This window comes from Hominimerdicola alba (assembly GCF_900112155.1).
In the GTDB taxonomy this organism is placed as follows: Bacteria; Bacillota; Clostridia; order Oscillospirales; family Ruminococcaceae; genus Hominimerdicola; species Hominimerdicola alba_D.
The window spans coordinates 56,910-108,444 of sequence record NZ_FOKQ01000004.1 but is presented as its reverse complement, the minus strand read 5'-3'; the positions used below and the strand labels follow the sequence as shown (position 1 = coordinate 108,444).

Annotated in this window: 48 protein-coding genes and 1 pseudogene (1 of these 49 running past the window's edge); 35 read left to right on the top strand and 14 right to left on the bottom strand. The window is 47.3% G+C overall.

Annotated features, from left to right (window positions below):
- From BM265_RS03685 to BM265_RS03625, 13 genes are all read left to right on the top strand, one after another.
- The coding region (locus BM265_RS03685) for a leucine-rich repeat domain-containing protein (protein ID WP_143098666.1) at nt 1-1,012 on the top strand (1,012 nt) is incomplete at its 5' end.
- Between the two features lie 166 nt (nt 1,013-1,178).
- Nucleotides 1,179-2,723: a leucine-rich repeat domain-containing protein gene (locus tag BM265_RS03680; protein WP_074960129.1), complete on the top strand. Its 1,545-nt coding sequence runs from the start codon at nt 1,179-1,181 to the stop codon at nt 2,721-2,723.
- A 171-nt stretch (nt 2,724-2,894) separates the two neighbouring features.
- Nucleotides 2,895-3,545: a lysophospholipid acyltransferase family protein gene (locus tag BM265_RS03675; RefSeq protein ID WP_074960128.1), complete on the top strand. Its 651-nt coding sequence runs from the start codon at nt 2,895-2,897 to the stop codon at nt 3,543-3,545.
- The gene (locus tag BM265_RS03670; RefSeq protein WP_074960126.1) at nt 3,529-5,163 is read left to right on the top strand and encodes a class I adenylate-forming enzyme family protein; all 1,635 of its coding nucleotides are present in this window, start codon (nt 3,529-3,531) and stop codon (nt 5,161-5,163) included. Before BM265_RS03675 ends, BM265_RS03670 begins: the two co-directional genes overlap by 17 nt.
- A gap of 5 nt (nt 5,164-5,168) precedes the next feature.
- On the top strand, nt 5,169-6,500 hold the full coding sequence (locus BM265_RS03665) for a B12-binding domain-containing radical SAM protein (protein WP_074960124.1): 1,332 nt from the start codon (nt 5,169-5,171) through the stop codon (nt 6,498-6,500).
- Nucleotide 6,501: 1 nt separating this feature from the next.
- The gene (locus tag BM265_RS03660; protein WP_074960122.1) at nt 6,502-7,173 is read left to right on the top strand and encodes a CDP-alcohol phosphatidyltransferase family protein; all 672 of its coding nucleotides are present in this window, start codon (nt 6,502-6,504) and stop codon (nt 7,171-7,173) included.
- Entirely contained in the window at nt 7,170-7,796 is a 627-nt protein-coding gene (locus BM265_RS03655) for a hypothetical protein (protein ID WP_074960121.1), read from the top strand. The genes BM265_RS03660 and BM265_RS03655 overlap by 4 nt, the downstream gene beginning before the upstream one ends.
- A 244-nt stretch (nt 7,797-8,040) precedes the next feature.
- The gene (locus BM265_RS03650) at nt 8,041-9,411 is read left to right on the top strand and encodes a uracil-xanthine permease family protein (protein WP_074960119.1); all 1,371 of its coding nucleotides are present in this window, start codon (nt 8,041-8,043) and stop codon (nt 9,409-9,411) included.
- Nucleotides 9,412-9,460: 49 nt separating this feature from the next.
- Nucleotides 9,461-10,090, top strand: coding sequence for a uracil phosphoribosyltransferase (gene upp / locus BM265_RS03645; RefSeq protein WP_074960118.1), 630 nt, complete (start codon nt 9,461-9,463; stop codon nt 10,088-10,090).
- Between the two features lie 22 nt (nt 10,091-10,112).
- Complete coding sequence (hpt, locus tag BM265_RS03640) at nt 10,113-10,667, top strand: hypoxanthine phosphoribosyltransferase (protein ID WP_081358346.1); 555 nt, start codon at nt 10,113-10,115, stop codon at nt 10,665-10,667.
- Nucleotides 10,668-10,725: 58 nt separating this feature from the next.
- Entirely contained in the window at nt 10,726-12,123 is a 1,398-nt protein-coding gene (locus BM265_RS03635) for an NCS2 family permease (protein ID WP_074960254.1), read from the top strand.
- 35 nt (nt 12,124-12,158) lie between these two features.
- Entirely contained in the window at nt 12,159-12,560 is a 402-nt protein-coding gene (locus BM265_RS03630; RefSeq protein WP_074960117.1) for a hypothetical protein, read from the top strand.
- A gap of 25 nt (nt 12,561-12,585) precedes the next feature.
- Nucleotides 12,586-13,122 carry a phosphoribosyltransferase family protein gene (locus BM265_RS03625; RefSeq protein WP_074831803.1) on the top strand — a complete coding sequence of 179 codons (537 nt, stop codon included), beginning with the start codon at nt 12,586-12,588 and terminating at the stop codon, nt 13,120-13,122.
- A gap of 145 nt (nt 13,123-13,267) precedes the next feature.
- On the opposite strand, the gene BM265_RS20535 is transcribed toward BM265_RS03625, so the two are convergent.
- Nucleotides 13,268-13,432 (bottom strand): hypothetical protein, encoded by a 165-nt coding sequence (locus tag BM265_RS20535; protein WP_242940766.1) that lies wholly within the window; start codon nt 13,430-13,432, stop codon nt 13,268-13,270.
- Here BM265_RS20535 and BM265_RS03620 point away from each other — a divergent pair.
- Complete coding sequence (locus tag BM265_RS03620) at nt 13,421-14,077, top strand: restriction endonuclease (protein ID WP_242940765.1); 657 nt, start codon at nt 13,421-13,423, stop codon at nt 14,075-14,077. The genes BM265_RS20535 and BM265_RS03620 overlap by 12 nt on opposite strands.
- A gap of 389 nt (nt 14,078-14,466) precedes the next feature.
- On the opposite strand, the gene BM265_RS03615 is transcribed toward BM265_RS03620, so the two are convergent.
- Nucleotides 14,467-14,988, bottom strand: a complete 522-nt coding sequence (locus BM265_RS03615) for a YqiA/YcfP family alpha/beta fold hydrolase (protein ID WP_242940764.1) — start codon at nt 14,986-14,988, stop codon at nt 14,467-14,469.
- Nucleotides 14,989-15,309: 321 nt separating this feature from the next.
- On the opposite strand from BM265_RS03615, the gene BM265_RS03610 reads away from it, so the two are divergent.
- The 8 genes from BM265_RS03610 (at nt 15,310) to yicI (ending at nt 25,668) form a co-directional block, all read left to right on the top strand.
- Entirely contained in the window at nt 15,310-16,149 is an 840-nt protein-coding gene (locus tag BM265_RS03610) for a prephenate dehydrogenase (RefSeq protein WP_074960113.1), read from the top strand.
- Nucleotides 16,150-16,794: 645 nt separating this feature from the next.
- Complete coding sequence (gene pflB, locus BM265_RS03605; protein ID WP_074960111.1) at nt 16,795-18,915, top strand: formate C-acetyltransferase; 2,121 nt, start codon at nt 16,795-16,797, stop codon at nt 18,913-18,915.
- A complete protein-coding gene (locus BM265_RS03600; RefSeq protein ID WP_074960109.1) occupies nt 18,905-19,150 on the top strand; it encodes a hypothetical protein in 246 nt (81 codons plus the stop codon). The genes pflB and BM265_RS03600 overlap by 11 nt, the downstream gene beginning before the upstream one ends.
- A gap of 48 nt (nt 19,151-19,198) precedes the next feature.
- Nucleotides 19,199-19,450 (top strand): autonomous glycyl radical cofactor GrcA3, encoded by a 252-nt coding sequence (grcA3, locus tag BM265_RS03595; protein ID WP_074831783.1) that lies wholly within the window; start codon nt 19,199-19,201, stop codon nt 19,448-19,450.
- Between the two features lie 180 nt (nt 19,451-19,630).
- Nucleotides 19,631-20,533 carry a DUF3592 domain-containing protein gene (locus tag BM265_RS03590; protein ID WP_074960107.1) on the top strand — a complete coding sequence of 301 codons (903 nt, stop codon included), beginning with the start codon at nt 19,631-19,633 and terminating at the stop codon, nt 20,531-20,533.
- A gap of 65 nt (nt 20,534-20,598) precedes the next feature.
- Complete coding sequence (gene pflA, locus BM265_RS03585; RefSeq protein WP_074960106.1) at nt 20,599-21,348, top strand: pyruvate formate-lyase-activating protein; 750 nt, start codon at nt 20,599-20,601, stop codon at nt 21,346-21,348.
- Nucleotides 21,349-21,806: 458 nt separating this feature from the next.
- Complete coding sequence (locus tag BM265_RS03580) at nt 21,807-23,072, top strand: CapA family protein (RefSeq protein WP_242940763.1); 1,266 nt, start codon at nt 21,807-21,809, stop codon at nt 23,070-23,072.
- A gap of 250 nt (nt 23,073-23,322) precedes the next feature.
- Nucleotides 23,323-25,668, top strand: a complete 2,346-nt coding sequence (gene yicI / locus BM265_RS03575; protein WP_074960102.1) for an alpha-xylosidase — start codon at nt 23,323-23,325, stop codon at nt 25,666-25,668.
- A gap of 444 nt (nt 25,669-26,112) precedes the next feature.
- Here the strand turns inward: yicI and BM265_RS03570 are convergent, their stop codons facing one another.
- Entirely contained in the window at nt 26,113-26,913 is an 801-nt protein-coding gene (locus BM265_RS03570) for a mechanosensitive ion channel family protein (protein ID WP_074960101.1), read from the bottom strand.
- Between the two features lie 272 nt (nt 26,914-27,185).
- On the opposite strand from BM265_RS03570, the gene BM265_RS03565 reads away from it, so the two are divergent.
- The 5 genes from BM265_RS03565 (at nt 27,186) to BM265_RS03545 (ending at nt 30,920) form a co-directional block, all read left to right on the top strand.
- Nucleotides 27,186-28,085, top strand: a complete 900-nt coding sequence (locus BM265_RS03565; protein ID WP_074960099.1) for a hypothetical protein — start codon at nt 27,186-27,188, stop codon at nt 28,083-28,085.
- 139 nt (nt 28,086-28,224) lie between these two features.
- A complete protein-coding gene (locus tag BM265_RS03560; protein ID WP_207646948.1) occupies nt 28,225-28,530 on the top strand; it encodes a hypothetical protein in 306 nt (101 codons plus the stop codon).
- A 42-nt stretch (nt 28,531-28,572) separates the two neighbouring features.
- On the top strand, nt 28,573-28,827 hold the full coding sequence (locus tag BM265_RS03555) for a hypothetical protein (protein ID WP_074960097.1): 255 nt from the start codon (nt 28,573-28,575) through the stop codon (nt 28,825-28,827).
- A gap of 353 nt (nt 28,828-29,180) precedes the next feature.
- Complete coding sequence (locus BM265_RS03550) at nt 29,181-29,654, top strand: OadG family protein (RefSeq protein WP_081358345.1); 474 nt, start codon at nt 29,181-29,183, stop codon at nt 29,652-29,654.
- Nucleotides 29,655-29,681: 27 nt separating this feature from the next.
- Nucleotides 29,682-30,920 (top strand): sodium ion-translocating decarboxylase subunit beta, encoded by a 1,239-nt coding sequence (locus BM265_RS03545; protein WP_074960095.1) that lies wholly within the window; start codon nt 29,682-29,684, stop codon nt 30,918-30,920.
- A gap of 276 nt (nt 30,921-31,196) precedes the next feature.
- On the opposite strand, the gene BM265_RS19940 is transcribed toward BM265_RS03545, so the two are convergent.
- Nucleotides 31,197-32,771 (bottom strand): dockerin type I repeat-containing protein, encoded by a 1,575-nt coding sequence (locus BM265_RS19940; RefSeq protein WP_177219532.1) that lies wholly within the window; start codon nt 32,769-32,771, stop codon nt 31,197-31,199.
- A 357-nt stretch (nt 32,772-33,128) separates the two neighbouring features.
- On the opposite strand from BM265_RS19940, the gene BM265_RS03535 reads away from it, so the two are divergent.
- The 5 genes and pseudogenes from BM265_RS03535 (at nt 33,129) to BM265_RS03515 (ending at nt 39,383) form a co-directional block, all read left to right on the top strand.
- A complete protein-coding gene (locus BM265_RS03535) occupies nt 33,129-35,483 on the top strand; it encodes a serine/threonine-protein kinase (protein ID WP_074960093.1) in 2,355 nt (784 codons plus the stop codon).
- 151 nt (nt 35,484-35,634) lie between these two features.
- Complete coding sequence (locus BM265_RS03530; RefSeq protein ID WP_143098665.1) at nt 35,635-35,913, top strand: hypothetical protein; 279 nt, start codon at nt 35,635-35,637, stop codon at nt 35,911-35,913.
- A 63-nt stretch (nt 35,914-35,976) separates the two neighbouring features.
- Nucleotides 35,977-37,323: an SPFH domain-containing protein gene (locus tag BM265_RS03525; RefSeq protein WP_074960089.1), complete on the top strand. Its 1,347-nt coding sequence runs from the start codon at nt 35,977-35,979 to the stop codon at nt 37,321-37,323.
- Between the two features lie 120 nt (nt 37,324-37,443).
- A pseudogene (locus BM265_RS03520) lies at nt 37,444-38,522 on the top strand (hypothetical protein).
- 12 nt (nt 38,523-38,534) lie between these two features.
- Nucleotides 38,535-39,383, top strand: a complete 849-nt coding sequence (locus BM265_RS03515) for a TPM domain-containing protein (protein ID WP_074960087.1) — start codon at nt 38,535-38,537, stop codon at nt 39,381-39,383.
- A 74-nt stretch (nt 39,384-39,457) separates the two neighbouring features.
- On the opposite strand, the gene BM265_RS03510 is transcribed toward BM265_RS03515, so the two are convergent.
- From BM265_RS03510 to BM265_RS03475, 8 genes are all read right to left on the bottom strand, one after another.
- Nucleotides 39,458-39,940 (bottom strand): hypothetical protein, encoded by a 483-nt coding sequence (locus BM265_RS03510; protein WP_074960086.1) that lies wholly within the window; start codon nt 39,938-39,940, stop codon nt 39,458-39,460.
- Between the two features lie 8 nt (nt 39,941-39,948).
- Nucleotides 39,949-40,767 carry an AraC family transcriptional regulator gene (locus BM265_RS03505; RefSeq protein WP_074960084.1) on the bottom strand — a complete coding sequence of 273 codons (819 nt, stop codon included), beginning with the start codon at nt 40,765-40,767 and terminating at the stop codon, nt 39,949-39,951.
- Between the two features lie 931 nt (nt 40,768-41,698).
- Nucleotides 41,699-42,172 carry a GGDEF domain-containing protein gene (locus BM265_RS03500; RefSeq protein ID WP_074960082.1) on the bottom strand — a complete coding sequence of 158 codons (474 nt, stop codon included), beginning with the start codon at nt 42,170-42,172 and terminating at the stop codon, nt 41,699-41,701.
- Between the two features lie 36 nt (nt 42,173-42,208).
- The gene (locus tag BM265_RS03495; RefSeq protein WP_074960080.1) at nt 42,209-43,090 is read right to left on the bottom strand and encodes a sensor histidine kinase; all 882 of its coding nucleotides are present in this window, start codon (nt 43,088-43,090) and stop codon (nt 42,209-42,211) included.
- Nucleotides 43,091-43,186: 96 nt separating this feature from the next.
- Nucleotides 43,187-43,945 carry a hypothetical protein gene (locus BM265_RS03490; protein ID WP_074960078.1) on the bottom strand — a complete coding sequence of 253 codons (759 nt, stop codon included), beginning with the start codon at nt 43,943-43,945 and terminating at the stop codon, nt 43,187-43,189.
- The gene (locus BM265_RS03485) at nt 43,942-44,859 is read right to left on the bottom strand and encodes an ATP-binding cassette domain-containing protein (RefSeq protein WP_074960076.1); all 918 of its coding nucleotides are present in this window, start codon (nt 44,857-44,859) and stop codon (nt 43,942-43,944) included. Before BM265_RS03485 ends, BM265_RS03490 begins: the two co-directional genes overlap by 4 nt.
- A gap of 89 nt (nt 44,860-44,948) precedes the next feature.
- A complete protein-coding gene (locus BM265_RS03480; protein WP_074960075.1) occupies nt 44,949-45,620 on the bottom strand; it encodes a response regulator transcription factor in 672 nt (223 codons plus the stop codon).
- Nucleotides 45,621-45,846: 226 nt separating this feature from the next.
- Nucleotides 45,847-46,227, bottom strand: a complete 381-nt coding sequence (locus tag BM265_RS03475; RefSeq protein ID WP_074960073.1) for a hypothetical protein — start codon at nt 46,225-46,227, stop codon at nt 45,847-45,849.
- A 290-nt stretch (nt 46,228-46,517) separates the two neighbouring features.
- Here BM265_RS03475 and BM265_RS20975 point away from each other — a divergent pair, with 290 nt between their 5' ends.
- The 3 genes from BM265_RS20975 to BM265_RS03465 all read left to right on the top strand — a co-directional run bounded on the left by BM265_RS20975 (nt 46,518) and on the right by BM265_RS03465 (nt 50,849).
- Nucleotides 46,518-47,096 carry a sodium-dependent transporter gene (locus BM265_RS20975; protein ID WP_347500715.1) on the top strand — a complete coding sequence of 193 codons (579 nt, stop codon included), beginning with the start codon at nt 46,518-46,520 and terminating at the stop codon, nt 47,094-47,096.
- Nucleotides 47,097-47,118: 22 nt separating this feature from the next.
- Nucleotides 47,119-47,922 carry a sodium-dependent transporter gene (locus BM265_RS20970; RefSeq protein ID WP_347500714.1) on the top strand — a complete coding sequence of 268 codons (804 nt, stop codon included), beginning with the start codon at nt 47,119-47,121 and terminating at the stop codon, nt 47,920-47,922.
- Between the two features lie 992 nt (nt 47,923-48,914).
- Nucleotides 48,915-50,849, top strand: coding sequence for an EAL domain-containing protein (locus BM265_RS03465; protein WP_074960072.1), 1,935 nt, complete (start codon nt 48,915-48,917; stop codon nt 50,847-50,849).
- A gap of 55 nt (nt 50,850-50,904) precedes the next feature.
- On the opposite strand, the gene BM265_RS03460 is transcribed toward BM265_RS03465, so the two are convergent.
- Nucleotides 50,905-51,183 (bottom strand): hypothetical protein, encoded by a 279-nt coding sequence (locus BM265_RS03460; protein ID WP_074960071.1) that lies wholly within the window; start codon nt 51,181-51,183, stop codon nt 50,905-50,907.
- Nucleotides 51,184-51,250: 67 nt separating this feature from the next.
- On the bottom strand, nt 51,251-51,535 hold the final stretch of the coding sequence (nth, locus tag BM265_RS03455) for an endonuclease III (protein WP_074960070.1). The gene runs 354 nt beyond the window's last position; the window shows 285 of its 639 coding nt (coding positions 355-639); its start codon lies off the right edge, out of view — the gene reads right to left on this strand; the stop codon is at nt 51,251-51,253.

Genomic DNA, 51,535 nt, shown 5'->3' with positions numbered 1-51,535 from the left:
ACTTACATTTGGCGATTTTGAGTACACTCTGCTTGAAGATGGTACTGTTGAGATCGCAAGGTACATCGGTTCTGATACAGAGGTCGAGATACCCGCTGAGATAAATGGTGCGCCTGTAACAAGTATTGGATTCGCCGCATTTGAGGATTATTATGATGATTTTGAAATAACGAGTATTGTTATACCCGATAGTGTTACAAAAATTGATGATAGTGCATTTGAATACTGTTCAAAACTTGAAAGTATCACATTGCCTGAAAATCTGAAATATATAGGTGTAGGTGCTTTCTATAAATGCCTGAGTCTTAAAAGTATTACATTACCCAAGGATCTGAAGAGTATTGAGGGTGGTACTTTTGAAAATTGCAGCAGTCTGGAGAGCATTGACATACCCGATAGTGTTGAGATTATAGGTGATTGGGCTTTTAAAAATTGCTCAGCTCTGAAGAAAATAGTTATACCTGATAGTTTGGAGGAAATCGGATGGGGGGCTTTTTGCAACTGCGGAAAAAACCTTAGAAGTATTACTATCCCTAAAAGCGTGACATACATAGGATATGATGCCTTTAGTGATTACGATGAACCCACAAATACCTACAAGAATTCAATAAATCTTATGATAAATTGCTATATGGATTCATATGCATATCATGATGCTCTTGAAAGCGGCAGCAACTTCAATGTAATTGATGCTGATGGCAGCAAAACAAAATATCCCGAGTTGATAAAGGAAGAGTACAGTTCAAAATACCGTCAGTTCCGCCTGACATGGACAGAAGTTGAAGGTGCTGAGCAGTACGGCATAGCAATAAAGAATGCAGGCAAGTGGAAGGTAGTTGGTATGACCGATGCTGACGTCACGACATATACTTCGCCAAAGCTGACCGCAAAAAAAGAATATATTGTTGCGATATGTGCCAAGATCAACGGCAAATGGGATACGAGCAATCTTAATACTATCTTCTACGATGGCAAGCTTTATGGCAGGACATTTCCCCTTGTTGTAAGGTAATAGCTAATATCCTGTTGACAAACAATTAGTAATAAGCGACATGATTTTTATACTTGTCCCGACGAGGTCGGTGCCACAAAGCACCGCATCCACAGTCGGGATAAGTAATTGTAAAAGTCGGGTTCATGTCGTTTAAATAAATATTTTTATTAGGAGGGTTCATAAAATGAACAACAAAAAGATCGTAGCAGGTCTGCTGGCGCTGACATTCGTACTCGGCGGCGCAGCTCTGCCAAACAAAGTGGTAAGCAACAACGCAGTGATCTTGGCCAGTGCTGAAGAAGAGACAGAAGTACTTACATTTGGCGATTTTGAGTACACTCTGCTTGAAGATGGTACTGTTGAGATCGCAAGGTACATCGGTTCTGATACAGAGGTCGAGATACCCGGAGAAATCAATGGTGCAGCTGTAACAAGCATTGGTGAGAGAGCATTTTACGCAATGTCCAGATTTAATAATGAAGATTATGTTGTAATAGACTATTATGAAAAATTATCTTACGAAACTGAGAGTGAAAAATACAAGAATATTAAGAATATTACAAGTGTTGTTATACCGGGTAGTGTTACTGAGATCAAAGAAAGTGCATTTGAGGGTTGCATAAGTCTTGAAAGTATCACACTACCCCAAAAACTGAAGTATATAGGTAAGAGTGCTTTTTTTGATTGTGAAAATATTAAGAGCATTGTTATACCTGATAGTGTTAAAGAAATCGGCTTTTGGGCATTTTCTTACTGTTTAAGCCTTGAAAGTATCACATTGCCAAAAGATCTTAAGTGTATAGATGAGCACGTTTTTGCCGGCTGTGAAACACTTAAGAATATAGTTATACCTGATGGTGTAGAGAAAATTGAACTTGCTGCATTTGCCGATTGTTGTAATATTGAGAGTATTGTTATACCCGATAGTGTTAAGACAATTGGAAGATATGCTTTCTATGATTGCGATAGTATTGAAAGTCTTGTTATACCCGATAGTGTGGAAATTATTGAGAATGGTGCATTTGAACATTGCAGTAACCTTAGAGATGTTACATTGCCTAAAGGCTTGAAGAAAATAGATGCATTTGTTTTTGCTCATTGCGATTCTCTAAAAGGTATTACTTTCCCTGAAGGAGTGGAGGAAATAGGGGAAAGAGCTTTTGTATACAGCTTAGGCTTAGAGAATTTTGTTATACCTGATAGTGTAAAGACAATAGGAGAATTTGCATTTTCAAACTGTCATAACCTTAAAAGCATTACAATTCCCGCAAGTGTGACCGATATAGGTGACTGGGCTTTTGTAAATAGTGAATCCAGAGTAATATATAGTATGTCTATGTATAAGCCCTCAAAGGATCTTGTAATAAATTGCTGCAAGGATTCAGCTGCACATAAGTATGCTCTGAAAAACGGCAACAACTTCAATGTGATCGATGCTGAAGACAGCAAAACAAAATATCCCAAGCTGATAAATGAAGAATACAATGCAAAATATCGTCAGTTCCGTCTGAACTGGACAGCAGTAGAAGGTGCTGAAGAGTACGGAATAGCTGTTAAACTGGCAGGCAAGTGGAAGGTACAGGCGTACACCGATGCTGATACCACAACATACACTTCGCCCAAGCTGACATCGGGTCAGAGTTATCAGGCTGTTATCTGCGCTAAGGTAAACGGCAAGTGGGATACTTCCGTACTAAACAACAGGGCATTCCCCCTTGTTGTAAGGTAATATTGATAAAAATTTAATATAGCACAAAAGACACTTCCGCTTGAAAAGCAGGAGTGTCTTTTTGTTGGTTTGGTGAATATTATCGGGAAGTTTATGTTATCTATTGACATTCCCCCTGAATCATACTATAATATTTATGAATAAATTATTTCGGTTCGGAGGTCATTCACGGTGGATAAGAGAGTCGTGGTATATAAAGTAATGCGGACGGTTTTCGCACCGCTGTTTTATGTCCTGTTTCAGCCTAAGATAATAGGCAGGGGGAATATCCCGAAAGAGGGTGCGGCGGTCATTGCAGGCAACCACAAGCACGCTCTTGACCCTATCCTTGTGGATATCAGCACTCGCAGGACAGTGCGTACTCTTGCTAAAAAAGACCTGCATGACGGACCTTTCGGCTGGCTTTTCAGGAGTTCGGGCACTATCCCCGTAGATCTCCACGCAAAGCATAATCCCGAAGCCCTTAAAGCCGCTAAAGAAGCCCTTCGCGATGGTGAACTTGTTAATGTTTCCCCTGAGGCAAAACGCAATTATACCGACGAACTGCTGCTGCCTTTCAAATACGGTGCGGCGGTTATGTCTGAGGATATGGGGGCATCTCTTGTGCCCTATGCGATAGTCGGCAAGTACAAGCCTTTCGGCGGGCTGACCATCATATTCGGTAAGCCTTTCAAAGCTCAGGGTGATGCTGAAATGACCAACAGAAAACTCTATAACAGCATCGCTGCACTGCTTAAAAAGGTGATGCCGAAAGAAGAATTACAGTCCAAAAAAATAACCTCTTTTGAAGAATGGAGCAGCAGAAATGAAAAGACATCTTGAATACCCCGATTGCTCGCTGTATCGATATCTTGTCATGACAGCGAAGAAATACCCCGGATATACCGCACTGAACTATTTCGGCAACAAGCTGACATTCCGCCGTCTTATCGGTGAGATAGGCAGAACAGCCCGCGCACTTGCGGCGGCGGGTGTCAAAAAAGGCGACAGCGTATCCGTCTGCCTGCCGAATATCCCACAGGCGGTCTTTCTGTTTTATGCCATAAATAAGGTGGGCGCGGTGGCTAACATGATACACCCGCTCTCCGCTGAAAATGAGATAATCCGCTATATGGAACTCACCGAGAGCAAGTATGTTTTCTTTCTTGATTCCGTTTCGGAGAAAATGAGAAAGGTCTGCATGAGGGTATGCCCCGAAAAGGCTGTGGCTGTTAGTGTCAGCGCCTATATGCCCCCTGTGATACAGGCGGGATATTTTGCTAAGCTGAAAGGCAAACTCCCCGAATATACAGGCTTTGACAGCTGGTCGGATTTTATTGCAGGTGCAAAGAATATAAAGCAAAATATCAATGTTGATTCCGCCCCAGATGATACCGCGGCTATCCTTTACAGCGGCGGAACAACGGGTATCCCAAAGGGCATAATGCTCACCAACCTGAATTTCAATGCCCTTGCTGACCAAAGTATCGACGGCTGCGGCAATCTTTACGCAGGCGAGAAAATGCTTTCGGTAATGCCCGTCTTCCACGGTTTCGGACTGGGAGTGTGCATACATACTATTTTGATACTGGGCGGCACAGCGATAATACTGCCGAAATTCTCTGCGGCTGAATTCCATGAACTGCTTTTCAAATACAAGCCGAATATCATCTCGGGAGTGCCCGCCATATATGAAGCTATGCTGATGAACAAGGACTTCGACGGCAAGGATATGAGCTTCCTGAAAACTGTCATATCGGGCGGAGATTCTCTGTCACCAAGCTCAAAGAAAAAGCTCAATGATCTTCTTGATTCCCACGGAAGCAGAGCCCGCGTAAGAGAGGGCTACGGTCTTACCGAGTGTGTAACAGGCTGCTGTCTTCTGCCTGCATCTTCCGATAAGCTTGAAAGTGTGGGTCTGCCCTATGCCGATACCTTTTTCAAGATAGTTGACACCGAGGGCAACGAACTGCCTGCGGGTGAAACAGGCGAGATAATCCTCCGCGGCACCACGGTGATGAAAGGCTATTACAAAGCCCCTGAGGAGACTGCCAATACCTTGCGTATGCATGAAGACGGCAATATCTGGCTCCACACAGGCGACCTTGGTTATATGGATAAAGATGGATATGTGTACTTCCGCCAAAGGCTGAAGCGCATGATAGTTTCGGGGGGATACAATATCTATCCTCAGAATATCGAAGAGGTCATAAACTCTCACCGCGATGTGGTGATGTGCGCCGTTGTGGGTATTGAAGATCAGATAATGGGCGAAAAAGTAAGGGCATATGTAGTTCCAAAGGAAGGCGTTAATGAGGATTCTCTCCGTGATGAACTAACCGAAATGCTGAAAAAGGATATAGCAGTTTACGCACTGCCGAGAGAGATAAGATTCAAAGAAAGTCTGCCCAGAACACTTGTGGGCAAGGTGGATTATCTTGCGCTGAAAGCTGAGGAGTGATAGCTATGGATAACAGAAAAGTACTGCTGGTCCATCCGGAGATATCCAGAACGAAATATAATTTCGCAGGGATAATCGATAATGAACCTCTTGAACTTGAATATATATGCACTGTCCTGAAAGATGCTGGCTATGAACCCTATATCTGGGACGGTCAGGTTGAGGAACAGCCTTTTGTAAAGCGCCTTGCGGAAGTTTCTCCCCATGCGGTTTACGTCTGCGGAAGAACAAGGCAGGAAAATTTCATGAAAGAATACTGCCGTGCCGCAAAGGATATAGGCTGTATCACCATGGTCGGCGGACTTCACGCACAGCACAACTACAAGCGTTTCTATGAAAGCTATATAGACTTCGTTTTCAGAAGCTTCGATATATATGGTATAGTGGACGTACTTGAAAACAAAGCCCTCGCCGCAGTAAACGGACTTTGTATAAACCGCGGAAACCGCTGGGTGGAGAATGAGGCTGCACCCTTTGATATCAAGCGCCTGCCCCGCCCCGACAGAAGCTATTTCTATGCCCACCCCCGCTACCGCTATCTCGAATTACAGCCCTGCGCCCATGTGAGGACGGCTTACTGCTGTCCCTACAAGTGTAAATTCTGCTACCGCAACAGGCTGAACTGCGGCACTTACTCCGCAAGGGATATCGCAGATGTGGTGGACGAGATAGCTTCCATAGAATGTGAGAACATCTATTTTATCGACGATGATTTCCTTTTCGGTGAAAAGCGCCTTGAAGAATTTATCCGCCTTGTAAAAGAGCGGGGCATACACAAAAAGTACGTCTGTTACGGCAGAGCGGATTTCATATCCAAGCACCGCGACCTGATGGAACGGCTGAAGGAGATAGGTTTCTACTATGTTCTGGTGGGACTTGAAGCCGCTGATGACAAGCACCTTTACCGCTATAACAAAAAGTCCGACCTTTATGCCAATTCTGCGGCGGTGGAGATACTCAACGATCTGGGCATAAATGCCATGGGTATGTTCATAGTCGATCTTGATTTCAAGGCGCGGGATTTCAGGGATATAGCTAAATGGGTGCGCAAGCATAAGCTGAAACACGCGGCTATATCCATATACACCCCCGAGATGAACAGCGAGCTTTACGATGAATACCGAAGCCGTCTCATCACCCGCGACCCGTCACACTGGGACTATCTGCACGTGGTAGCCAAGCCCGCCCATATGAGCGTAAGGCGGTATTATATGCACTACCATATCCTTATCGGCGGACTATTCCTGCGGGCATGGCGACAGGGGATATACGATTTTATCGACTATAAATTCTTTATAGGTTCCATAGTTAAAAATATGTTCAGGTTCGGAGGATAGAATGGGAGAAGTCTATAAAAATCCCGTGAAGAAAATGATACCAAGCAAGCTTGAAACGGGATTTCAGCAGTTTTTATACAAGCACGTGGGACCACATATACCAAAGTCCATGACACCCAACCGGATGACCACACTAAGTGCCGCAGGTGGGATATTCTCCATCGTTATGACGCTTCTGACAAACATTTCATCCTGGTTCTGGCTGGGTACGATAGCGGGTCTTGCAGTGCATCTGGTGGCAGATGACCTTGACGGATTTATAGCCAGATCAAGGGGGCTTTCCTCAAAAGCGGGGGCATATTACGACCTCATGGTGGATATACTTTTTTCAACGTTTTTGCTGATATCCATTGGTCTGACCCCTGCGGCGCATCTTCTGCCCATGGCGCTTGCCGCCCCGCTATACGGCATCATGAATGTCACCATGATGAATTATATCATCTATTTCAATGAATTTCAGTTTCCGCGGCTGGGACCTATCGAAGCCCATATCAGCTATACCGTTGTGGCGATTTGCGCTATGATCTTCAAGGATAGCGAGGTCTTCACCATTTTCGGCAGCGGTGTGACTGTTGTGGATATCATAGCCGTCATCGCCATGATACCCATGTACTACGAAATGATACGCATGATGATAACCCTTTTCAAAAGGCTGGAGGAAAGCCAAAAGTGAGATATATCTACATTGTGCTGATAAAGGCGCATACGGGTCTGGGGAGCATAGCGCGGAAGTTTACACACTATCCCTACACGCATATAGCTGTGTGCCTTGATAAGTCCCTGACGGACTATATCAGCTTTTCCAGAAGATACCATTATTATCCCTTTGAAGCGGGCTTCACCCATGAGTACCGTGATTATTACGCATTCGGCGAACACTGGGACTACGGCGTGAAAGTTTTCCGACTTCCTGTGGAAAACGATGCTTACGCCGATATCCTTACCTTTATAAAAGACCGTGAAAGCGGGGGATATCTCTTCAATGTGTACTCAATGGCGACCATGCCCCTTATCGGCGGATTCAGGATAGCGGGGGCTGAAAACTGCATGAGTTTTACCGCACAGGTGATCGAAAAAAGCAGGGCAGTCAGCCTTGCCAAGCCCTACTGGAGATACTCCATAAAGGATATAGATGAACTCCTCATGAAATATCAATATTTTCAGGGCAAGATCAGCAAACGTCCCTGCGACAGACATGATGAATATATGCAGAAATTCTGTATGAAGCGATATCTCCGTGGCATGGGGAAACTTCTTATCCCACTGACAAAACGACTTTTCACTAAGCGTATTTGACACGAAGAAAGGGAAGTATTTTAGCTGGAAAAAATATACAGCTATTGTTTCTCAAAAATTGCGGTTATTTACCTATACAAAATCGAACGCATACTTTTGAAAAGTATGCGTTTTTTGTCTTTTTAAATATTAATAGTATACTAAAACAAGTTGAAATATTTTATTATTATTGACATTCTTACCGAAATATGCTAAAATAAATCTATGAATGTGATAATTAGATGAAAGGCGTTGTAAAGCTAAAATGAAGTTGATCTATGATGTTGAATCAAAGCCGAAAACAGGGCAGATAATCGTCTTTGCCCTACAGCAGATGCTGGCGATACTGGCGGCAACGATAGCTGTCCCCGTGATAATCGGCAACGGTCTTACCCCCGCCGCCGCAATGTTCGGTGCTGGTGTGGGCACGCTGGTGTATCTTGCGTTCACTAAGAAGAAAAGCCCTGTATTTCTGGGTTCTTCTTTTGCTTTCATAGGTTCCATGTCCGCTGCATTTGCAGGCGCTGCCACAGCACAGCTGGGTATGCTGGGCATAATAATAGGTGCTGTTGCCGCAGGACTTGTATATGTGATTATAGCCGCGCTGATAGGCGTTGTAGGTGTTGACTGGCTGGGCAAACTGATGCCCCCTGTGGTCATTGGACCCACCGTTGCAATAATCGGTCTTTCCCTTGCGGGAAATGCCATCGGAGATCTTCAGAAAAGCGATGTCACAGATGTTCCCGCCGCTAAGTATATCGCGCTGATATGCGGTCTTGTGACCCTTGCGGTGACTATGCTGTGCTCCACCTACGGCAAAAAGATGCTCCGCCTTGTGCCATTTGTTATGGGAATACTTGCGGGCTATGCAGTGTCCTTGATATTCACCATGATAGGCAATGCCGCTGATATCGAAGCACTGAAGATCCTGGATCTTTCGGTGTTCTCGAAGGTAATGTTCCCCGACGGCAATGTTACCGCAGAAAGCTTCTTCAAGCTCCCCGACCTTGTTTTCCTTGAAGGATTTAAGGGCTTCGGCGACCTGACAGGCAGTTATATACTGACTATCCTTGTGGCTTATGTCCCCGTGGCGCTGGTGGTTTTTGCCGAGCACGTTGCTGACCACAAGAATCTCTCCTCCGTTATCGGCAGAGATCTTCTCAAAGAACCCGGTCTTGCCCGCACACTTCTCGGTGACGGCGTAGGTTCTATGGCAGGCGCATTTTTCGGCGGCTGTCCAAATACCACCTACGGCGAGAGCGTGGGCTGTGTAGCCATAACAGGCAACGCCTCCACAGTTACCATAATCGCGGCTGCCATAGGCTGTATACTCTTCTCGTTCGTAACGCCCTTCGTGGCTTTTGTAGATTCGATACCCGCCTGCGTTATGGGCGGTGTGTGCGTGGCTCTTTACGGTTTCATTGCAGTTTCGGGACTTAAAATGCTGAAAGAAGTCGATCTTGATGACAACCGCAACCTGTTCACAGCTTCCGTGATATTTATTGCGGGTATCGGCGGACTCAGCATAAGCTTCGGCAAGGTAACGCTTACCGAGATCGCTGCTGCTCTTATCCTCGGCATACTTACAAATGTTATGCTGTCCCGAAAATCGGATAACAATGGCAAGTGCGAATAATGAAACAGTGCTCAGTATACAAAAATAATATAAAAGCGAGGTTTTCAAAATGGGAAAAGTAACTATCATCGACCATCCACTTATCAAGCACAAGATATCTCTGCTGCGTGATGAAAACACAGGTACAAGGGATTTCAGAATACTCGTAGAAGAGATAGCCATGCTAATGGGCTATGAGGCTCTCCGCGACCTGCCCACCGAGCTGGTAAGCGTCAAAACACCTATAACTACGGCTGATGTGCCCATGCTTGCTGGTAAGAAGCTGGCAGTCGTTCCGATACTGCGTGCAGGTCTGGGTATGGTGAATGGTATACTCGCACTGGTGCCTTCCGCAAAGGTGGGACATATAGGTCTTTACAGGGATGAAGTTACCCATGAGCCCCATGAGTACTTCTGCAAGCTTCCCGAGAATATCGATGAAAGACTTGTTATCCTTCCCGACCCCATGCTTGCAACAGGCGGCTCGGCGATAACGGCGGTTGATTTCATCAAACAGCGCGGATGCAGCCATATCAAGTTCATGTGCGTTATAGCTGCTCCTGAGGGTCTTGAAGCCCTGCAAAAGGCTCACCCCGATATCGATATCTATGTGGGAAGCCTTGATGAAAAGCTCAACGAGAACGCATACATCGTCCCCGGTCTCGGCGACGCGGGTGATAGAATATTCGGAACCAAGTAAATAACGAAGGGAGAGACCGCAGATGCAGATGACAAATATGCCCGAATTCCACAAGCATATCAAACGAGTTGTGATATCCGAGGAAGAGATTAAGGAAGCCGTAACAAAAGCAGGCGAGATACTCAGCCTGGAGTACAAGGACAAGCCCCTGCTTCTTGTGACTATCCTTAAAGGCGCATTTATATTCCTTGCCGACCTTAGCCGTGCCATAACTATCCCCCACGAGATAGGCTTCATGGCGGCAAAAAGCTATTTTGAAAGCACCGAGAGCTCCGGAAACGTTGAGATAACCCTTGACCTCGCACAGGATATAAGCAAGTATCATGTAGTGATCGTCGAGGATATAATCGATACGGGAAGAACTCTCAGCAAGGTCAAGGAGTACCTTGAAAGCAAGAACCCCCTTTCTCTGAAGATAGTAACACTGCTGGATAAGCCCGACAGACGTCTTGTAGAACTCAGTTCGGACTATGCACTGTTTACCATACCCGATTATTTCGTTATAGGATACGGTCTCGATTACGGCGAGTATTACAGAAATCTGCCGTGTATAGCTGAATTTGAGGAGGGCGAGTGATATGGGAAGCAGAAGCAAAAAAAAGCAGAGGAACCACATAACTCACCCCTCTGAACTGATGGGCAATAAGGAAGTGCAGACCATTACCGAAACAGGCACTCTGGGCAAGTTCTTCAAGCTGAAAGCCCATGGTACAGATGTCCGCACCGAGGTAATGGCAGGTATAACCACTTTCATGACTATGGCTTATATACTTGCGGTCAACCCAAGTATACTTTCTGCCGCAGGCATGGACAGCACCGCTGTTCTCCTTGCGACCTGCCTTGCATCTTTCCTGGGTACTATGTGCATGGGTCTTATGGCGAATCTTCCCTTTGCACTTTCCGCAGGCATGGGACTTAACGCATTCATGGCATACACCGTGTGCGGCACCATGGGATATCCCTGGCAGGTAGCACTGCTGGCTGTATTCATCGAAGGCGTGATATTCATAATCCTTTCCGTAACAAAGGTCAGGGAAGCCATATTCAACTGCATACCACTTTCGCTTAAAAAGGCGGTATCCGTCGGTATAGGTCTTTTCATCGCATTTATCGGTCTCCAGAATGCCAAGCTGGCAGTTGGCGGTGCAACCCTTGTTGAACTGGTGGATTTCAGAGAAGACTTCCACACCCGCGGTATATGCGCCCTGCTGGCAGTTATCGGCACTGTACTGATGGCTGTGCTTTATATCAGAAAAGTCCGCGGTTCCATACTCATAGGCATATTCGGCACATGGATACTGGGTATGATATGCCAGGGTGTTGGACTATATGTCCCCGACAACGAGAGCTGGTTCTCACTGCTGCCAAGCTTCTCCATGACAGATTTCTCCGCACTTGGCAAGACTTTCGGCGGCTGTTTCGATGTGGATTTCAGCAGTGTCGGCATATTCAATTTCATCGTAGTGGTATTCTCGTTCCTGTTCGTTGACCTCTTCGATACTCTGGGAACCCTGATAGGCGTGGCTTCAAAGGCAGATATGCTTGATAAGGACGGCAAACTCCCTGCGATACGTCCCGCACTGATGGCTGATGCTATCGCTACAACAGGCGGCGCAGTTCTGGGTACCTCTACCACAACTACTTTCGTTGAATCCGCCGCAGGTGTCGGCGCAGGCGGAAGAACAGGTCTTACCGCAGTTACAACTGCACTGCTGTTCCTGGCTTCCATGCTTTTCGCACCTATATTCATAGCGATACCTTCATTCGCAACAGCACCCGCACTGATAGTAGTGGGCTTCCTGATGTTCAGCTCCATAACCGATATCAAGTTCGATCCTGACAACTATACCGAGGCTGTTCCCGCATATCTGTGCATACTTGCTATGCCCCTGTTCTACAGCATTGCTGAGGGTATAGCTGTGGGCGTTATGTCCTACGTTGTAATCAACCTCTTCTGCGGCAAAGCCAAGAAGATCAACCCTATTATGTATGTGCTGACAGTGCTGTTCGTACTGAAGTATATATTCCTCTGATAGTATAAAACACGGAATATCTGAAAGGGAAAATGATGGATAATAAAAAATTAGCGGGAGTATTCTTTGCTGTGATACTGATGGCTGTGCTGTTCGTTGAGGGCAGTATCCTCAGGGCTCTGGAAGAATGCGGCTACGGTATGGCTGAACTTCCCAAGACCACACTTGTGTTTTTGAAGATCAGCAAGGGCTTCACACCCGATGGTCACGCCGAGGATGGCATGGTCGAATTCATCGGCAGCAGCAAGGATAACTACGAAGAATACTTCGATAAAAAAGGCTACCGCAGGATGTACAGCCTTGACGGCGTAGATCATTACGGCAAAACAGACGGCGATGATTACGATCTCGCAATAAGCTGTACCGAGAAAAATTCATGGTTCGCGGTGTATAAGATATCCGAGGACTACCCCATAGAGGACTTCTCATCCAAATAAAGCATAGTATTAAGGAGTGTTTAAAATGGAAACATACACATTGAAGGTGGCAGGACTTACAAGAGAGCTGCCCATATGTTCAGCAAGCGAAAAGCTTGATATCGCCGCATTTATAATGTTCTCAGACGTTGAGATGACAGTTGCGGCAACCACGGAGCTGCTTAAAAAAGCCCCCGAATTCGATGTTATAATCACAGCCGAATCCAAGGGCATACCCCTGGCATACGAGGCAGCAAGGCAGTCGGGCAAGAATTATGTCGTAGCCCGCAAGTCCGTTAAGCTTTATATGACCGACCCTATCTCGGTGCAGGTAAAGTCCATCACCACCGCCGCAGTCCAGACTCTCTACCTCTCTCAGGAGGACGTAGCAAGGCTGAAAGGCAAGCGGGTACTTATCCTGGATGATGTTATCAGCACAGGCGAATCCCTCACAGCTGTTGAGGAGCTTGTAAACGCGGCAGGCGGAAAGATCGTTGGTGCAGGTGCAGTCCTCGCCGAGGGCGATGCAGCCGACAGAACGGATATCTTCTTCCTTGAAAAACTTCCGCTGTTCTTTAAATAATGCAATTAACGGGCGCTTTCCTGCGGGTCAGCGCCCTCACTTCGTTAATGGCGGTGCCAATGAAATTCTCACGAAAGGTCGGTGACAGCATATCAAGCGAATATTCATTATACTTGCGGGACTTCTTGCAGGTTCTGCTCTTGCTTCATATAGGCTCGCCGAATTTTTCTGCACAGGCGGCGACCGTCCCGAATTTTACGGCAAGATCCCATACCTGCCATTTCTCAGCATACCCTTGTTTCTGGGAATCTCCATTATACGCCACTTCGGCAGACTTACCCTGAAAAAGCTTGATCTTATGGATGGTCATGAGTTTGAATATGCCTGCGCCAATATCCTGAAAGCCAACGGATTTAAGGATATCGAAGTCACCAAATGCTCCGGAGATTTCGGTGTCGATATCATCGCCGTGAAAAAACACCGCCGCTATGCGGTGCAGTGCAAGCGCTATGATAAAAAGCTGAATAATTCCGCAATTCAGGAAGTAATAGGCGGACTTGCCTACTACGGCTGTGAGGTGGGCGCTGTCATGACCAACAGCTATTTCACCGCCGCCGCCCGAAAGCTTGCCGAGGTCAACAGCGTTGAACTCTGGGACAGGGATATCCTCGAAAAAATGTTGAGAAAGCGGGGTATCAAGGATACTTCCCGCAAATCCAACGATATATTGGATATGCCCCCCGAAAGCTACTGCGCTCAGACGGTGGAAGAATTCTTCGCTGAACAGGGGATAGCCGTGGAGACCGCAGGCACGGAATATCTGGAAGATACCTGCGAACTCCTGATAGAGATAGTCCCCGAAACAGGCGTGCGCATCAGCGATATACGTAACCTGACCCAAAAACTAGCCAACCACGGCGGCTGGGAGTACGTCACCTGCGTTTTCCCATCCCATACCCCCGGCACAGTGGGTCTGGAAATACCGCTGGAGATGGATAACAGCGAGAAGGACTAAAAAACAACCCAGTGGGAACTGCCAAAGAGTCAAAGCGCGCGGTCAAGCCTCGCGCTAGCAGGCTTGCGGTAGTTTGAGGGCAGAGCCCTCAACTCAAGGCACAAAACTAGCATGACAAGAGTGCTGTAAATAGAACAGCTCACTCCCGACCAAATAGGGCGCGGCACGCGGTCGACGCAGTCACCGCTAACAAAAATATGAGCGTATGCAAAACTATTGCATACGCTCAAACTATGTCCGTAAAATTATTGCCGCGCCAGAAATCAACGGCGATAGCTCGTTGATTTCTCGCCCCGAGGAACAAGGGGCGAAAATTCACAAACTATCGATCAAAAAAATATCCGACTACCCAAACAAAGTTTGATTTATGCGAATATCAAAAAAGCTACTTACTTTATAACTTCCCCAAAAAACTCCCCCAGCGGCAGAGTAGCACCCGAATGTAACCCCTCAGGTATAACAGTGATATTTTCAGCACCGTAAAACCGCGTTTCCAGCGAATGTGTATTTATCAACTCATCACTTCCGCCGATAATGCACTTGACGATGCTGCGGTCAGCCTTTGCAAGACCGCTGAAAAGTGAGATCATAGCCCCGATATCACCCTCATACCCCAGCAGAGGAAGATGATAAAAAGGCATTAGACAAGGATTAACCAGCACCGCAGATATACCTGTCTCCGCCGAAAGCAAAGCCGCAAAAAATCCGCCGTAGCTCGTCCCCACAATATACTGCGGTTTCTCCTCGCGAATTATCCCGCGAAGTCTCTCCATGACCATATCAGCCGAAACTGCATCATAATCAAACCCGGGTGAAACAACATCATGCCCTAGTTTCGTCAGCGCCCCGAATGCCGCATTCTCAGCACTGCCGCGAAATCCGTGTATATTAAGTATCTTCAAAACTATCACTCCTGTCTGACCAATAGCGAAAAAAGTGTGTAAAAACGAAAAAAGCAGCCCAAAAGCTGCTTCTTCGCCAAATCACCTAAACCTTCATAATTCGTAAGAAAATTAATTTTTCCTCACAAGCAATATTATACTACAACAGGCCGGATTTGTCAATAGTTTCATAAATATTTTTTTAAAAAATAAAGCAAAAAATATCGATTCGTTAAAACATCTAAAGAAATCGTTTAAGTTTAAAGTAACTTCTCATGTACTTGACAACTTAATTAAATAGTGTTATACTTTATTACATAAAAGCAATAAAATGCGAAAGGACGTTTTTATATGAAGATAGGCATAGTCGGTCTTGGACTGATAGGAGGCTCTCTTGCCAAAGCTATAAAGAAGAACACCGAACACAGCTGTTTTGCGCTGGATATCGACCGCGCCGCCATAGCGGGAGCAGTGGCTCAGGAGGCTATTGACGGGGAACTTACTCCCGATACCCTGCACACCTGCGATGTTGTCATCGTATGTCTCCACCCCGCCCAGACCATCAAATTTATCCTGGATAACAAGGCGAATTTCAAAAAGGGCGGCATAGTTACCGATTCCTGCGGTGTAAAGGCGGCGATAGTCGAAGCTGTGGAAGCTCCCCTGAAAGAGGAAGGTGTTGTCTTCATAGGCTGTCACCCCATGGCAGGCCGCGAATTTTCGGGCTTTGCGTACTCGGTGGATAACCTCTTCGAGCGTGCCAGCTTCATAATGACCCCCTCGGACGATACTGCCGCAAAGGCTGTAAGGGAGATATCCCAGCTCGCCTACGAGATAGGCTTTGCAAAGGTCGTAACTTCCACCACCGAGGAGCATGACCGCATCATCGCCTTCACCTCTCAGCTTGCCCATGTTGTGTCCAGTGCCTACGTCAAAAGCCCCAGTCTGCTGAAACAGGCAGGATTTTCCGCGGGTTCATTCAAAGACCTCACCCGTGTTGCAAAGCTGAATGAGAATATGTGGACAGAGCTTTTTCTGATGAACAAGCAGCCTTTGATTGACGAGCTCAACTGCATCATCGAGCGCCTGACGGAGTACCGTGACGCTATCAAAGCCGACGATGCCGATGATCTGCGTGAACTTCTAAAAGCGGGCAGAGAACTCAAAGAGCTTTCAAACAATCAGCAGTAATTTTATGCGGAGGACAGCTCAGGCTTCCTCCGTTTTTTGTTTTTCATACTGAATTTTTTGAATTTCCGCGGGCATACTGTCAGTGATATCCTGAAAGATTGTTAATAATTTTTCATTCTAATACGCTGTTTAACTAATTATCGATGATAAAATGCGACAAAAATCAAACTTCGCAAAACACGGAATACTCGGCGAAGCAGAAAACAGGTCGCAAAATTAGGGTGAAAAGTCGTTTGCTAAATAGACCAAAAAAGTACACTTTAGTATGTAAAACCGTATATATAGGTCGTTAAAAAATTAACATTCAGCGACTTTCTGTACGTTTTTTAGTACACTAATTTATTGCGGATATATACCTCATGGAATGACCTATGTATAAAAAATGCCAAAAATCAAGCTTTTCAGGGCTTTTGGTAACATATGAAAAAACTGTTAAGCTTGCGTAATATTTCTGATTTGACCTTGACATATACTACTAAATGTGATATCCTTAAATCAAACGATGATCTATATATTGTGTCAGTGTCCCGAGGGTACGGGGCAGATCGTCCGAACAATTGACGCGGCATGAAGGATATTGAAGCTTTCGTAAAAGAACGGGAGCTTTTTGGTGTTGTGCCGCAAAAGTTAGGGAGAGATGTACAGATGGAAAGAAATTGGTTCGATGAGGAGTGGAAAGGTTTCAAGCCCGGCAGATGGTCCAGTACCTCTGTCAATCTTAGAGACTTTATCCAGAAGAATTTCACACCCTATGACGGTGACGAGAGCTTTCTTGCAGGCCCTACCGAGGCTACCAAAAAGCTCTGGGAACAGGTGACCGAGCTTTCAAGACAGGAAAGGGAAGCAGGCGGCGTGCTGGATATGGATACAAAGATAGTATCTACCATCACAAGCCATGCGGCAGGCTATCTTGATAAGGATCTTGAAAAGATAGTCGGCTTCCAGACCGATAAGCCCTTCAAGCGTTCTCTTCAGCCCTTCGGCGGACTGAGAATGGCTCAGGCTGCTTGCAAGCAGTACGGCTATGAGGTGGATCCCGAGATAGTGAAGATATTCACCGAGTACAGAAAGACCCATAACCAGGGCGTATTTGATGCTTATACCCCCGAGATGAAGCTGGCAAGACACGCAGCTATACTGACAGGTCTGCCCGACGCTTACGGCAGAGGCCGTATAATCGGAGACTACAGACGTGTTGCACTGTACGGCGTTGATTACCTTATAATGGATAAGAAGGATCAGCTGGACAATTCTCTTGTCAGAATGACCTCTAAGAATATCAGACTCCGTGAAGAGCTGGCTGAGCAGATCAGAGCTCTGGGCGAACTGAAAAAGCTGGGCGAAATCTACGGCTGTGATATCTCCAGACCCGCAAAGAACGCTCAGGAAGCTATCCAGTGGCTGTACTTCGGCTACCTTGCAGCAGTCAAGGAGCAGAACGGTGCAGCAATGTCACTGGGAAGAACTTCCACATTTGTTGATATATATATCCAGAGAGATATTGAGAATGGTGTCCTCACCGAGGAACAGGCTCAGGAGCTTATCGACCACTTCATCATGAAGTTGAGACTGGTCAAGTTCGCAAGAACTCCCGAGTACAACTCCCTGTTCTCAGGCGACCCCACTTGGGTAACAGAGTCTATCGGCGGTGTATCCATCGATGGCGTGCCCATGGTCACCAAGACCTCTTTCAGATACCTCAATACACTGAATAACCTGGGTCCTGCACCCGAGCCTAATATGACCGTTCTGTGGAGCGTTAAGCTGCCCACGAACTTCAAGAAGTTCTGTGCAAGAATGTCCATACGCACCTCTGCTATACAGTACGAGAACGACGACCTCATGAGAGCAACTCACGGCGACGACTACGCTGTTGCCTGCTGCGTATCCTCGATGGTTGTGGGCAAGGAGATGCAGTTCTTCGGTGCAAGAGCAAACCTGGCTAAGTGCCTGCTCTACGCTATAAACGGCGGCGTTGACGAGCGTCTGGGCGTACAGGTAGGTCCTAAGTACCGCCCTGTTGACGGCGAGTACCTCGACTTCGACGATGTTATGGAGAAGTACGATGATATGATGGAGTGGCTGGCAGGTCTGTATGTAAATACCCTGAACGTTATCCACTTCATGCACGATAAGTACAGCTATGAAAGACTCCAGATGGCTCTCCACGACAGAGATGTCAAGAGATACTTCGCAACTGGTATCGCAGGTCTTTCCGTTGTTGCAGATTCACTCTCCGCTATCAAGTACGCTAAGGTAAAGCCCGTCCGCAAGGATATCGAGATCAGGGACAAGGCAGGAAACGTTATAGATGTAGCAAGAAATGTTGTTGTTGACTACATCGTTGAGGGCGATTTCCCCAAGTACGGCAATAACGATGACAGAGTTGATAAGCTGGCAGTTGATATCGTTAAGCGTTTCATGAACAAGATCAGAAAGCACCACACCTACCGCGACGGTGTGCCTACCATGTCTATACTGACTATCACTTCCAACGTGGTATACGGCAAAAAGACAGGTTCCACTCCCGATGGCAGAAAGATCGGTGTGCCTCTGGCACCCGGCGCTAACCCCATGCATGGCAGAGATACTCACGGTGCTGCTTCATCACTGTCCTCTGTTGCAAAGCTTCCTTTCAGACACGCACAGGACGGTATCTCCAATACCTTCTCCATTATTCCCGGCGCACTGGGCAAGGACGATGAGATGTTCGTAGGTGATATTGATATCGCAAGCATTTCGGAGGAACTTAATAATGGCAATTAAAGCATCAAACGATGATGACGGCAAGGTAAACGAACTTGTCGAAATGATAGACAGGCTTATGGCAGGCGGCGAAGGTCATATAAATATCGATGCCGAAGCACTGCTGAAAGCCAAGCGCGAGGGTCAGGACGAAGCCGAAATGACCGTTCAGACCTTCAGAACTAACGACTGCGGCACGGGAGCGTGCTGTCAGCCCAACGAAAAAGCGCCCGATGAGGACGACGAGGAACTGTGATACCGCAGTCCCCAAGCTATCGTTTAGTATAAGAAAGGACGGATAGTTATGGCAAATTATGAACCTACCGATGCACAGGTGGATAACCTTATAGGTCTGCTGGACGGCTATGCCGAAAAGGGCGGACATCATCTGAATGTTAACGTGCTGAACCGCGAGATGCTTCTCGACGCACAGGCGCACCCCGAGAAATACCCTCAGCTGACCATCAGGGTATCGGGCTATGCAGTTAATTTCGTAAAGCTGACCAAGGAACAGCAGGACGACGTTATCTCCAGAACATTCCACGAGAGCCTGTAATTTGAATGATAAAGCCCCCGTTCTTCGGGGGCTTTTGCTGTATTTTGAGTCTGTGCTATCCCTCACTCCAACTTTTCCCCCATACCATATTTACTTTTTCTCCGAAATATGGTAAAATCAATATGGGAAAACCCAATAGAAAGAAATATCAAGGAGACAATACAAAAAGGAGAATGCATAATGCAATCAAACAGAGAACAGTATTATCAGCCCACGAGACAGCAGAACCCAGAGCTTGTGAATATCGATACCATCCGCGGAGGTCAGATGGTGCCACAGCAGAACGGACAGCCTGCACAGTATGGTCAGCCGAACCCTTATGATCAGCCGAATCAGTACAGTCAGCCCATGCAGATGAACAGGACAGTCCCCCAGGGACAGCCTACACAGCTTGGCCAAAATCCCAACACTTTGCTCCCCGAACACGTTCCCGACAAGCAGTTCAGCCTGAAATGCTTCGCCCCGATGTTTGCGGGAATAATAGGTCTTCTCACCATAGGCAGATTTTCCGGCTCACTGGCGGCGATGTCACTGGGCTTCGGAATCATGGGTACCTGCCTTATGACCCGCAAAGAGATGGAAGACTATAAGCCCGAGCGCAAATTTAAGGCTATGATGGGTGCTGTCGGCAGCGGACTTTTCGGTCTTGCGGGACTTGTCACCCTCTTTGCACCTTCTCTCACCGACTATGCGGCAGGTGCGACCCTCACACTTGCGGGACTTTTCCTCACCGCCGCACCGCCTATTGCAAGGCACATGAAACTCCGCCGCTGTACCGAGAAAACAAGGGCGGTGTGCATAGGCAACCGCGAGAAGAGAAGTTCGGGCAAGCACCATCGTATGATGTACGCCCCTATATGGCAGTATATCGCAGGCGGAAGAGCCTATACTGCTTATGATGACGTTTATACCAGCCCCCAGCAGTTCTATGAGGGCGAGGGCACCGATATCATGGTGAACCCCAATGACCCCAGAGATTTCTTCCGCGGCAGCGACCCATCAACATGGGCACTAATGGGATTCGGCATACTGATGCTTGGCGGCGGCGTGGTAGTTCTGCTCAGGCTTTTGGGTATTTTATAGTAATGACATTGAGATCGCTGTTTGGGGAACTTCTGATGTCATTTACAGATTAAGGAGATGTTTTAATGACGGGACGTATCCATTCGGTAGAAAGTTTCAGCGCTGTTGACGGCCCCGGAACAAGGTTCGTGGTGTTCTTTCAGGGCTGCCCCATGAGGTGCCTTTACTGTCACAATCCCGATACATGGCGACCCGATGGCGGCAGGGAAGTCACAGCTGAGGATATCCTCACCGAGTATGATGCGGTAAAGGAATTCATGCATAACGGCGGAATAACCTGCACAGGGGGCGAGCCCTGTCTACAGATCGGTTTTCTGACGGAGCTTTTTGAAAAAGCGAAGTCCAAAGGCATAAACACCTGCCTTGATACCAGCGGCATTACTTTTAAGCCAAAGGATACCGCGGCGTTTGACCGACTTATCAAGTCCACCGATCTTGTCATGCTGGATATAAAGCACATCGACCCCGAGAAGCATAAAAAGCTCACAGGTCACGATAATAAGGGCATACTCGCTTTTGCGGAGTATCTCAGCGTTAATGGCATACCCGTGTGGATAAGGCACGTTGTAGTCCCCGACATTACCGACGATGAAGAAAGCCTTTATAAGCTGGGACACTTCCTCGCGCGCATAAAGACCCTTAAAGCCCTTGATGTCCTGCCATATCATACTCTGGGCAGGCACAAGTACGAGGATCTGGGCATGGACTATCCCCTGGGTGACACCCCGCCTATGTCCAAAGAAGGGGCACTCCGAGCAAGAGATATTATCATGCGCGGTTTGAAAGATGAACTCAGGCAGAATCTCAAAAAATAGTTCTGCTCATTAGTACAGAGCTTTTTTCCTACGTACTGCGGTATCAGGTCGCCCCTCGTTCCTCGGGGCGAGTCATCGGAAACGCTTCGCTGTCCGATGACGGCGCGGCAATAATTTACGGACATAGAAAGAGCGTGGACTGTTTGATTTGTCCACGCTCGATTTTTTGATATTGCCGCGCCTTGTTTTGGAGCGGGAGTTTGCTGTGCTATTTAAAGCACTATTGCCGCGTCGCTTGGATGCCTTGACCGAGAGGCTCTGCCTCTCGAGCTCTCCGCAAGCTTTTCGCGAAAAGCTTGACCAAAAGCTCTCTTCCTTGGCATTCTATCCTAAACCCTGCAACGTTTCCGCCACGCACTATAATTATGAATTATGAATTATGAATTGACGCAGGGCTTTACAATCGCAGGAAAATATGTTATAATATCCTTTGTGAATCAATTCCGAAACGGAGGATTATGATGCGTTTGAAAGCAAACAAGCTCGTTGCGCTGCTGTGCGCCGTGATGATGACGGCTTCCGCAGGCTGCGCAAGTCTGGGTGTAAGAGATACAGAGGGTCTTGATAACGGCAAGGAACCCCCTTCCGGTATAAAAGACCAAGGCTTGAATTTAAAGAAAAAGGCCGAGGACGAGATAACCACCGATGAGGAGCAGGCGGAAAAGCTGCCTATCCCAGAGGGTCAGCCCTCTAACGTGGTGTCACTGCTCTGCGCAGGCGATAATCTGGTGCATGATAATATCTATAATGAGGCGTGGCACAAGGGTAATGATGACCATTACGATTTCACCTACGCTTACCAGAATGTCGAGCGTTACCTCGAGGGTACCGATCTTGCAATACTGAATCAGGAAACTCTCGTGACCGATGATTACGGTCCCCAGAGCTACCCGCTTTTCGCCACACCTACTGAAAACGGCGACCATATGGTGGATATCGGCTTCAATGTCATATCCATGAGCAATAACCATGTGCTGGATATGGGCGGCAACGGGCTGATAAGCAGTCTTGATTACTGGGATACCAAGGATGTTGTCCACTATGGTGCATACCGTGATGAAGCTGACAGCGAAAATATCCGCACCAAGGAAGTTAACGGCATAACCTTTGCATTCCTGGGATATATGGAGCATACCAACGGTTATTATATTGAAGAGGGCGAGCCCGGCAGAGTGGTATACCTCTCCGATGAGGAGATCGTTGAGCGTCAGGTGAGAGCGGCAAACGAACTTGCTGATGTGGTTGTAGTAAGCTGCCATTTCGGTAACGAGATCGAGAACGAGCTGAACGTGGTTCAGGAAACTATGGCGCCCAAGCTGGTTGAATGGGGTGCAGACCTCATAATCGGTACCCAGGCGCACACCATAAGCACCTGCAATTACATCGATAAGCCCGACGGCGGACAGGCTTTCTGCTATTACGGTCTGGGAAATTTCATCTCAACCATGTACGACCTACGCGCTCCTGTGGGCATCATAGGCAAGCTGAATGTGGTGAAAGACCCCGAAACAGGGAATATCAGCTTTGAAAACGTCAAGGCGATACCCATAATATCCCACTTTGAAGCCGAAAGCTACGACGGCGACTGGTACAACTGTGCCGAGTATCCCTACAAAGACTATACCGACGAAATGTTCGAGAGAAACTATATCGAAGGCTTCAACAGACAGTGCATTGAGGACTGCCTGAGCTATATCCCCGATGAATTTCTTAGCATAGAATAATTATTGCGCCCATGATTTTACATGGGCGTTATTTTTTGCGCATTTCGTAAATGATACGAACTTAAAATCAATTCACCGAAAATTCAGTGCAAAAACCGCAATAATGGGTTAATAATGTTACACAATGCAGTAAATTGTTATTGCATTGTATCTCAGAATGTATTAAAATAGATGTGAAAAGCTTGAGCGTGGGTTTGTACCCATGATTTCATTTTTTTATATGATACATGATACAAGGAGGTAACAGCCAATGAAATTTGCTGACGGTTTCTGGCTCAATCAGAGGGGCTACGAAGTTAACTATGCGGTGCAGGCATATGATGTTGTTGAAGTCGAGAACGGCTTCATGGTAGTGGCAACACCTTTTTTCGGCAGAGAGAGATACAAGCTGCTGGGCAGTGCAAATCTTGAGATCACATATACATCCGAATTTGAAAATGTTATCAGAGTGAACATCACTCACCACAAAGGATACAAGGACAACGGTCCCCATTTTGTACTGAACAAGGGCAGCTATAAGCCCGTTGTTACGATAAATGAGCACGAAGCTGTGCTGGTCTCGGGAGATACTAAGGTAGTAGTATCCCGCGATAACTGGAACGTTTCATATTTTTACAAGGATAAAAAACTCACCGGCGGCGGCTGGAGAAGTACGGGCGTTATAAAGGAGAGCGCATTCAAGCAGCAGGCTAGAATGGCTGTTCAGGCTGATGATACTTTCTGGAGCTTCCCCGCAGACCCCCGCAGAACTTATATCAGAGAACAGCTTGATACCACAGTAGGCGAGTATTTCTACGGCTTCGGTGAGAAGTTCACCACTTTCACAAAAAATGGTCAGAATGTTGAGATATGGAATGCCGATGGCGGAACCTGCTCAGATCAGAGCTACAAGAGCGTTCCTTTCTACGTTTCCTCCCGCGGATACGGTATATTCGTGAATTCCACCGATAAGGTCAGCTTTGAGGTATGCTCCGATACCGTATCAAAGGTAAGCTTCACACTGCCCGGCGAGAATATGGAGTATTTCGTCTTCGGCGGTGAAAATCTGACAGAAGTTATGAAAGGCTACACCGACCTTACAGGCAAGCCCGCCCTTCCTCCCGCATTCACATTCGGTCTGTGGCTGACTTCATCATTCACCACCAGCTACGACGAAGCCACCATCACAGGCTTTATCGACGGCATGGCTGAAAGGGATATCCCTCTCCAAGTCTTCCACTTCGACTGCTTCTGGATGAAAGGTCTGGAATGGTGCAATTTTGAGTGGGATACCGAACAGTTCCCTGACCCTGAGGGTCTGCTGAAAAGACTTCACGAGACCAAGGGTCTGAAGACCTGCGTATGGATAAACCCCTATGTTGGTCAGCGTTCGCGCCTGTTCGACGAGGGAATGGAGCACGGCTATTTCATAAAGAATACCGATGGTTCGGTGTTCCAGTGTGATGAATGGCAGCCCGGTATGGCAATAGTTGACTTCACCAACCCCGATGCCTGCAAGTGGTACGCAGGATATCTGCGCAAACTCTGCGAAATGGGCGTTGATACCTTCAAGACCGACTTCGGCGAGAGGATACCCACCAGAGATGTGGTATACTTCAATGGTGCAGACCCCATAAAGATGCATAATTTCTACACCTACCTCTATAACGAGTGCGTTTTCAACGTGCTGAAAGAGTACTACGGCGAGAACAAAGCTTGCCTGTTCGCAAGGTCTGCAACAGCAGGCGGTCAGAAATTCCCCGTACATTGGGGCGGTGACTGCTCGGGCAATTACAACTCAATGGCTGAGGTCGTTAGAGGCTGTCTGAGCCTTTGTATCTCGGGATTCGGCTATACCTCACACGATATGGCAGGCTTTGAAGCTACCGCGACCCCAGATATCTATAAGAGATGGGCAGCTTTCGGTCTGTTCTCCACCCATTCAAGACTTCACGGCAACCAGTCCTACCGCGTGCCGTGGCTGTTCGATGAGGAAAGCTGCGACGTTCTGCGCTTCTTCACCAAGAAAAAAGGCGAACTGATGCCTTACATATGGTCACAGGCAATAAAGACCCACGAAGTCGGTGTCACCATGATGAGAGCTATGGTAATAGATTTTGCCGATGACCCCGCTTGTCTCACACTTGACAGACAGTATATGCTGGGCGATAATATCCTTGTTGCGCCAATACTCAACGAGGATGGCATAGCACAGTACTACGTGCCCGAGGGCAGATGGACTGATATCATCACGGGCAAGGTCTTCGAGGGCGGCAGATGGTACACCCATAAGTGCAGCTATTTTGAGATACCTGCCCTTGCAAGACCCAACAGCATCATACCCTACGGCAGCTTCAAGAGAGACTTTGAGTACAATTATCTGGATGGCACAAACTTCACTATCTACGAGCTTGAAGATGGAAGATCCGCTGTATGCCCTGTTTACGATACCGAAGCTAATAAGGTATTCGAGCTGAAAGCCACAAGAAACGGCAATAAGATCGAGTGCGAGTATACCAATACCGATACAAACTTCAAGATCAGCGTTGCAAATACAGATAAGTGCGTGGAAGTTGATCCCAAGGCAAATGGCGGCAAGGTTGTAATTGATCTGTGATGTAGCAAAAGCTAACTGATTCCGCGGCAGCAAACCTGCGCACCAAACAAACTATGCCGCGAAACAAGCTTTTGGTCAAGCTTTTCACGAAAAGCTTGCGAGGAGTTTGAGGGGCGGAGTCCCTCAATCACCAAGGCGCAAAACCAAAATGCATAGCAAATAATAAGAGCACAGCAATCTACCCATCCTGTCAAAAAGGCGCGGAAATAACAAAATCAAGAGCGTGGACAAACTAATGTCCACGCTCTTTCTTTCTGCGTAAAAATATTGCCGCGCCCGAAATCAACGGCGAAAACTCACGATCTATCGTACACAACTAACACCAGACTATCCCAACAACCCCAAAAATCTACGATAAACCCTAACAAAACCATACAATATAAAAAGGACACCATCAGCCACCCCGATGATGCCCCTGCCTATTATCACTACAAAAGAATATCCTTACTTGTCCCTCATATGAATATCCAGCTGCTCAAAAGGAATGATGATCCCATTCGCATCAAAAGCTTCCTTTATCTTCTGTAAAATATCCCAGCGCACCTGCCAGTAATTCTCGGTCTTCACCCACGAACGTGTCAGTATTATTATCGCGTGAGTTCCATGCTCACCTATCACCACAAGGGGCTTCGCAGGTACCGAAAGCACCCTGTCATCAGCCTGAAGCACACCACGTACTATCTCCATTACCTTCTTGTGATCCTCAGAGTAGGATATGGGGAATTTCAGCTCCAGACAGCGGTTCTTCTCAGCTGTGCAGTTCGTAACCGAGCTCTTTGAAGCTATGCTGTTGGGGATAAAAACCGCCTTGTTTTCGATGGTGTTCAGCTTGGTGTACAGTATCGATATCATGTCCACCGTGCCCTCATCGTCGCCTATCTTGATGTAATCTCCGCAGCGGAAAGGCTTCGCGAAGAGTATTATGAATCCGCCTGCCACGTTTGAAAGGCTGTCCTGCAAAGCAAGACCTATGGCGATTCCCGCCGTGCCGATAGCCGCCAGTATCGAGGACATAGGAACTTTCAAAGCCGAAAGCGCACTCACCACAACGATGACCGTTATTATGACCTTGACCATGGACATCAGGAACTTGTGTACCGTAGCATCAACGTGTTTGAGCTTCAGTCCCTTGCCCATGATACGCAGGGTTATCACCTGGGCGATGTATCCGCCCACAAGGATTATACCCGCCGCCAGCAGATTAGGCAGCATATCCTCCAGCCTTATAAGAAATCTGTCTAACATCATTTCACTCCTAATTATCAAAACATCAGCCTGTGCCGAATTTTACATATAAATATTATACCATATAACCCCAAAAATGTAAACCCGCCGCGCAAACAATTTCCACCGTAAACCAAACTGCTTCCACGATATCCTAAAATATACCGATATATGCCACCGCATACGGTGGCAAGAAATTCCGTTTCACAATACTATCACAAGATATACATATAATTAACATGCTGTGAGGTTATAATTAAATGATTTAATTTAATAGAAGGAAATTAGAATATATGAGAAAATTAACAAAAATAACAGCGTTAGTCTTCGCGCTCTGCTTTTGCGCAGCCGCAATGACAGCCTGCAGTGAAAGCGATACCGATAAGGCAGTAAATGAAACATCAAAGAGTGCTTCCGCAGACGATATTAATGAAGAAGATCTTGATGCGGCTCTTGATAAGCTTGAAAAGGACACCGCCGAGGAACTTGAAAAGGAAAAGCAGGAATCGGCAGAGTCAGCAGCCGCAGCAGTAGAATCCGAAGCAGAGCCTGTTGTTGAAGAGATAAAGTATGAAGCCACCGAGGAGATCAAAAATGCGGCTCTCAATTCTGGCTATATCCAGATAGGCGATACCGTATTCAGAACCGGCGGTTATATGACAGTAGGGGAGTTCGTAGAGAAATATCAAGATAAGTTTGATATGTCTGAAATTCATCTTGACGAATACATGGCGGACGGTGTAGAAGCTTTCTATACTTCTTCGCTTGAAGACCCAAGGATAAAAATAGAAGTGCATATTCTTAAGCCTAAAGATTCCAATGACGAAAGAGTAAAAATTCCTGATGCTGTTGTTTCCACAATTATGATGAAGTTTTTTGACGGCAAGCAGTATTGTCTCACTGATGGTATAGGTGGAGATTATTTTGCTTATCTTGAGGATGTGATCTTCTTCCCTATGGATATCAAACCAATGGATTATGATGATATAAAAGCTTTTGCTGATTCGCAGGGTCTTAAAAAATCCGAGCATTCTTTTGCTGATGTCAACGAGTACGTCGAAAGTGATGACTGCATAAGCTTTAAGCTGCCGGGCGAAGAGAATTTATTGGGCGAGACTCCAAAAATGACAATCAAGTTCAAATTTGATCCTAAGACCCTGAAAGGCACCGATCTCCGCTTTTTCCATATATAGGTATGTAAATAAAAGGCACTCCAGCGAGTGCCTTTTTCATTTCAGCAAAACAGCCGCGGATAAACCTGCCAACGTATGCCACCGCATACGCCGGCACAGATACGTACTCTGTGGCATATCCGTTGACAGCCGCCGCATATTGTGGTATAATCTGGATAAAACAGGTATCACTATCGCAGCGAAAGGGATGAATACCATGCGTGATTATTACGAAAAACTTCAAACCGAGACCAACTGGTTCAAACTGTTTGTACCCTACTTTTTATTGTGGACGCTCTATCTTGTAGTACTTTTCCCCATCATCAAGTATATCATTGTAGTTGTCATCAAGAATAAAGAATACAGCGGAAGTAACCCGTTTTACGCGATATGCGTATCCCTGATATTCAGTGCTATCATCGCAGGTGTCAGAAGTTATGCAAACAGAAAAAGAAGCAACAGCTGAATCCTGCTGGCAGCTATCATCACAGAGAAAGGAACGATCAGAATGCGCAGTTACTACGAAAAACTTCAAACCGAGACCAACTGGTTCAAACTGTTTATCCCCATATTCATCACTATGACCATCGCCCTTATCATCCTGCTGCCGGGCATCGAGTACATCAATGATGTCCTTATAAGGCATAAGGATTTCGCTGGTAAGAATTTCGGCTTTGCTGTATGCGTATCCCTGATATTCAGTGCCGTTGCCGCAGGTATCGTAAGCTCTGTAAACCTTAAAAAGAAAAACCAAGAACAATAAATGAACAAATCAAATAAACACAATGCCCCGAAGCCTTTTCGTGAACGCTTCGGGGCTGATCGTTTTGCGTGAAGTGTCCCCGATACCCCGCGCTTTTCGGGAGCTTTTCTGCTGTTCCTGGAATTCCCGCAAAGATGATCCCGCGTCAATAACGATCATCCCTGACCCGAAAGCGCAGATACGCCCCAAAACCGCTTATATCAAAGTATTTTTACCTCTCAAAACCGACGTTTTACCGCGGTAAGAAAAAATTATTAAAAAAAATAAAAATTTGCCAAAAAGGTCTTGTATTTTTCTGTCAGGTGGTGTATAATTGATACGTATGTTGAATAAATTCTTGGAGGAGTTCTTATATGAGTGATTTACGATTCATGTTTGCTCAGTTGCTTTCCAGCAATATCCCGCCCGACAAGACAGACCTCGGTGCGGAAACTATCGTTTCGGTAGTTATCACGGGTATTTCCGTGGTTTTCATCGGTCTGATAATCCTGATAGTTCTCGTGTCCCTCTACGGCAAGATATTCGAGGGCATCAACAAGAGCGCGGAAGCTAAGGCAAAGATCAAGGCTGAGACCGAGGCAGCAGCTAAAGCAAAGGCAGCAGAAGCCGAAGCAAAGGCAGCACCTGCTCCCGCAGCCGTAACCGCACCTGCACCCGCAGTTGAGGACGGTATCGAGGAAGAGGTAGTCGCAGCCATAATGGGTGCCCTTTCCGCAATGTATGCGGGCAGCGGCAAAAAGCCCGTGCTCAAGGGCGTTAAGGCTGCAAAGCCGAGAAGATCGGCATGGTCTGCTGCGGGCATAATGGATAATACCCGCCCGTTTTAGCTTTGGAAAGGAACGTGATCTGATAAAATGGCTATAATTCAATCGTTTTTGGACACTCTGGCTCAGCTGGCACAGGAATCGGGCTTTGCAGGATTCTTCGCTGACGGCGGCTGGAAGAACATCATAATGATACTTATATCATTCCTGTTCATGTATCTCGCTGTGGGACGCGGTTTCGAGCCCCTGCTGCTTCTGCCGATATCCTTCGGTATGCTGCTGACAAACCTGCCTAACGCAGATATGTATCACCCCGAGTACTGGGAATACCTGAAAGTCACCGACCGTTACGGCGAAGTGAACGACCACTATATCGACTATAACCGGATACTCGAACATGGCGGACTATTGGATATACTATATATGGGCGTTAAGCTCCAGCTCTATCCTCCGCTGATATTCCTGGGCATCGGCGCTATGACCGACTTCGGTCCGCTGATTGCTTCCCCCAGAAGCTTCCTCCTCGGTGCTGCTGCACAGGGCGGTATCTTCTTCACCTTCGTAGGTGCTGCCGTACTCAACATGAGTGCTGCTGACTGCGCATCCATCGCTATCATCGGCGGTGCTGACGGCCCTACATCTATCTTCGTTTCTTCTAAGCTGCTCACCAAGAACAGTGCTTGCTCCGTTGGTACCATAGCACTTGCAGCTTACACCTATATGGCGCTGGTTCCTATTATTCAGCCTCCTATAATGAGAGCGCTGACTACCAAGAAAGAGCGTTCGGTAGTTATGGGTCAGCTGAGACCTGTTTCCAGACTTGAGAAGCTGATCTTCCCCGTACTGGTTACACTTATCATCGCTCTGATGATCCCCTCCGCTGCTCCTCTGGTAGGTATGCTGATGTTCGGTAACCTGCTGAAAGAAAGCGGCTGCTGCGACCGTCTTGTAAAGACCGCACAGAACGAACTGATGAACATTATCACCATCTTCCTGGGCGTTACCGTTGGTGCAACAACTCAGGCTGATAAGGTAATCTCCCTTGACTTCGGCAAGGTAATGCTGCTGGGTGTAGTAGCATTCTCACTGGGTACTGCTTGCGGACTTCTGCTCGGTAAGCTGATGTACATCCTCACAAAGGGCAAGATCAATCCTCTGATCGGTTCTGCAGGCGTTTCCGCCGTTCCTATGGCAGCACGTATCTCTCAGAAGGTAGGTCAGGAAGAAGTTCCTACCAACTATCTGCTGATGCACGCTATGGGTCCTAACGTTGCAGGTGTTATCGGTTCCGCAGTTGCTGCGGGCGTACTGCTTGCGATAGTTAAATAAGATAAAGCAAAAGCGCTGTCGAAAACGACAGCGCTTTTTTTGTGTGACCATGTATATCTTGCTTAGCGTCAGCAAGTAAGGGAAGTCCTGTCCCTGTTACGGATATTATAGCACATTACCGACAAAATTGCAAGAATAAATTGAGGAATATTTACTAAAATTTCAGAAATTTTCCCGACTATCTGTTTATTATATTAAATTCTTGATATAGCTATATTAAAAAGGGAGCTTATGCCATCGCATACGCTCCCTTGATTTTGTAAATTCCGGCAGAAATTACTTCTTCGACGTAAGCAGCTTCTTGCCCTTTACATGAGCCGCTATCTTTGTAACATCGGTAACATTGACAACGCCGTCGCTGTTTACATCAGCGCGTTTCAGCGCATCGCCTGTCAGCAGTTTCTTGCCTTTGACGTGTGCCGCAGCCTTTGAGATATCGGTAACGTTTATCACACCGTCTCCGTTTACATCGCCAAGCAGAAGCTCACTGCCCTTGCATTCAAATGTAATGCCGTAAAGTATCCTGTCAGGATAGATGGATACCTCCTTTTTCGCTTCCTTGCCGTTAACATAGATCTTTGTATCATCTGCCAGTGTCTCGCCGTCTTCTTTATTTTCCACAAAGAACAGAACATCGTACTCCTTGCCCGCCTCAAATGTTGCGGCAGAGGTCAGCAGATCACCCTCGCAGTACCAGTTAACAGCATCGTAGAATCTATTTTCGTAAACGATGCCGTCCTCGCGCTTGTCATATCCCATTCTGTAGATCTTGACATTATCGCTCTCAACAACAGCAGCATTCTTTATGTTCTCGCCTGCCTTAGGTTCGGTAAGGCTTATATTAACCTCTTTTATCGCGGGTGTCTCTATGGTGATCTCTTTTCCGCATAGCCTGCTTCTTGAAAACGCATTAACTTCCAGATTCGGATCATTATAACCCAGATCATTATGGGCAACAACCTCGCCGTTTATCTTTACAACAGCCTTTTCGGGAATGATATCCTTAACATTTTTGGAACTTCCTTCTTCATCATAAGCATCCAAATATACTATTGTTTCGTCAGCTATAAGCCTGCAGTTCTTGATGTATGTGGCATCCAGACCTCTGTAAAGTGGATCTTTGGACTTTTCCTCCTGCCAGCCGGTATAATGGAATGTTCCGTTATTTATTATCGTCTTTCCCGTAGAGGTAGTTATCAAGTCTCGATATGATTTGAATGTTCCGCCGTTTATGGTAACAGTACCGCCGTTATTTTTGATACAATTGTTTGTGAAATTATTATATCTTGTGGACATTTCAAACGTGCCGTCTTTTATAGTAAGCTCAGCATTTTTTTTGACTATAAAGATATTCTTAGCGTTAAGGTGTTCAGCATCGGCGCCTTCCGTTTTGGTATCAAAGACTATAGAACCACCGCCAATGCTGTCATCAATAGTAAGACTGCTGTTGGTATCAAGATAGAACAGACAGCTATCTATGGTATATGCATACCTGCTTAGCTTTTTGCCCGCCAGGTCAAGATGAATATTGATATGCGCATCTGTATCGCTGAAAATATTAAAATCACGTGAATCATTGGGTGTATTATCGTAAATATCCGCACCAAGTTTCACATATATATCTGTGTCCTGGCTGTAATTATGCTTTTTATAATCCTTTGGTGCGATCAGCTCCATAAGCTCATCATAAGTGTCCGCAATATACGGATTATACATTGTGCCCTTACCCATAAGCGCACTTGCAGTTATCGAGGTGCTGAAAATGCCCCCTGTCACGTTTGCGGGTATCACACCGCCCATCATTGTGCACGCCAGCAGTATTGCCGCGGTCTGCTTAACTACCTTGTTCATTTTTTCCTCCTTGTATCTTAAATTTTTACACAACAAATATACCCTGTCTGGATATATATATAAAATAATATCACATCTTTTGCTTAATGTCAAGAAATTAACAACTTCGTATCGGTTTTAAAGCCCGCTCTGCCCTCGAAAAACAATTACATTTTCCCTCACTGCCGTTACCGAATTGAAAGATTTGTCCCCCGAAAAGCGCACCGACGCAAGTATAAGTTGCGATATGTGCAAATCGGGTGAAAGTAAAATGAAAGGTTGATTATTAGCCTTGAAAATAATGTGAGTTTATGATATAATGTGGGTGAAAAAGATGATCTATGATAAATATCAAATATAAGGTAAGGGGGTGAGCATATGAAAGATATAGGCGAGAGACTTTCAGCCTACGAACCGCTGTGGGAGAACTGGTATAAGGATTCCTACCTTGGCAGCGGTGGTTCGGGCAAGGTATATAAATTCCGTCAGGAACTCTACGGACAGGTGAGATACTGCGCAGTCAAGGTACTGCCCATTATCCTCGACAGAAGCGTCTCCACTACCCGCGAAAGCCGTGAGCAGGAAATGGCAGAACGCAAACAGCAGGTGGCAGAAGAGATAAAGAATATGTACCGTCTTGGCGACAAGCCCCATCTGGTGCACTGCATAAACCATACCTACCGCGATATCATCGGCGATGACGGTGATGTTATCGGCTTTGATGTGCTCATTCAGATGGAATACTACACCACCCTCACCGAGTACATAAACAGCAGGGGAGTGATGTCCCCCCGTCAGGTGGCAAAGCTGGCTTCACAGATAGGTGAAGCTCTCCGCTCCATGCAGGAGATAAATATGCTCCACCGCGATATAAAACCCGATAATATCTACGTTGACGATAAAGGCGAATTCTACCTGGGCGATTTCGGCATAGCCAAACAGACAAGGGCAGGAAGTTTCGCCACCTTTGTGGGAACTCAGCCATTCATGGCACCCGAGGTCTGGAATGCCCGCACCCCCAACGAGCAGCATTACGGCGCTTCCGCGGATATCTATTCTCTCGGTATAACCCTGTATTATCTGCTTAATGAAGACCGTCTGCCTCTGGTGAATGAGGGTGATAACCGCAACGCCATCGACGCGGCTATATTTTCAAGACTGAGCGGCAAGAACTTCGGCAAGCCGAAAAACGGCAGTGAAAAGCTGAAAAAGCTGGTTATGGACTGCTGTGCTTTCGATCCCGCAGACCGTATCCCCGATGCCGAGAGATTTCTTGCAGCACTGGAAGGCTGCTATTATACCACCGAAGATACGGATAATACTGAAGATACCAAGTCCCCCGAAACTACCCCTGTTAAAGAGGAAGAACCCGACACGCGGGACGACCTTGAACTGACCGACAGCATTTTTGTCCGCCCGGGAGATACCGATGAGGAAGAGGAGGAGCTGATAGTCCGCCCCGCCCCCGCAAGACCCGAGCGCCGAAAAAAACAGCTCCCCGCAAAGCTCCCGCCAAAGGAGAAAGAGCCTGCGCATCTGTCAAAGGCTACCAAAAGGGCGGCACTCATCATAGGTCTGACCATCTGCTTTTTACTTGGCGTAGGCGGTCTATTCTTCACCAAGACCATATGTCTGCACCACTGGCAGGCAGCCACCTGCACCAAACCCGAGACCTGCACCCGCTGCGGAAAGACCCGAGGTGAACTGGCAGATCACGATTTTGAAGAAGCTACCTGCACCCACCCCAGACGCTGTAAAGTCTGCGGACTGGAAGAGGGCGACAAGCTTGAACATACCTGGATGCAGCCTGACTGCACTCACCCCAAGACCTGCTCCGTATGCGGCAAGACTGAGGGCGAAGCACTGGGTCATACATGGAAAGACGCTGACTGCGAAATGCCCCAGTACTGCGAAGTCTGCGGGCTCATAGGTCAGGATGCGCTTGGTCATAATTGGAAAGAAGCCACCTGCATCTCTCCCAAGACTTGCGAGAGATGCAAAAAGACCGAGGGCAAGGCTATCGGTCATAAGTGGAAAGCCGCTACCTGCACCGAACCCGAGACCTGCGAAAACTGCGGCGAGACCAAGGGCAAGGCAAAGGGGCATAGCTGGAAAGAAGCCACCCTCACCAAACCCAAGACCTGCTCGGTCTGCGGTGCCACCGAGGGTACAGCCCTGAACTATACCTCCAAGGGCACCATGTACGTGGATACCGACGGCGGTACCCTGGCACTCCGTGAGGAAAAATCCTCCAGTTCAAAACTTCTGGCTTCCATACCCGACTGCACTCCAATACAGATATGGTATACAGGCAGCTCAGCTTGGTACTATACCTTATATAATAATACCTACGGCTACGTAAATTCCTACTACCTCTCTTCCACCGACCCCATGCTTGGGGACGGCGTGGTAAGTGGCTGGTACGATGTGGGATATATGGACGAACTTGAGGTTACGGTGGATTCCGCCGAGATAGACGGCAACAAGCTGACCGTTGAGCTGAACATATACAACTCCGGCTCCGATTTCCTCTGGCCTGACTTATACATTTATTATAACGGCTCCGAAAACGCAAAGGGCAACCTCATCGATTCCACGGATATCATACTTACGCCCTACGGCGAAAGAACCGTAAAAGTCAGCTGCCGCACCACAGGCAGTTTCGGCAGAGGCAGCCTGAAAAACATAGTGGTGGTTGACGGAAACGGAAATAAAGTCATTCTTGAACCATGATTTTTGCTCATGATGTATTAAGAAATCGTCAATATATCCAAAAAAAATCAGATGAAGGTATTGCAATCAGTAAAAAAATATGTTATAATATTGTAGAAAGTTGTGTAGCTTTTCAACTGTTGATGTATATTTTGTGAACGGAGGGATGACCGTGAAAGTAGCGTTGCGCTTTTTGAGATCGTTTCTGTTCAATCTTCTGATGAACCACTGGGGCGGAGTAGTAAGTGCGGTACTGCTGGTACTGCATTATACTGTAGGGCTCCCGATATGGTATTTCAGGGTGGCTCTGTGTGGCTGGCTGTTCATCATATTTGTGATGACACTGTTCCTGCACTGGGTAGGCAGACAGCCCGATGCCCCGAAAAGACCGAAAGTCAACAAGAACCCATATTCGCAGAAGGGCTATAAGACTATAAATACACACAGATAAATATACCGTGACAACTGGTATCATATAGAATTTATTTTTCAATTTTTTAAGGAGGGTCTAACTATGGGACTTATTATGGCAGCCATCGGCGCAGCAGCCGGTACAATGGCAGATCAGTGGAAGGAATATTTTTACTGCGAGGCACTCCCCGATGAAGTGCTGATGGTAAAGGGACAGAAGGTAGTTACAGGCAGAGGTCAGAACACCAAGGGCAATGATAATATCATCAGCGCAGGTTCAGGTGTAGCAGTTGCTGACGGACAGACAATGATCATCGTTGAAGACGGTGCTATAATAGAAGTCTGCAACCGCCCCGGCAGATATACCTTTGAACTGGGTACACCTTCGCTGTTTGCTGACGGCAAGCTGGGTACCAAGATCAAGGAGACTTTCAAGCAGATCGGTCAGCGTATAGGCTACGGCGGAGATCCCGGAAAAGACCAGAGAGTATACTATTTCAACACCAAGCAGATCTCCAACAACCTCTTCGGCACCCCCGAGGTAGTACCTTTCAGAGTTGTTGACTCCAAGATCGGCCTTGATGTGGACGTTTCCATCAAGTGCAGCGGTATGTACACATTCCAGATCGTTGACCCGCTGCTGTTCTACACAAATATCTGCGGCAATCAGGCTGTTGAATATAAGAGAGAGACCATCGCACCCAGAATGAAGGCTGAATTCATCGATGCGCTGACTCCCGCATTCTCCACCCTTTCGGATATGGAGATCAGACCCAACCAGATCCCCGGCAAGAAGACCGAGCTGAAGAACGCAGTAAATACTGCACTTGCTGATACATGGGGCAAGAATATGGGTATCGAAGTTGTTGAAGTTGCCATCAAGGCTCTCAACCTGCCCAAGGAAGATCAGGAAATGATCAAGCAGGCTCAGCAGGAAAGCCAGAAGCTCTTCATGGAAGGCAGACGTATGAGTATGTATGCTGATCCCACCATGGCAGCAGGCGGACTTGTTGCAGCTCAGGGCGACGCTATGCGTGCGGCTGGCAGCAATGCAGCAGGCGCTATGACCGGATTTATGGGCGTTAATATGGCTCAGCAGGCAGGCGGCATGAACGCTCAGCAGCTCTTCGCTATGGGTCAGCAGCAGGCTCAGGCAGCAGCTCCCGCAGGCGATAGCTGGACTTGCTCATGCGGTACAACAAATACAAGCAAATTCTGCCAGAACTGTGGCTCTCCCAAGCCCGCACCCGCAGCAGCTGATGGTTGGACCTGCTCATGCGGCACAGTAAATCAGGGCAAATTCTGCCAGAACTGCGGTTCTCCCAAGCCCGCAGGTGCTAAGGTATATAAGTGCGACAAGTGCGGCTGGACTCCCGCGGATCCTTCCAATCCGCCCAAGTTCTGCCCCGAGTGCGGCGACGTATTCGATGATAACGACGCTACCAACTGATAAGCGCATTTTAACCGAATAATACACGATTGCAGAGGTGCAGGCATCTCTGCAATCGTTTTGTATAGCAAAGGCGGTCAATGCCTTTTGCTTTTAAAATATTGATTAGGAGAAACACACATGGCAGTACAAGAATATAAATGCCCGTGCTGTGCAGGCGCCATCGAGTTCAACTCTCAGGTGCAGAAGATGAAATGCCCCTACTGCGAGACCGAGTTCGAAATGGATACCCTGCTGGCATACGACGAAGACCTCAGCACAGACGGCAACGACGAGTTAGACTGGAATCCGGAAGCTAACCAGTGGCAGGAGGGCGAGACCGATAATATGCGTGTCTATACCTGCCAGTCCTGCGGCGGCGAGATAATCGGCGACGAGACCCTGGGCGCTACAAAGTGCCCCTACTGCGATAACCCCGTTGTCATGACAGGTCAGTTCCGCGGCACCCTTAAACCCGATTATGTCATACCCTTCAAGCTGGATAAGAATGCCGCAGTGGAAGGTTTTAAAAAGCACCTTGTGGGCAAAAAGTTCCTGCCCAAGGTCTTCAAGGACCAGAACCATCTGGACGAGGTAAAGGGCTTATACGTCCCATGCTGGCTTTTTGATGCCGATGCTGACGGCGGCGTGCGTTATAAATGCAGCCGTACACATTCCCATACCTCGGGAAACTACCGCATCACCGAGACCAGCTACTATTCAGTATACCGCGAGGGTACCATGTCTTTTGATAATATCCCCGTTGACGGTTCTACCAAAATGCCCGATGACCTTATGGAATCCGTAGGTCCTTTCGATTTCAAGGACGCAGTACCTTTCCAGACCGCCTATCTGGCAGGCTATCTGGCAGATAAGTACGATGTCAGCGCTGATGATTCAACAGAACGTGCCACAGTACGCGCCAAGGAAAGCGTTGACGACGCATTCAGAAAGACCGTATCGGGCTATTCCAGCGTAACCAAAGAGGGCGATAACCTCCGCCCCTTAAACAGGCAAAGGCAAAGTACGCGCTCTACCCTGTATGGGTGCTTACCACCAGCTGGGAGGGTAAGACATTCCTCTTCGGCATGAATGGTCAGACAGGCAAATTCGTAGGAAACCTGCCCTGCGATCCCAAGGCATTCTGGCGCACATTCTGGATAACATCGATAATCGCAGCCATAGCCATATTCGGCGTAGGCTATTTGTTCTTCAGATAGGGGGTGCGCATCATGAAAAAGATATTTGCAGTCCTTGCGGCAGCAGCAGTAATGATAATAAGCGCAATACCTGCCTTAGCTCTGATCCCCGAAGAATACGCATCACAAAACTTGTATGCCCCCGAAAGATTAAAGCCCCGCGTGGTGGATGATGCTGATATCCTCCCGGGTTTCGCAGAAGATAAGCTTCTTTCAAGGCTTGATAGTATAAGCGAAGAGCATAACATCGATGTAGTCCTCGTGACCGTCAACTCCCTTGGCGGAAGAGCCCCCGATAAGTTTGCACGGGATTATTTTGCATACAACGGCTTCGGCATGGGTGATGGAAAGGACGGATTCGTGTTCATGCTCGCCATGGATACGAGAGATTATTCCATTCAGTGCACAGGTAAAGGCGAAGAGATATTCAACGATTACGGCACAGGCTTCCTTGTTGACCAGATGTACGGTGATCTCCATGACGGAGATTACTACGATGCCTTCGATAAATACGCCGATATCAGCGAAGATTTTATCAAGGAATGGGAGAAAGGCACGCCTTACAGCGCAACTCACAGAGCAAAGGGCAAGCTCCATCCGGGCTGGATATTAGGCGCTCTGATAGGCGGTGCTGTAATTGGTCTCATCGTTTCTGAGTCTATAAAAGCCCAGCTTACCAGCGTATCCATGCAGCACGGCGCAGATGACTATATCCGCAAGAACAGTTTCAAGCTGACTGTTCAGCGCGATAACTTCCTGTACAAAAACGTTACAAAAACGCGCATCGAGAGCAGCAGCGGAAGCAGCGGCGGCAGCCACGGACACGTTTCACACGGTTCGTCAGGCGGACACTCCTTCAGCGGACGAAGCGGAAAATTCTGATAACAAAAAATCGGCGGAGAACATAAAGTCCTCCGCCGTTATTTTTTTCTCTCGAATTTCCACGAAAAGCGAACTTACCGCTTTTCCGCATTCTTCCTCGCCCTTATCTTCTCTATCTCAGCTATTATCTTGTTCGCCCAATCATCGTCCTGCGCACCCACGGTGAACACCTTGAAACCGTAAGTACGACCGTTCTGCGCCACCGAGATATCATCGTCGATATGCAGATCAATGCGGTACTTGCTGGGATATTTCGAGGGCATACCCTCAGAATGTCCCTTCTGTACCTCGTCAGCGTGGCGCTGACCGTTCACCACTTCATCAAGCTGTATCCCGTAACTGCGGAACATACCGCGGATATACCTCTCCGACCGAAATGACGTGGTGTATATCCAAAGCTCGATACCCGCACTGCGGATATATTTCATAAGTTCTATGGTCCCTGCCCGAAGCCGTTCCTTGTAAATAAGGTTCAGCGGAAATCTCAGCGCGGGTTCAACTTTAAAATTCTTCTCTGATACGAAAAGCGTATCATCAAGGTCAAAAGATACTTTCATAGCCGCCGTTAATCCCTGGTAAATTCCTTGCGGTACTCTCCGGGAGTTATCTCCTCATACCTCTTGAAAAGCTCGCACAGGTATCCGGGGGTGCAGAAACCGGTCTCCACAGCTATCTGTTCGATAGGCTTCTCTGTGTTCGCCAGAAGCTGCTTAGCTTCGCGTATACGGCGCTTAGCCACGTATTCCGTAGGTCGGCAGTCAAGTGATTTCCTGAAAAGCCTGCAAAGATGCTGCTTGCTGACCCCCGATACATCACACAGCTGTTCCAGTGTTATCTTCTCGGGATAATTGCGGTTTATGTACTCGATAGCCTTTACCAGCGGTCCCGAAGGCTCGCTGCCCTCGTATTCGCCTGATACTACTCTGTAAAAATCTATCAGGAAATTGTAAAGCAGTCCCGATGCCCGATAATTTCCAAATATTGTATCACTGCGGAGAGCATCATGCATCTTCATAAAGCCCTCTTCCAGAACATTTATATCGCTGAGCCTGAAAACCCGGGGCTCAGTCATGCCGAATTCTTTCAGCATACGGTCGTAGCCGTAACCCCCTGCGGTTATCCAGCGGGTATCCCAGAGGTCGCCTGTGGTGTAGTATTCGTGAGGAACATCAGCAGGCAGGAAAAAGCCCATATTCGGGGATATACGGTAGCTGGCGCCGTTCACATTGAGCATACCGCTGCCCTTAGTGCAGTAGATTATCTGAGGGTAGCGAAAGCCCTCGGGTCTGCTAACGTGGGACTGATATTCATTCTGACCGATGGTTATTATGTAGATAGGCAAACGTGTCTCTGTGCCTACGATAGGGTAATCGTCAAAGAACATAGTGTGTAACCTCCATAGGTTAATATTGTTATATTTATAATACCACAAATACTCACCATCGTCAAGAGCAAACAAGCAATCGTGCAAAATTCCACATTCTAAATAATTGTAGCGTATTGGTTTTGTGCAATTGCACAACGAGCGAATTTTCGCGGCAGGAAACTTGCGAACAAAACAAACTAAGCCGCGAAACAAAGCGTGCGGTCAAGCCTCGCGCTAGCAGGCTTGCGGGAGTTGAGGGCAGAGCCCTCAACTCAAGGCGCAAAGCCGTAATATATAGCAAGCTATAAGAGAACAGCAAACTCCCGCTCATGTCAAAAAAGGCGCGGCACGCGGTCGACGCAGTCACCGCTACAAAAATCCGAGCGTGGACAATACAACCGTCCACGCTCAAACTATCCGCGTGTATTATTGCTACGCCGTCATCGGACAGCGAAGCGTTTCCGATGACTCGACCCGCAAGGGGCGACATTGTCTACCGCAGTACGTATGGATAAGAGTGCCACACTCTGTTGTGTTCAAAAACGAATACCTGTCCGAAAGTGCTATTAGTCCAAAAATCAGGACTTTGTTAGTATAGTCGGACATTTGCTGTGTGCGCTAGTTTGCGAGCTTTCGCCCCTCGTTCCTCGGGTCGAGAAATCAACGAGCTAACGCCGTTGATTTCAGGCGCGGCAATAATTTCCGCAAATAGTTTGAGCGTGGACGTTTGTATTGTCCACGCTCATTTTTTTGATTATTGCCGCGCCTTATTTGGTCGGTAGTTTGCTATGCTCTTCTAGTTCGCTGAGCATTTTAGTTTTGTGCCTTGGTGATTGAGGGCTCTGCCCTCAAACTCCCGCAAGCCTTTCGCGAAAGGCTTGAGCCAAAGCTCTATTCGCGGCATAGTTTGTTTAGTGCGCAGGTTTTCTGCCGCGACACCCCATCTTCACTAATGCCCCGCATGATACCTTTCCTTATCAGCACGCATCCTTTCATATGCGGTCTTCAGCGCCAAGCGTATATCCTTGGCGGACTCAGCAAAGCATTCTCCCGCCGCAAAACTGATAACGTCTGATCTTTCCAGCCTTTCTTTGGCTTCGGCTATGCTCTTCATGTATCTGTCAAACTCTTCTTTTCTAAAGCACCGGAACACTACAACAAATTCATCGCTGCCGAAACGGTAGTACTCTCCTCTGCATTCTGTGGCTTCCTGAATTATCAAAGCCACTTTCCTGACCTGAACATCGCTCATCAGATGGCCGTGATAGTCGTGATATTTTTTCAGATCATTTATATCGGTAAACAGTACGCCTATCGGTACGCCGAGAAATTTGCTTTCTCGTTCCGCCATGTCGGCAAACTCTTCAAAAGCTTCCTTTTTATAATAGCCTGTCTGTACGTCAATATTATCCGGTACATTCATTATATCACCTCATTTTATGGCTACCCAGAATACCCCTCACTGCATAGTGATAGTCAGTATAAACTTCCCGTCTGAAAGCGTAGCAGAGATTGTCCCGTCCAGCATCTCGGTGAACTGCTTTGCTATTGCCAGACCCAGTCCCGTATTCCCCTTGGTTCGAGAGATATCAGTTGTGTAGAATTCATCGAAGATATGCTCGGTGTCGATATCCTGTGAGATAATGTCGTTCTCAAAGGTTATGCGCATATCGTCCCCCTCGATCACTGTTATGGTAAGGTCGCCTGTGCCGTGTTTCAGGGCGTTGCCTATAAGATTATCGAATATCCTCAGCAGCATATTCCTGTTTGAGGATATCATGCGCTTGCGCTGGTTGCAGTTGAATACTATCTGCCTGTCCCTGCCGCAGTAATCATCGTAGTAGTGCACGATAGCTTCTTCAAGAACAGCCACGATATCAACGTTTGACCTGTCGGGGCTCTTGCCGCGGGAGATTATCTTCCACAGCTCGAAGAATGAGTTTATCAGCTCCTGAAGCCTGATAAGGCGGTTCTCGATTATGGCAAGTTCTCTGCTCTTTTCTTCCTCGGAAAGATCGGAGTGCTGTATCAGGTCGATATAGCCCATCGCCGAGGTCAAAGGTGTGCGCAGGTCGTGGGACACATTGGTTATCATCTGTTCAAGAGCGTGGTTTTTCTTTTTGTAGTCAGCCTTGGTCTCGCGTATCTCTTTCAGCATGGAATTTATCTCCACGATAAGCTTATCCGCCATGCCGTTTTCGCCGTTGATAAGGCGGTTTGTATCCTGACTTCTCAGCTCTGCCAGCTGTCTCGCTATGTTTGCCAGCTCTTTCTTTTCAAGCATAAAAAGCGCCGTCACGACAGCAAGGATCACCGATAATATTATAACTGCCGCTGTCATGACGGCACCCCCAATTCTAAAAATATTATATCCAGCACCAAACGCCGCAGCTGAGTTTTTCGCCGCGGCGTTCAGTAAACTGTCAGTTTACTTTTTTCAGACTTCTCTTTTTTTCCATATCAGATATCCCAGTACGCAGGATATCACGGTAACTACAGCTGATATTATGTAGCAGTCGGTTCGGTAGCTTTTTGAACAGCCTAAAGCAAGGTTGGCTATCATGGTGCTTACCTCGAATTTTATCAGCTTTTGGCAAACCTTTTGTGCGCCGTCTATCTCGCAGAGTATGGATATGATAAATGAATACACCAGCGGTGTGATTATCACGATGGAGTTGAAAGCCGCACCCTTCTTGAAAAAGAAAGCAAAGAAAACGAATGCCGATACTATCGCCACAAATACAGGAAACTGTCCGAAAAGTATCTTTGAATACTCACCTAAGGGCGAACTGTACTTGCTGCCGTTTACAGCGCGGTTCACGAAATAGAACAGATAGTTCGCTCCGAGGAAGCAGCCCAGTGAATAAACAAGGGCAAACAGGGTCTTTGCAAAATAGAATTTCCCTTTGCTGATGGCTGAGGTTATGGTGTTCTTGATGGTGTGCTCCGAAAATTCCGCAGTGATTATGCCGAAAACAGGCATTATCAGCAGAAAGTAGTACACAAGGTTCATGGCAGTCTGTAAGATATCCAGCTTGCGGTCTGCATTCAGGTCGAAATCTCCCCCCAGCAGTATGCCTCCCGGTTCGTGGTTGGCTATGGAAAGCATGGATACCAGAAAAGACACCAGCCAGAATATTATGAAGCCCTTTGTTTTGACTATGCGGTAAAGATCCGCTTTCATAAGATTTATCATGACTTCACCTCCCCAACCAGCTGCTTGAAATAATCCTCCAGCGAAACGCCTGATTCGTGTATCTTCATTACATCAACATCGTTCTGCACCAGTGTCCTGTTGACGATGTTGGGCTTGGCGTTCTCGTCGTATATCCTTATCTCGTGGCTGTCTATCACCTTGTAATCGGTTATGCCCAGCTGTCTTTCAAGTACATTCGATGCTTTTGCTGTATCGTCTGTACCAAGTGCTATGCATCGGCTGCATTCTAGGTCAAGCTCGGATTTTGATACCTCTTTCAGTACCTTTCCGTTTTCGATGAACATGAACCTGTTAGCCACTGCATAAAGTTCAGAAAGGATATGGCTGGAGATTATCAGCGTCATGCCCCTTTCGTGTGAAAGCCTGCGGAAAGTCTCACGCAGTTCGCTTATGCCTATGGGGTCAAGACCGTTGATAGGTTCATCGAGTATAACTATATCGGGATTATCCAGTACCGCAAAGGCTATGCCAAGCCTCTGCTTCATACCCAGTGAAAATGTCTTGAATTTTTTATTTCTGGCATCACTCAGCTTTACAAGTTCAAGTACCTCGTCTATCTGCCTGCGGTCGGCTATGCCTTTCTGATAGCAGTAGTAGCGCAGGTTCTGGTAAGCTGTCATATTCCCGAAAAAGGCAGGGCTTTCAATAAGACATCCTATGCGGCGCTTTTCGTTTGCCGCCGCCAGACCTGTTTTTCCGAAAATGGAATACTCGCCGTTTGTGGGTTCGGTAAGTCCCGAAACCAGTTTCATCATTGTTGTCTTGCCCGCGCCGTTTCTGCCGATAAGACCGTAGATATCTCCTTTGTATACAGTCATATCGGCATGGTCCAGGGCGGTAGATCTTCCGTAGCTTTTTGTAAGCTGCTTTGTCTGGATCACGATCTCTCGCATTTTCTTGACCTCCGTTCTTTTGTTGTTTTTATTATAACAGCAAGGTCTTAATAAACACTTAATTCAACCCTTAAAAAATCCTTAACCGATCATTTCTTCATGCGGTAGCCTATGCCCCAGACGGTTTCTATGTATTCCTCGTCGCTGCATTCTTTCAGCTTTTTGCGGAGCTTGCTCATATGTACGTTCAGGGTATTGTCGTCGGCAGAATTTTCATAATCCCAGACGGTATCGTAGATAAGGCTTTTGGTGCAGGTGCGGTTCTGGTTCTCCATGAATAGTTTCAGCAGTGCGAATTCGTAGCGGGGCAGTTCAACGGGCTTGCCTGCCACCGTCACAGTAAAATCTGTGGCATTTAGCTCGATATCTTTGTAGACTATCATCTCCCCCGATGCAGCCCCCGAATTCGCCCTCAGCCTTGCACCGATACGTGCAAGCAGCTCATCATTATTGAAAGGCTTTGTAATATAGTCATCAGCCCCCAGAGAAAAAAGATCCACTTTTTTCTCAACATCGTGTATGGCGCTTGTGATTATAACAGGGACATTGTGCTTTTCTTTCAGTTCCCTGATAACTTCATCACCGCTGCGCCCCGGCAGCATGAGGTCCAAGAGTATAAGGCTAACGTCCTTGCTGTGGGCGAGAAGCCCCTCAGTGCCCGAATAGGCGCTTATGGTGCTGTAACCGTTCTGCCTAAGCAGTATGCGGAGCATATCATTTATCTCTGAATCGTCTTCTATTATAAGTATTGTTTTCTGCATAGTTTTCTCCTTCCGTTTTGTTTCCTTTTCAGAAAAGTTCAGTCTTCATCTTCGATGCTTTTTCACCGTATCTTTGTATGGGCGGGGTAATGAACAAGTCCGTTATATATTATAACAAATTATTTCTTGAATGTAAAGAGATTGGGAAAGAATTTGTCGGTTATACTATGTATGGACGCTCTTGATCTGAGAAAAAAATCAAGGCGGGTGCTGACCCGCCTTGTGATTATCTGAGTATATCGTCTGCCACATCTCTGCCTGTGTCGATGGTGTCATCTATGACATCGTTGCCGCCTTCGAGGATATCATCTATGCCCTCGCCTATACGGCTCATTACGTCGCCCGAATCATCGCGGGAAATGTCATTGTCACGGTGTGATGAGAGCTCCTCCTTTTTTGATGAGCTTTCGTCACGGCGTGAGGAAGTTTCGGCTTTGCTTGAAGTATCGGACTTTGAAGTAACAGCAGGACGTGTTGTGGTCACAGTACTGCTTTCCTCATATTTGCCTGCCTTATACTCCGAATCGCTGCGCTCACCTGCCGAGCAGGCTGTTATGGCTGCCGCCGCCGACAGCGCACAGATAGTCACTGCAAGATATCTCTTCATTGTTATCTTTCCTTTCTTTTATGGTATACTATTGTTAAACGGTGTTTCTCTGCCGTTCACTGTTTTTATTATTGACCATGCTAACGTGATTATACGGTGTCATGATAATATACTAAATTTTACCGATTGAAAGTTCATAAAAAAACTGACCGTAATTCATTTATTGGGTTGCAATAAAATCGGAAATATGCTATAATGTCAAAAGGTAAATCTTATTTAAATTTTTGATATTTTCATGCCTGATCGGATAGGTGGCATGAGAGATATCAAGGAAACGGAAGTGTTAGAAAATGGAAAAATCAAGCGGAACAAAGCGTAATTCATTTTCAAGCTCCCTGGGATTCGTACTTGCGGCGGCAGGTTCGGCGGTGGGACTTGGAAACATCTGGCGATTCCCATATCTTGCGGCTAAAAACGGCGGCGGTATATTCCTGGTGATATACCTGGTACTCGCCCTGACATTCGGCTTCACACTGCTGGTCAGCGAAGTTGCAATGGGCAGAAAGACCAAGCAGGGCTGTCTTACAGCTTACGGTGTACTGCACAGCAAGTCAAAATGGATAGGCGTTATCGCGGAGATAGTGCCTTTCATGATACTTCCTTACTACTGTATCATAGGCGGCTGGGTGCTGAAATACTTCACCGTATTCGCTACGGGCAACGGCGCTGCTGCTGCGGGTGATGATTATTTCGGCGGGTTCATAACCTCGACTGTTTCACCAATAGTATTTGATGTTATATTCCTTGCAGCGACAGCTGTTGTGATCGCACTGGGCGTAAACAAGGGCATCGAGGCTATATCCAAGGTGCTGATGCCTTTGCTGCTGCTGGCTATCATCGGTATAATCAATATTCTCTCTGACCCTTAAAGGTGATGACGGCAGGACAGGCATGGAGGGCTTCAAGATATTCGTTGTGCCCAACATTGACGGCATGGGCGCAAAAGAACTATTCCACGTTGTGCTTGACGCTATGGGACAGCTGTTCTACTCCATAAGCGTGGCTATGGGTATCATGGTAACATACGGTTCCTACTTCAAGGACGATGAGAACCTGATGAAGTCGGTAAACCGCATTGAGATATTCGACACACTGGTAGCTTTCCTTGCGGGCGTTATGATAATCCCTGCGGTATACGCATTCCTCGGCTCAGATGGCATGACAGCTGGTCCCGGACTTATGTTTATTGCACTGCCCAAGGTATTCGAGGCTATGGGTCCTGCGGGCACATGGATAGGTGCTGCATTCTTTATAATGGTACTGTTTGCAGCGCTGACAAGCTCCATATCCATACTGGAAGCTGTTGTTTCTGGCTTTATGGACAAGTTTGGCTGGTCACGTAAAAAGGCAGTTATCATCGAGACAGTTGCTGCGCTGGTGCTTGGCGTTATCATCTGTCTGGGCTACAATGTGTTCTACTTCGATCTGACATTGCCTAACGGCAGCGTTGGTCAGATACTGGATATATTTGACTATATCTCCAATAATATCCTGATGCCTGTAGTTGCAATCAGCACCTGCGTACTTATCGGCTGGATAGTCAAGCCCAAGACCATCATTGACGAGGCAACCAAGAACGGCGAGCGTTTCGGCAGAAAGGGTATGTACATCGTTATGGTGAAGTTCATCGAGCCTGTACTGCTGTTTGTTCTGCTGCTGGGTTCACTGGGTGTCTGGGACAAGTTACTGAAATAAACGAAGTTTCGTGGTTATATACTTTTTTGGGGGGCACCATCGGTTTGCGATGGTGTCTCGCTTTTTATAGAGAGCGAAATCCCGCGGCAGAAAACCAGTGCACCAAACAAACTATGCCGCGAATAGAGCTTTGGCTCAAGCCTTTCGCGAAAGGCTTGCGGGAGCGCGAGGGCAGAGCCCTCGCATCAAGGCGCAAAGCCAAAATGCACAGCGAACAATAAGAGCAAAGCAAACTACCCGCCCCAAAAAGGCGCGGCAATAACAAAAAATCGAGCGTGGACAATACAAACAGTATACGCTCAAACTATGTGCGGAGAATTATTGCCGCGCCCGCTGTTAAACAGCGAAGCGTCTTTGACAGCTCGCCCCGCAAGGGGCGACCTTGGCTACCGCAGTACTTCGGATAAGCGAACTGCACTTTGTTGCATTCAAAAACGAATACCTGTCCGATAATGCTATCAGTCCAAAAATCAGGACTCTGTTTGTGCATTCGGACATTTGCTGTGTGCGCTAGTTTGTGAGTTTTCGCCCCTCGTTCCTCGGGTCGAGAAATCGGATTCGCTTCGCTGTCCGATTTCGGGCGCGGCAATATTTTCACGCGGATAGTTTGTGCGGTGGCATACGGTCGCATACGCTCGGATTTTTGATATTGCCGCGCCTTATTTGGTCGGAAGTTTGGTGTGCTATTTACTGCGTTGTTGCCGCGTCGCTTTGGTGCCTTGACCGAGAGGCTCTGCCTCTCGAGCTCTCCGCAAGCTTTTCGCGAAAAGCTTGAGCAAAAGCTCTATTCGCGGCTTAGTTTGGTTGGAGCGCAGGTTTTCTGCCGCGAAAAGCTCTCTCCCTTGGCATCCGCCCCTCGGTTTGTTAAATTTTTACATAGCCATTAGTATAAAATTCACAATGATGTACTTTTCTTCTTGAATTTTAAAAGAGAATATGATATAATTATAAATAAATTGCGAATCTTTATCCTGCCGTAAAGGAGGGAGAAAATGTCATCGATAACTTTATCTAAGATAGTGATGTATGCCGCATCGATGCTGATAAGCACAACTGGCATACTTTTTACACTGCTGAACCGACGTACCGATAAACAGCAGAATAAATTGTATCTCGCTATGCTCGTGATACTCGACCTAAACTGTATGTCTGAGATACTTGCAGCCTGCAATACTATTCGGGCGGCTGTGTCGCCTGTTGCCGCTATGGCAGTGAGGTTCGGGCATTTTTCCTACTTCCTGCTACACTCCATAGTGCCGTCGATATTCCTGTTCTACGTGCTTTACGTCTGCGGCGCGAATCTTAGTGGCAAACGAAAACGCTATATGCTGGTGACGATACCTGCATTTTTCATAGAAGCCATAGTTCTCCTGAACCCCGCTACAAAGTGGATGTATTACTATGACCGAAATATGGTCTACCACCGCAGCTGGGGGCTTATGGTGATTTACGTCCTCAGCGGACTGTACATAGCTATGGCGATATTCATGCTGCTTTTTTCATGGAAAGCCCTTAACCGCAAGCGCCGCACTGCGCTGATATATTTCTTCACCGTGGCGATACTTGGTATAGTGGTACAGCTGATAAACTACGAGATACGCACCGAGCTCATCTCCGAAGCCATAGGTCTTCTGGGCGTTATGATAGCCATCGAGATAGAGGACGACCGCATCGACGCAGGCATGGGCGTATACAACCGCCGTGCCATAAAATCCGATATGCATACCTATATCGTCAGCGGCAGAAGCCTTTCCCTTGTGTGCGTGAAGATCACCAATACCGATATGATCAAGCGTGCCACAGGTACGGATAATACCGAAGCCCTTTCAAAGCTGGTGGCTGAGTATCTCCGTACTCTCGTGCCCAGATACTATATCTACAGCACAAATCCCGGTACCTTTATGATAACCGTCATGGGTACCGATGAAGATAAGGTCACATGGCTTTCCGAGACCATCTCCGAAAGATTTGAAAAGCCCTGGAAGATAGGTGATAACGAGATACCGCTGAAAGTACTTGTCATGGCAGCTGACGTTCCCGGAAGGATACGCAGTGTCAGCGATGCGCTTTATATGGCGGATAGCCCTGTGCCCCAAAAACTGGAGAAAAATATCCTTAAAGGCTCCGACCTTGACTACCTGCTCCGCCGTGCCGCAGTGGAAAGTGCCATTTCGCGCGGCCTTGAACAGCATAATTTCGAGGTCTTCTACCAGCCCACCTACCGCGTTTCCGATAACACCCTACACGGTGCCGAAGCGCTGATACGTCTCCACGACCCCGAATTGGGCAACCTTTTCCCCGATGAATTCATACCCATCGCCGAGCAGATAGGTCTTATCGACGATGTTGACGACTACGTTTTCCGCGAGGTCTGCGAGTTCATAAAAAGCGGTATCCCCGCCTTGAACCTCATGGAATCCATAAACGTCAACCTTTCGGTGCTGCAGTGTATGCAGCCTGACTTTGCCGAACACGTCATAGAAGTTGCCGAAAGCTTCGGCATCGACAAGACCATGATAAACTTCGAGATAACCGAATCCATAGCCGCCAGCGATTACAGCGCACTCAGCAGGGTAGTTCGTATCCTGAAAAGGCAGGGTTTCCGCTTTTCGATGGATGACTACGGCACAGGCTATTCAAATATGCAGTCAATATTCAGGCTCGATTTCGATATAATCAAGATCGACAAAAGCATACTCTGGAGCGCTGAAAAGGGGCAGATGGGTCAGATAGTCCTTGACAGCAGCGTGCGCATGATAAGGCAGATGCGCCGCAAGATACTGGTTGAAGGCGTTGAGACCGAGCATCAGCTGCAAATGCTCCGTGACCTGGGTGTGGATTATGCTCAGGGCTACCTCTATTCAAAGCCCATCTCCAAAAGGGATTTCATAGCCCTGATAACAAATGCCAAGCACGTGACCTCCTAGATATATTTTCAGGAAAAGCGGCGCTCTCCCTCGGGAGAACGCCGTTTTTCTGTTGTCATCTGCCGCCCAGCTCATGCCATTTCCCCTCGGAGATATCCTCACCCCGCGGAAAAATACCAGTGCTCTCCGTATTTGAAGCCGCCTGACCCTCAGTCATGTCCTCCGCCGCGAAAGTCTCCCCGCCGCATTCGGTCACAGCCTTTTTCAGCGTCTGAAAATTCCCGATATCACGAGCCATCAGCAAACGTCTCAGCTCAGGTGAAAGAGAAGCGAAAAACGCTCTGCTCTCCCTGTCCCTGCCCAGCAGCTCCGTAAGTTTCCTGTTTTCTTCCATGTGAACACTCCCCACAAAAAAATACCGAGGTCATCCCTCGGTATCATTCTGCCCAAAATTCGGCTTATCATTCACTTTTTGAAACGCATATATTCCTAAGCGGACAGCCGCCGCATTTCGGGCTTCTTGCAGTACAGAACTCTCTGCCGAAAAGCACCAGTCTGTGGCACAGGTCGTTGCTCTTGTCGGGTGGAAGTATCTTCCAGAGTTCCTGCTCCACCTTGGCGGGCTCCTTGCTCTTCACCAGACCAAGCCGCCCTGTTATGCGTATACAGTGGGTGTCCGTCACCACGGCGGGCTTGTGGTAGATATCCCCCATGATGAGGTTCGCCGTCTTTCGCCCTATGCCGCT

Excerpts from the sequence above, each read along its gene's own strand:
- BM265_RS03515 (WP_074960087.1), top strand. The coding sequence starts at position 38,535 with ATGAAAAAGATATTTGCAGTCCTTGCGGCAGCAGCAGTAATGATAATA.
- BM265_RS20535 (WP_242940766.1), bottom strand. The coding sequence starts at position 13,432 with ATGACCATCCATAAGATCAAGCTTTTTCAGGGTAAGTCTGCCGAAGTG.
- BM265_RS03650 (WP_074960119.1), top strand. The coding sequence starts at position 8,041 with ATGAAGTTGATCTATGATGTTGAATCAAAGCCGAAAACAGGGCAGATA.
- BM265_RS03565 (WP_074960099.1), top strand. The coding sequence starts at position 27,186 with ATGAGAAAATTAACAAAAATAACAGCGTTAGTCTTCGCGCTCTGCTTT.
- BM265_RS03580 (WP_242940763.1), top strand. The coding sequence starts at position 21,807 with ATGATGCGTTTGAAAGCAAACAAGCTCGTTGCGCTGCTGTGCGCCGTG.
- BM265_RS03535 (WP_074960093.1), top strand. The coding sequence starts at position 33,129 with ATGAAAGATATAGGCGAGAGACTTTCAGCCTACGAACCGCTGTGGGAG.
- BM265_RS19940 (WP_177219532.1), bottom strand. The coding sequence starts at position 32,771 with ATGAACAAGGTAGTTAAGCAGACCGCGGCAATACTGCTGGCGTGCACA.
- BM265_RS03505 (WP_074960084.1), bottom strand. The coding sequence starts at position 40,767 with ATGTTCTTTGACGATTACCCTATCGTAGGCACAGAGACACGTTTGCCT.
- pflB (WP_074960111.1), top strand. The coding sequence starts at position 16,795 with ATGGAAAGAAATTGGTTCGATGAGGAGTGGAAAGGTTTCAAGCCCGGC.
- BM265_RS03630 (WP_074960117.1), top strand. The coding sequence starts at position 12,159 with ATGGATAATAAAAAATTAGCGGGAGTATTCTTTGCTGTGATACTGATG.
- BM265_RS20975 (WP_347500715.1), top strand. The coding sequence starts at position 46,518 with ATGGAAAAATCAAGCGGAACAAAGCGTAATTCATTTTCAAGCTCCCTG.
- BM265_RS03555 (WP_074960097.1), top strand. The coding sequence starts at position 28,573 with ATGCGCAGTTACTACGAAAAACTTCAAACCGAGACCAACTGGTTCAAA.
- hpt (WP_081358346.1), top strand. The coding sequence starts at position 10,113 with ATGCAGATGACAAATATGCCCGAATTCCACAAGCATATCAAACGAGTT.
- BM265_RS03485 (WP_074960076.1), bottom strand. The coding sequence starts at position 44,859 with ATGCGAGAGATCGTGATCCAGACAAAGCAGCTTACAAAAAGCTACGGA.
- BM265_RS03600 (WP_074960109.1), top strand. The coding sequence starts at position 18,905 with ATGGCAATTAAAGCATCAAACGATGATGACGGCAAGGTAAACGAACTT.
- BM265_RS03590 (WP_074960107.1), top strand. The coding sequence starts at position 19,631 with ATGCAATCAAACAGAGAACAGTATTATCAGCCCACGAGACAGCAGAAC.
- BM265_RS03545 (WP_074960095.1), top strand. The coding sequence starts at position 29,682 with ATGGCTATAATTCAATCGTTTTTGGACACTCTGGCTCAGCTGGCACAG.
- BM265_RS03670 (WP_074960126.1), top strand. The coding sequence starts at position 3,529 with ATGAAAAGACATCTTGAATACCCCGATTGCTCGCTGTATCGATATCTT.
- BM265_RS03465 (WP_074960072.1), top strand. The coding sequence starts at position 48,915 with ATGTCATCGATAACTTTATCTAAGATAGTGATGTATGCCGCATCGATG.
- BM265_RS03635 (WP_074960254.1), top strand. The coding sequence starts at position 10,726 with ATGGGCAATAAGGAAGTGCAGACCATTACCGAAACAGGCACTCTGGGC.
- BM265_RS03480 (WP_074960075.1), bottom strand. The coding sequence starts at position 45,620 with ATGCAGAAAACAATACTTATAATAGAAGACGATTCAGAGATAAATGAT.
- yicI (WP_074960102.1), top strand. The coding sequence starts at position 23,323 with ATGAAATTTGCTGACGGTTTCTGGCTCAATCAGAGGGGCTACGAAGTT.
- pflA (WP_074960106.1), top strand. The coding sequence starts at position 20,599 with ATGACGGGACGTATCCATTCGGTAGAAAGTTTCAGCGCTGTTGACGGC.
- BM265_RS03610 (WP_074960113.1), top strand. The coding sequence starts at position 15,310 with ATGAAGATAGGCATAGTCGGTCTTGGACTGATAGGAGGCTCTCTTGCC.
- BM265_RS20970 (WP_347500714.1), top strand. The coding sequence starts at position 47,119 with ATGGAGGGCTTCAAGATATTCGTTGTGCCCAACATTGACGGCATGGGC.
- BM265_RS03680 (WP_074960129.1), top strand. The coding sequence starts at position 1,179 with ATGAACAACAAAAAGATCGTAGCAGGTCTGCTGGCGCTGACATTCGTA.
- BM265_RS03665 (WP_074960124.1), top strand. The coding sequence starts at position 5,169 with ATGGATAACAGAAAAGTACTGCTGGTCCATCCGGAGATATCCAGAACG.
- grcA3 (WP_074831783.1), top strand. The coding sequence starts at position 19,199 with ATGGCAAATTATGAACCTACCGATGCACAGGTGGATAACCTTATAGGT.
- BM265_RS03510 (WP_074960086.1), bottom strand. The coding sequence starts at position 39,940 with ATGAAAGTATCTTTTGACCTTGATGATACGCTTTTCGTATCAGAGAAG.
- BM265_RS03525 (WP_074960089.1), top strand. The coding sequence starts at position 35,977 with ATGGGACTTATTATGGCAGCCATCGGCGCAGCAGCCGGTACAATGGCA.
- BM265_RS03475 (WP_074960073.1), bottom strand. The coding sequence starts at position 46,227 with ATGAAGAGATATCTTGCAGTGACTATCTGTGCGCTGTCGGCGGCGGCA.
- BM265_RS03625 (WP_074831803.1), top strand. The coding sequence starts at position 12,586 with ATGGAAACATACACATTGAAGGTGGCAGGACTTACAAGAGAGCTGCCC.
- BM265_RS03490 (WP_074960078.1), bottom strand. The coding sequence starts at position 43,945 with ATGATAAATCTTATGAAAGCGGATCTTTACCGCATAGTCAAAACAAAG.
- BM265_RS03495 (WP_074960080.1), bottom strand. The coding sequence starts at position 43,090 with ATGACAGCGGCAGTTATAATATTATCGGTGATCCTTGCTGTCGTGACG.
- BM265_RS03570 (WP_074960101.1), bottom strand. The coding sequence starts at position 26,913 with ATGTTAGACAGATTTCTTATAAGGCTGGAGGATATGCTGCCTAATCTG.
- BM265_RS03550 (WP_081358345.1), top strand. The coding sequence starts at position 29,181 with ATGAGTGATTTACGATTCATGTTTGCTCAGTTGCTTTCCAGCAATATC.
- BM265_RS03500 (WP_074960082.1), bottom strand. The coding sequence starts at position 42,172 with ATGAATGTACCGGATAATATTGACGTACAGACAGGCTATTATAAAAAG.
- BM265_RS03660 (WP_074960122.1), top strand. The coding sequence starts at position 6,502 with ATGGGAGAAGTCTATAAAAATCCCGTGAAGAAAATGATACCAAGCAAG.
- upp (WP_074960118.1), top strand. The coding sequence starts at position 9,461 with ATGGGAAAAGTAACTATCATCGACCATCCACTTATCAAGCACAAGATA.
- BM265_RS03620 (WP_242940765.1), top strand. The coding sequence starts at position 13,421 with ATGGATGGTCATGAGTTTGAATATGCCTGCGCCAATATCCTGAAAGCC.
- BM265_RS03460 (WP_074960071.1), bottom strand. The coding sequence starts at position 51,183 with ATGGAAGAAAACAGGAAACTTACGGAGCTGCTGGGCAGGGACAGGGAG.